Source organism: Pusillimonas sp. (genome assembly GCF_035515275.1).
GTDB lineage: Bacteria > Pseudomonadota > Gammaproteobacteria > Burkholderiales > Burkholderiaceae_B > Pusillimonas.
In genome coordinates, this window is record NZ_DATJBQ010000061.1 from 1 (window position 1) to 48,170 (window position 48,170).

Consider the following 48,170-nt stretch of genomic DNA (forward strand, 5'->3'; position numbering starts at 1 on the left):
GTGGGCGGCTCGTTGGGCTACACCGACGGCCGGGTCAAGGTGAACGAGCGCAGTTCCAGGTCCGATGTTTCCAGCTTTACCGCCGCGCTGTACGGCGGCAATAGCTGGCAGCAGGGCGGCGGCAAGCTGAACTTGCTGGCCGGGCTTGCATACACCCGTCACGATATCGACTCGCGTCGTCAGGTCACCGTGGGGGGCAGCCAAACCCTGAAGGCCGACTACCACGCGCACACCACCCAGTTCTTCACAGAATTGGGCTACGCCATGCCGCTCGGGCGGCACAGCGTGCTCGAGCCCTACCTGGGCGTGGGCCGGATCAGTCAGAAGGCCAAGGGGTTCAGCGAAAGCGGCGGGCCGGCCGCGCTGCAGGGCGAGAGCCGAACCGACGACATCACCACCTTTACATTGGGCTTGCGCGGCCACACGGCCATCGAGCTCGGGGCCCACCAGGCCCATGTGTTTGCCGGGTTGGGCTGGCGCCACGCGTCGGGCGACGTCGATCCGGGCCGCCGGCTCTCGTTTGTGCAGGGGAGCGGCAGTGCATTCAATGTGGCCGGGGCTCCCCTTGCCAAGAACGCGGCCCTCGCCGACCTGGGGGTGCAAGTGGTTGTCGGGCGCAATACGGCCATGGGCTTGGGTTACAGCGGCCAGTACGGCAAAGACAGCACCGATCACAGTGGCATGTTGTTCCTGCGTACGCGCTTCTAGCGTTCGACTCCGAAAAAGCACAAAAGGCTGATCAGAACCGCTGGGTTCCGATCAGCCTTGTACTAGCCGCGATGTGTCAGCCGGCCCTCAGGCAAGGGCCGAAGCAGAATTAATCTTCGCGGCGCAAATGCGGAAACAGGATGACGTCCCGGATGCTGGCGCTGTCGGTCAGCAGCATGACCAGTCTGTCGATACCGATGCCGCAACCGCCCGTGGGCGGCATGCCGTATTCAAGTGCGCGAATATAGTCGGCGTCGTAATACATGGCTTCTTCATCGCCGGCATCTTTTGCCTGTACCTGAGCCAGAAAACGCGCTGACTGGTCTTCGGCATCGTTGAGCTCTGAGAAACCATTGGCGATTTCGCGCCCTGTCATGAACAGTTCGAACCTTTCGGTAATTTCGGGTTCGGTGTCCGAGGCCCGCGCCAGAGGCGAGACCTCGACGGGGTAATCGATGATGAAGGTCGGGTTCCAAAGCAGGGCTTCGGCGGTTTCTTCGAACAGGGCAAGCTGCAAGGCCCCGATGCCCGCCCGCGCCAAGGTGGGTCCGTCGGTGTCTACGCCGTTTCTGCGCAGTTCGTTGCGTAAGAACGCTTCGTCTTCAAGCTGCGTCGCCTGGTAGCCTGGCGCGTACTTGAGTATGGCCTGTACGATGGTGAGCCGGTCGAATGGGCGGCCCAGATCAAGTTCGGTACCCTGGTAGGTAAGCAGAGCGCTGCCGGTGGCCGCGACCGCCGCCTGGCGTATCAGCGATTCGGTGAACTCCATAAGCCACTGATAATCGGTATACGCGGCATAGAACTCCATCATGGTGAACTCAGGATTATGCCGCGGGCTGACGCCCTCGTTGCGAAAGTTTCGGTTGAGTTCAAACACACGCTCAAAGCCGCCCACGATCAGCCTTTTCAGATACAGTTCGGGCGCAATGCGCAAGAACATCTCCATGTCCAAGGCGTTGTGATGCGTACGAAAGGGCTTGGCTGCAGCACCGCCCGGTATGGGGTGCAGCATGGGGGTTTCGACTTCAAGAAAGCCCGCTTCAAGCATGAACTGGCGTATGCCGCCAATGGCCTTGCTACGCGCCAAAAAGGTGCGGCGAGTGTCTTCGGTCATGAGCAGGTCGACGTAGCGCTGGCGATAGCGAAGTTCTTGGTCGGCCACGCCGTGGAACTTGTCGGGCAGGGGGCGCAGCGACTTGGTGAGTAAACGCAGCTGCGATGCATTAACCGAGAGCTCGCCCTTATTGGTTTTGAAGACCTTGCCTTCGACCGCGACAATATCGCCTATGTCCCAGGTCTTGAAGTCGTTATAAACGTCTTCGCCCAGCACGCTTTTGTCGAGATAAACCTGTATGCGGCCTGTTCCGTCTTGCAGCGTGGCAAAACTGGCCTTGCCCATGACGCGTTTGAGCATCATGCGGCCGGCCACCTTGACAGGTACAGCCAGTTCAGCCAAGGCCTTTTTATCGAGCTCGTTGTACTTGGCGTGTAGCTCGGCAGCTTTGGCGTCAGGCTTAAAGTCGTTGGGAAAGGCAACGCCTTTTTCGCGCAACCGGGCCAGTTTGCTGCGGCGCTCGGCGATGAGGTGGTTTTCGTCGGCGGCGACGGCCGCGACGCTGGTGGATTCTGTCATTGTCATACGCCTTGTTTCAGGCTGGCCTGGATAAACGGGTCGAGATCGCCGTCCAGTACTTTTTGAGTGTTGGAGATTTCAACGTTGGTTCGAAGGTCTTTGATGCGGCTTTGATCCAGCACATAAGAGCGGATCTGATGACCCCAACCCACGTCGGTCTTGGCGTCTTCCATTTTTTGCTGCTCGGCCATGCGCTCGCGCATTTCAAGTTCGTAGAGGCGCGACTTGAGCATTTGCATGGCTTCGGCGCGGTTGCGGTGTTGAGAGCGGTCGTTCTGGCATTGCACGACAATACCGGTGGGAATGTGGGTAATACGCACGGCGGAGTCGGTCTTGTTGATGTGCTGCCCCCCAGCGCCGCTGGCACGATACGTATCCACGCGCAAGTCGGCGGGGTTGACCTCGATTTCGATCGAGTCGTCGATTTCGGGGTAGACAAACACACTGGCAAACGACGTGTGGCGTCCGTTGGACGAATCAAACGGGCTTTTGCGCACCAGGCGATGCACACCCGTTTCGGTACGCAGAAACCCAAAGGCGTAATCGCCTTCGACCTTGATGGTGGCCGATTTGATACCCGCAACGTCGCCCGGTGACTCTTCTAAGATCTCGGTCTTGAAGTCTTTGTTTTCGCAATAGCGTAAATACTGACGCAACAGCATCGAGGCCCAATCCTGGGCTTCGGTGCCGCCGGCACCGGCCTGAATGTCCATAAAGCAATTGAGCGGGTCGGCGGGATTGTTGAACATGCGCCGAAACTCAAGCTCTTCGAGGACGGCGCCCAATTTGTCGCAGTCTTGTTCAATGGCCAGCAAGGTGGCATCGTCATCGTCATCTGCGGCCAGCTCGAAAAGCTCGCGCGCCTCGGCAAGGCCTTGATTAATCTGAGTCAAAGAGCCGACGATTTTTTCCAGGCTTTTCTTTTCGCGCCCCAGCTCTTGTGCGCGTTGCGGGTCGTTCCAGACATCGCTGCTTTCGAGCTCGGCATTGACGACATGCAGCCGTTCCGACTTCGTGTCGAAGTCAAAGATACCCCCGTAAGAGCAGTTCGCGCTCGGTGTAATCGTCGATGCGGGCTATGAGCTGGTTCTGGCGTTCGGCTTCCATGGTGCTTTCCTGATCTGATGCGTATTTGGCTTAACCTGTTATTTTAGCGTAGCCGCAACGAGCAAGGGCAGGGCGCCTGATCCGGTACCGATGAAAAGAAACGGGGCACGGCAAAACCTTGGCCCTTGGCCGTGCCTTGACTTTGGCTGCCAAGTGGGGGGCGATAGCTTGTGCCCGGCGCGTGTTCAGGCGGCAGACTGGCTGGGCAACCAGACCATCGAGGTCCCAAGAGGGCCTTGCTGCGGCGAGGCAGCCATCACCGTCAAGCGAGGGGCAGGCGCCCAGTCTTCCTGGACGGTTTCAGGTTCGGCGTCGTCCGGTAGAACAAAGCGGGCGATGACCTCTTGAAGTTCGTCTGTTTGCTGGATCTGCCTAAGCGCGGCTTGGGCGGCCCGATGCACCAGTTGGGCGTTTTGCTGCGTAATGCCGTCCATTTCGCCCACGGCGACGGTTACTTGATGAATGCCGTCGGACTGTTCTTCGGAGGCAGTGCTGATTTCCCGCATGCGATCATTGGCCAGCGCCACCGAAGATACGGTCTCGTCGACCGCATGCACCGCTTCGTCCACCAGCCGTCCGCTTTGATCCATATGATCCAGCGACTGTCGGATCAGTGCTTCGATTTCTTTGGAGGCGGTAGCGCTGCGCAGTGCCAGGCCCCGCACCTCATTGGCCACAACGGCAAAGCCGCGTCCATGCGATCCCGCCCGAGCGGCTTCGATGGCGGCATTCAAGGCCAGAATATTGGTGCGCATGGCGATGCCTTCGATGGTGGCCACGATGTCTGCGATCTGGCCCGATTCCTTCCGCAGCACATGCATGGTTGCGGCAGCTTTTCGCATCTGGGCGCTACCGTGGGCCGCACGACTGGATGCATGGGCGACTTGTTGCATGGCCTGGTGTGCGTTGTCGGCATTGACCCGAACTGCGGCAGCCAGCTGTTCCATGGCGGCCGACGATTCTTGCAGACTGGCCGCCTGCTGGTTGATACGCTGTGACAGGTCTTGGTTGCCGCTGGAAATGTCGCCTGCGGCCGACGCGACTTGCTGCGTGCGAAGGCGCACCTGGCCCACGACTTGTTGAATACCCAAGCCGATTCCATTCAGGGCTTCCAGCAGCCGGCCCATCTCATCGCGCCGGACGCTGGGTACTTGGGCGGTAAGATCGCCTTGGGCCAGGCGCTGCGCCAGTGCGACGCCTTCGTTAAGCGGTTTGCGTACGAATCGGTACAGCATGAACAGCGCAATGGCGCTGCACAGCAGCAATGCAAATAGCGCGGCCGTGGCGATGCGCATGGCGTTTTCGCTGGCCTCTCGCGCTTGATCCATCTCGGCTGCGTAGCGATCGGATTGTTGGGCGTTGAAGTGGTCGATTTGCCGGATCAGCTGGTTGGCCGGACCGACATACTGCTGGCCGAACAATAAAACTTTAGCCAGCAGCGGCTGGGGCAGGACAATTTTCTGGCCGCCGGCACCATCGTCTTCAACGCCCTTGGCGGTGTTCATGGCCTTGATTTCTTGTTCGGCCAGGGTTTGAGTCGCCGCGAAAGCCGCTTCGACGATCTGCATCTCATTGGCGGTAAAGTCGGCCTGTCGGAATTGATCAATGAGGGGGGTGGCGTTTTCGCCGGCGGCGTCTTTTCCGTGAAGCAAATCTGAAATATGAAAGTAGGCTTCCTCGAACTCGGGCTGCTCGGTCGAGACAAAAGCCATTGCATGACGGGTAAGGGCCTGGGCATAATCTTTATACTGAGCGGCCAGTTGGGTAGCATGCAGGCGCTTGCTTTCGGTTTCCTGCAAATGGTCGGTGCTGGTGGCTACGTTGCGCAGTGCGCTAAACGTCAACAGGCATAAAATCGCCAGTACGGCCATAAAAGCAATAAAGCCGTTTTTCAGGGTAAGTAAGCGTTGCATTATCTGCCTTGCGCGGTTCAACAAACGCTCAAAGTCTGCCAAAGTTAAGTTACATCCTTATTGCGATCTAGCGTTAACCCTTGGGTCGATAGTTAAAATCAACCGCGTTCATTAAATCAATCAATTTTACAAATATACCCCGCTTGCCTATACTGACCTCACTAACCCATTTATCAACCACAAAGGAAGACAAAAACATGTCCTTGATCAATACGCAAATCAAACCTTTCAAAGCCACTGCTTTCCACAATGGCAAGTTCGTCGACGTTACCGAAGAGACGCTGAAAGGCAAATGGTCGGTTCTGGTCTTCTATCCTGCCGACTTTACCTTTGTTTGCCCCACTGAGCTCGAAGACCTGGCAGAACAGTACGCTGAATTCCAAAAGCTCGGCGTTGAAATCTACAGCGTTTCGACCGACACGCACTTTTCGCACAAAGCATGGCACGACACTTCCGAGGCAATCGGCAAGGTCACCTACCCCATGCTGGCTGACCCCACGCACCAACTGGCCCGCAACTTCGAAGTTCTGATCGAAGAAGAAGGTATTGCATTGCGTGGTACGTTCGTCATCAACCCCGAAGGCGAAATCAAGGTCATGGAAGTGCACGACAACGGCATTGGCCGCGTGGCTTCCGAGCTGCTGCGCAAAGTCAAGGCAGCCCAGTACATCGCTGCTCACCCCGGCGAAGTCTGCCCTGCCAAATGGGAAGAGGGCGCCAAAACCCTGACCCCGTCTCTTGACCTGGTCGGCAAGATCTAAGCTTTTCTTCGACATACAGTCAGTCCGCCCAAAAGGCGGATTCCTTCAGAGCAGCGGCTATCGGACCATAAGGCCGATGGCTGCGGCTCGATAACGAACCTTCATGAGAGTAAAACGATAATGTTAGACACAAATCTCAAGACTCAATTAAAGAGCTACCTGGAAAAAATCACCCAGCCGATCGAGATTGTTGCCTCTCTGGACGGAGGAGCAAAATCCAAAGAGCTGCGCGAATTGCTGCAGGAAATCGATTCCCTCTCCGAGCGCATCACGCTTGTCGAGCGCAGCGACGATTCCGAGCGCAAGCCTTCCTTCAGTATCAACCGCCCAGGTACTGACATTAGTGTCCGCTTTGCGGGCATACCCATGGGCCACGAATTTACTTCGCTCGTGCTTGCCTTGCTGCAAGTGGGCGGGCACCCCATCAAGCTTGACGATGCAGTTATCGAGCAGATTCGCAACCTTGATGGCGATTACCAGTTTGAAACGTATTTTTCGCTGTCTTGCCAGAACTGTCCCGACGTCGTGCAGGCGCTTAACGTCATGTCCGTCATCAACCCGCGCATTCGCCACGTGGCGATCGACGGCGCCTTGTTCCAGAGCGAGGTCGACGAGCGCCAGATCATGTCGGTGCCTACCGTCTACATGAACGGCGAGGTGTTTGGTCAGGGTCGTGCAGGCGTCGAAGAAATTCTTGCCAAGCTCGATACCAACGCCGGCAGCCGAAAGGCTGAAGAACTCAGCGCCAAAGACGAGTTCGACGTGCTTATCGTGGGTGGCGGCCCCGCCGGTGCTGCGGCTGCTGTTTATGCGGCACGTAAAGGCATACGCACGGGCGTCTTGGCCGAACGCTTCGGCGGTCAGGTGCTTGACACCATGGCCATTGAAAACTTCATTTCGGTCAAGCACACCGAAGGCCCGCAGTTTGCGGTCGCGCTTGAAGAGCACGTCAAAGACTACGAGGTCGACATCATGAACCTTCAGCGTGCTGAAGCCCTGGTGCCCGGAAAGTCGTCCATCGAGGTCAAGTTGGCCAACGGTGGTTCAGTCAAAGGCAAAACCGTTATTTTGGCGACCGGCGCACGCTGGCGCGAAATCAACGTGCCCGGCGAGCAGCAATATCGCAACAAGGGCGTCGCCTACTGCCCACACTGCGACGGCCCCTTGTTCAAGGGTAAAGACGTCGCCGTTATTGGCGGGGGCAACTCGGGCGTCGAGGCGGCCATTGACCTGGCCGGCGTGGTGCGTCATGTAACACTTATCGAGTACGGCGATGCCTTGCGCGCCGACGAAGTGTTGCAGCGCAAATTGCGCAGCATGCCTAACGTCAAGATCATCGTGTCGGCGCAAACCACCGAGATCCACGGCGACGGCAGCAAGGTCGTAGGCCTGCAGTACACCGACCGCAGCAGCAACGAATCGCATAAGGTGGACCTTGACGGCGTCTTCATTCAGATTGGCCTTGTGCCCAATACCGAATGGCTGAAAGGCACTGTCGATTTGTCCAAATACGGCGAAATCGAAGTCGATGCCCGCGGGCAAACGTCGATTCCCGGTGTATTTGCCGCAGGCGACGTTACCACTGTGCCTTACAAGCAAATTATTATCGCCGCCGGCGAAGGTGCCAAAGCGGCGCTCAGCGCCTTTGATCACCTGATCCGCACCTCGGTGTCCGAAGAAAGCACCGAGCAAGAGCAGGCAGTCGCTTAGGCGGTAAGCGGCTCGGCCGCGGTGGGCATGTCCGCCAAGGCCCCAAAAGCGCCCCTTGCGAAAAACCCCGTTTCGTGGCCGATTCGGGGTTTGAGGCAAAGGGCGCTTTTTTTACGTACACAAGCCCAGCGTGGGCCGTGCATTGCCGGCCGTGATGAGCGCCGGATTATCCACAATTTTTGTGAATAACTCTGCGCATAACTGCGGAACATGTCGTGCAAATCCAAGGCACGTGCGGTTTTGCACCTTGTGATCAATCGCGGGCCCAAGTGTGGCTCGCAAGGTCAAATGCAGGCTGCCCTCCACTTTACCGGCAAGCCTTTCAAGGCCTGCTCGACTTGGCCTTGCAGGATCGAATCTTGCACGCGCACCACACATTCGCTCGACTGTTCATCAAGCAGCTCGGCCGTGCACAGGTCGGCCAGTCCAGCCTGTGCTAGCGCGTCTCGAAGTGCATTCAAGGCCGCCATGCGCCGCAAGGCCGGCTTGAATATCTTGCCCACCGGCGTGGTCGGCATGGCGTCAAGTATGTGCACATGCCGGGGAACGGCGGGCCGTTCGTGGATACGCGGCAACGCTTTGGCAAGCAAGGACGCGCCGTCGGTCGCGCCACGCGATTTCAATGTTACGAACACCACGGGCAGTTCGCCGGCATATCGGTCGGGTTGGCCCACGGCGGCGCAGTCCAGAACGTCGGCATCGGCCAGGAAGGCCTCTTCGATGGCCTGGGGGTCGATATTATGTCCGCTGCGGATGATCAGGTCTTTGGAGCGGCCCGTGATGAAGATGCGCCGTTGCGCATCGACATAACCCAGGTCGCCGGATACCAACCACCCGTTTTCAGTAAAAGTACCGGCGTTGCGGGCGGTGTCGATGTAGCCCGGGCTGACATGCGGGCCGCGCAGACAAAGTATGCCTTCTTCGCCCGGCGCGCAGAAGCGCTCGGGTCTTGGGTTGTCGGCTTCCGACAGCGGCATGGCGCGTACTTCGGTATAGGGCAGGGCCATGCCGACCGAACCAGGGGTGCGCTCTACAGCGACTGGTTCTATGGCAACAATGCCCGCGCATTCTGTCATGCCGAATATATTGCGCACGGGGACACCCGTGCAAGACTCAAAGTGCGCCGCGATTTCGGCCGGTAATGTAGAACCACCAGTAAGCGCTACCTGTACCCCGCAAGTGCCGCGGATGCCCGCCTCTTCGTGGCTTTTCGCCAACGAGGCCAACGTGGTCGGCACGCAGCCCAGGTGGGAAATGGCGTGGGTCTGGAATAATGTCCATGCGTTGGCCACGAACGCCTGGTTGCGCATTCCGAGCAAGGTCGGAATATAGACGCTGCCGCCTACGGCCAGGGCTGCCAGCCCATAGACGAAGACGCCGGCTACGTGGAAAAGCGGAAACCCGTTGAGCAGGCGGTCGCCGTGCGAAAATTGGTAGTAGGCAGCCGCCATGCAACTGGTGTGCAGTTCGTTGCCGTGGGTATGGCGCAGTATTTTGGGAAGCCCGGTGGTGCCGCCGGTGTGAAATATGGCGGCCGTGGTGTTTGGAGTGATCTCGCTGCTCAGCTCGGGAAGCGCTGCGGTCGCACGCAGTCGCGCTTGAAATGAATCGGCCCCCGGTCGTTGTTCATCGGGGTCGATTTCAAAAACCGTGCGCTCACCCCCCGCGAGTTCGATCGCTTCCATAACCGTCTGCCGTATCGGCAAAACGTCGCTTTGTCCAAGGGTAACCACCACCCGCACATCGGCCGCCCGAAGCAGACCCGCAATATGTTCGGCACCCAGCAGGTAGTTAATTGGAAAGGCGCAACCGGCCAGTTGCGCGCCCCAAAGCGCTACGTGGGTACTGGGAATATTGGGCCCGATGATGGCCACCGCCGCGTCGCGGCCAACGCCGGCCTGGCGTAGCAGGGCGCCGGCGCGCAGGATCTCGTCGGCCAGCCGGTCGTAGCGCCAGACCAACAGCTCTGAACGTTCGTCGGCGTCGACCTGGAACAGCAGGGCGTCGGCGCCGGGGTACCGGCCTGCATTATGCAGGATTAGGTCGATGGTTGATGAAAACGGCACACTCTGCTTGTAAGGCGTCGCCTCAATTCGACGAATATCGTCAGGGTGGTTGATGACGGGCGGCGCCCAATGCCGCCCCGCGCCACGGCTTACTTCGCCAGTTTCCATTTGCCTTCCTCGATCGTGACCATGACCTGACCCCGGCTGTCGATGCCGTTGTGATCCTCTTTGGTCATGTTGAAGACGCCTTCGGGGCTGACGACCTCTTCCATGCCTTCAAGCGCATCGCGCAGTGCCTTGCGGAACTCAGGCGTGCCGGGTTCGGCTTGTTTGAGCGCAACCGGTACGGTGGCTTGCAGCCAGTTCAGGGCCGTCCAGGCGGTGGAGCCGAACAGCGAACGTGTGCCGGCGCCGTACTGGCCTTCGTACTTGGTGACGTAGTCGACACCAGCCTGCTTGGTCGGGTCATCGTCGGGCAGTTGCTCGGCAACCAGTACCGGCGCCACGGCCAGATAGCTGCCTTCTACGTCTTTACCACCTACTCGCAGGAAATCGGCATTGGCCACGCCGTGCGTCTGGTAGATTTTGCCTTTATAACCGCGCTTGATCAGCTCGGTATGAGGCAGGTACGCCGGGGTGCCGAAGCTGAGAATGTAGATGGCGTCGGGTTTGGAGCCTATAAGACGTATGGTCTGGGCGGTAACACCCAGGTCCTGGGCGCCGTATCGTTCGACCCCGGTCACTTCTATGCCATGGCCCTTGGCCTGTTCGGTGAACGCGTTCAGAAAACCATTGCCATAACTGGTGGTGACTGCAATGGCGCCTGCGGTTTTGACGCCGTTGGCAGCCATGTGCTCCAGCGTGCGTTCCACTGCCAGCCTTTCAGGAGCAGGCATCTTGAAGGCCCAGGTGCGGGCGCCTTCCTGGGGCTCAATAATGGCATTGCCGCCGCCCAGGGCAATGACTGGAGTTGCAGAGTTGCCAGCAGTTTCTACGATGGCGATCGAGGGAGGCGTTACAGAAGAGCCGACAATCACGTCGACCTTTTCTTCGTTGATCAGTTTGCTGGCCTGGCGCGAGGCTTCGGTGGGGTCGCTGTTGTCGTTCAGCACAATAACGCGCAATTTCTGTCCCGCAATACTGTCGGGCCACAGCTTGATCGTGTTTTCAGCGGGTTGGCCCAGCGAGGCGGCCGGCCCGGTGGTGGACAGAATGACACCGACAGTGATGTCGGCATGAGCGGCCGTGGCGGCACCAAGACAAAGTAATGCTACGCTCGTCAATCGGGGCAGGGTGCCTCGCTTGGAAAAACTGTGGATTTTCATGGAGAGAGTCTCCTAGTATAGTTATTGACTCGCGAATGTCATGTTCGCGTCACCAGAAAACCTGTCGGACGGCTGACGAGCCTGCGCGTGCAGGCCGATCCTTGCCAAGGTTTTCGTAGTATCAAGTATGGCCTGTGGCAGCCGCCGACGCTGTCCACTCAAAAGTCGACAAGCCGGCCCTTGGGGCGGGTTGACAGTGTTTTCCTCAAGGAATGGTTTATATGAATACCTGGAGCCTGGACGAAGCGGCAAATGCCTGCGCCCCCGTCGGGGCCGGGCATGCCGATGGGTTCGCCAGCGAGCTGATCGATGCGTTGGGCGAACCCGATTTCGGGCCGCGCCTGATCACCCGCATAAATCAGCTGCTGTCGGTTGATTTTTTCTCGGTGTATCAGCTTGAAGCCAAGGCCACACCCCGCATGTTCTTGTCATCCAGTCGGTCGGGGCACGATGTCAGCGACGACTGCTTCCGAAGCTATCAGCAGCGTCTGCACGAACAAGATCACACTTTTGACCGGGCCAAGCAAACGCTTGATGCCGGCGGAGTGGCCATGGTTTACGCGCATCAAACCCATTTTGCGCCGCCACATCGCGCCGCGATCTATTCGCGTCACGGAATTCAAGACCGACTGTCTGTCGTGTGCCGTGCCGACGACAACCTGGTGCTGGCAACCAACTTTTATCGTTTCGAGCGTCAGCCCATGTTCGGTGCAGCCGATGCCGACACCATACAGTCGGTGGCCCGGTCGGTGGCCGCGTGTATCGGAAAACACATCAGCATTGAAGGCCGGCTGCGGCCCGCAGCGGCGCCCGATATCAGCGTACTGGCCTCAGAGCTGGCCGCCCGGTGTCCGCGCCTGACGCCGCGCGAACTCGAGGTTTGCACAGGCTTGCTGCTGGGGCGTACCTATGACGGCATTGCATCCGAACTGGGCTTGTCGGTGGCGACGGTCAAAACCTACCGCGCACGTGCTTACGACAAGCTGGGCATTAATTTTCGCAGCCAATTGTTTGGTATTGCATCGCGGCTGGTCTAGGTGCCGGCGTTGTGCGGTGTGGCGTAAAACCCGTATTCCTGTTGTCTCTGGGCAAGGCAATTAAAATTCGTATTGCACCGGGCGTTCGTGGTCGGACAGTCGCGACAGATCGAGCGGGCGCACGGCGCCCATCCAGATCGCATAATCGCGATGGTCGATCAGGTCGTTGCCCGTCACCGGATGCGTAAAAACAACCAGACCGTTGCGATTCATGGCCAGCCACGGCAGCAACTGGGCCAGCACGCCCGGCCGGTAGGCCAGCTGGCAGCTCCAGTCGGGGTGAGGCCCCACCGGCCTTTCATGTACGCGTCCCATCTTTACATCGAACCGCAGTGCCGCCTCTTGGCACAAACGGCGAGCTTGTTCAACCGTGGCCTCATCAAAATACACGTGCGAGTGATAGCCAGCCACCTCTCGTTGGGTCCACGTCGGGTTGGGGGGGGCGTGCTGAGCGTTCTGTGTTTTCATTTGTGTGCCTTTGCTGGGTAGTTACAATGCATGAGGCCTTTTCAGGCCGATGCAGGTGTATCCATAGAATAACAAGGGGAGCATAGGTGCTGAGCAAAGATTGGTCTGTGTCTGCGATAACAGCGGGTTTTTTGGCGGTGCTTATCGCCTATGCCGGGCCGGCGGTGATTTTTTTTCAAGCAGCGGCCGTAGCAGGCGTCTCGACCGAGATGCTGACGTCATGGATATGGGCGATTTCCATCGGTCCCGCCGTGACGGGCATTTTTTTGAGCTGGAAGTTCAAGACGCCGATCGTTACTGCCTGGTCAGCGCCGGGTACAGCGCTGTTGGTTACCCTGTTTCCGGCCATCAGCGTCAACCAGGCCGTAGCTGCTTATATTACTGCGGCCGTGATTATTTTTATTATTGGGGTAACCGGCTGGTTCGACCGCCTTATGCGCAGCATCCCCCGGGGGATCGCTTCGGGCATGATGGCCGGCATTTTGTTTCAATTCGGGCTGGATGCGTTTCGTTCGGCTGTGACCATGCCGGTTCTGGCGTTCGGAATGATTGCTTCTTATATTGTGTTTCGCAGGCTCTGGCCCCGTTATTGCATCGTGCTGGTATTGTTGACAGGCATCGGCCTGGCGGTGCTTACCGGGCAGACCAACCTGGGTTCGCTCGAATTGCGCTGGGCCACCCCCGTGTTCATACAGCCCGATTGGACCTGGGACAGCACACTTAGCCTGGCCTTGCCGCTGGTGCTGGTCAGCCTGACCGGACAATTCCTGCCCGGTATGGCTATTTTGAAAGTGTCGGGGTACAACACCCCAGCCCGGCCGTTGCTTGTTACAACGAGCATGGCCTCGGTGGTGGTGGCGTTGTTCGGCGGCATCAACGTGGTCATTGCTGCCATCACGGCGGCGCTGTGTACTGGCAAGGACGCTCACGAAGACCCGGGCAAGCGCTATGTGGCGGGTATTGCCAACGGCGTCTTTTATTTGATCGGCGGCCTGTTTGCCGGAACGATTGTCATGCTCTTTACCGCCTTGCCAGGTGAGTTTATTGCCGTGCTGGCCGGCCTGGCCCTGGTTGGAGCGATCGCCAGCAATGTAGTGGGAACGGTGCAAGACGAAGAGCATCGTGAGGCCGCCATTATCACGTTCCTGGCCACGGCATCCAACATGAGCTTTCTGGGTTTGGGCTCGGCATTTTGGGGCGTGGTAATTGGGGGGTTCGCCTATGCGGTGTTGCGGGCACGCAAAAAAGTTCCAAGCCAAACAGGTCGCTGAACGTCGTCTTATTTCCAAAAGCATCGAATAATTCTATTTATATATCGTTCGGTAATAAACAAAGAGCGCAAAATTTGTTGGAATTGAGGTGACTGAAAAGTAAAGTTCTATATGTGTCAATCATTGCATTGAGGGCGCGCTTAATAGCCACACGGCTATAAGGGTTTAAACCCAGGCGCGCTAAAGCGATCACCAGAACCCACTTTTCATGAAACTTGCATTTCAAAACATCAAGAAGAGCTTTGGCGACCTGAACGTTGTCCAGAACTTCAGCCGCGACATTCAATCGGGCGAGCTCGTTGCTCTGGTTGGGCCTTCGGGTTGCGGTAAATCCACGTTGTTGCATATTGCGGCGGGGCTCGAGCAGCCTACTGCGGGCAACATGCTGGCTGACGCCAAGCCCGTACGCGGTCCCGACCCCGAGCGCACGCTCATGTTCCAGGAAAACGCGCTTTATCCCTGGATGACGCTGCTGCAGAACGTGGCGCTGGCGCTTGAGTTTCAGAAGGTCGACAAAAAATCTGCGCAAGCCCAGGCTCACGAGTGGCTTGAAAAGGTCAACCTGAAGAGTTTCGAGCATTATTACCCTCATCAGGTCTCAGGCGGTATGCGCCAGCGTGCTGCGCTGGCTCGTGCTTTTATCACGCGACCCAAGGCGCTGCTGCTTGACGAGCCATTCGGCGCCCTTGATGCGCTTACGCGCATGACCTTGCAGGACGCCCTGCGTCAACTGATTCTCGAGGCGGGCCCGACCGTGCTGCTCGTTACGCACGACGTGGATGAAGCCTTGTTTCTGGCCGACCGCATCCTGGTCTTCAGCAAGCGTCCGGCATCCGTTCTTAAAGAGTTCTCTTTGTCGCACCACGAGAAAACCCACGATTTGTCCGAATTTTCGGACATGCGCCGCGAAATTCTAAGCCTGTTGGGCATTAATGCTAAACATGACAGTGCCAAGGGCGATCTCGACCTGCAAGCACAAGATTCAACTGAAGGAGTAGCAGTATGAAGTTTCTACGTATGTTGGTACCCGCCCTGGCCGCCCTGGCGTTGTCGAGCCAGGCATTCGCCGCCGACAAGTTCAAGATCGGCTATTTGCGCGTTATGGACGACGCCCAGGTCATGGCTGCTTATGAGGGCGACTTTTACAAGAAGCACGGTCTTGACGTTGAGCTGGTCGAGTTCAAGTCGGGTACCGATCTGATCAAGGCCATCGTGGGTGGCCAGCTCGACACCGGCGTGCTGGGCTTTACCAATGCAGCGTCATGGTCGTCACGCGGAGCCGACCTGAAAGTCGTGGGTGGTGCGCAGCACGGCTACCACGCTATCGTGGTGCGCGACGATTCCAATATCAAGACTGTCGCCGACTTGAAGGGCCGCACGCTTGCTTCGCAAAAAGAGGGCAGCACCGCCGACACCGTGTTGCGCGGTGTGGTCCTCAAGGACGCCGGCCTTCAGGCCAGCGATCTCAATATCATGGGTGTGAGCCCGCAGGTTGCCGTGCAGTCGCTGGTTGGCAGCCGGGTAGACGCCGCCTTCCTGTTCGAGCCGCAGGCCAGCATCGCCAAGCTGGTGGCTCCCGTTACCGAAATCTACGAAATCGGCGAAGTCTGGCCTTTCCCGTGCATGGTGGTGATTACGTCGGGTGAGACACTGGCCAAGAATAAGGCCGGGGTATGGGCTTCGATGGACGCCCAACGCGAGGCCATTGATCTATTGCAGAACGATCCTGAAGAGGGTGCCAAGCTGATTGCGCATTATTTCATTGCCGAGCCCACCCTCAAAACGCTCAAGCACGGCGAACTGCCGCGCGAACAGATCATTCGCGACGCCATTGCCAGCCAGACCTTCAGCCCCATTCTTACTCCCCAGGAGCTTGCTCGCATGCAGGAAATTGCCGACATCATGCAAGGCCAGGGCGCGCTCAAGACGCGTGACGGCTCGCCGTTCGATGTCAGCACTATTGTCGACCTAAGCTGGCAGAAAGACCGCAAGCTGTAGAATCGGCGCAGCATCGACAACCTCAGGTGGCCGGTCATCGCCGGCCATCCTGCTTTGAAGCATTCCATGAGCTCACGTTTACATCTTTCTTCTGTTCAAAAAGCCGCCGCCATGACGGTGGCCATCGCCTTCATTTTGCTGATCTGGCAAACCGCCGCCTGGATGCTGCCCGATTTTCTTATGCCGGGTGTACCCACCGTGATGGCCCGTTTATGGGCCGACATTCAAACAGGCGAGTTTCGCCAGGTGCTGTCGGGCAGTCTGACCCGCTTGGGTCTGGGCTACGGCTTTGCGCTGCTGTTCGGGGTCGGGCTCGGTTTACTGGGTGGTGTGCTGTACTTCTTTCGGGAAGTCCTCAAATCGGCCATTATCATCTTGCAGTCCATACCCTCTATCGCGTGGGTGCCCCTGTTTCTGATTCTGATGGGTTTCGGAAATGTGCCCATCATTGTGGTCATTGCCTTGGCGGCTTTTTTCCCGGCTGCACTGTCGGTCATGAACGCCACCGAAAGCGTGCTCAAGGTGCATGTGTCGGCCGCTCGTGTCATGGGTGCTTCGCGTTGGGGCATGATCAAGCGCGTTTATTTGCCCGCAGTGATGCCCGAACTGATTACCGGTGCACAGTTGGCGTTTGGCAATGCCTGGCGAGCACTGATCTCGGCCGAAATGTTGATCGGGTTCGGCCAGGGGCTAGGTCGTTCGCTGGCCTACGCGGGTGAAACCGCCGACATGACGGGCGTCATGGCCAATATTCTTACCATTGCCATTCTGGCAACCCTTATCGACCAAGTGTTGCTGGAGAATCTGAAGCGCAAGCTGTTGCGTTACCAATATGTCTAGGGCACAAGCACTGCACACTCGAATCGCTGCCGCGATACTAGCTTTGGTATTGGGGTTTTCGCAGCAGGCACTTACGGCGCAGTCTCAGCCGGCGAGCGTCGATACCAACGCGCTGCTTAGGGTGGGCGTCGCATACGTGCCGCCCCCGTTTGTTGGCGGGGCCAAGGTGCGTACGCCAGAGCGAACAACGTCCTTACTGATTACCGACCTGGGCAAAACGCTGGGCCGCGTACCGAGATTGATTCAATCAAATGCCACATCGGCTTCGGTGCCGCCCGGCCTGGTCGACATTGCTGTGGCCGAGCTCGCAAGCGACCAGGTACAGGCAGCGGATGACGGGTGGACGGCCATCGCCACAGGGCACGAAACGCGGCCGATGGCCGTTATGCGTACCGATACTGATATTAAAAGCTGGAGCGGGCTCAAAGGTCGAACTGTTTGTTTTTCAGAAGATGGACGTTATAGGGGCCGCATTGCGCAGCGTTACGGTGCAGTCGAGCGGGTTTACCGGGCGCCGGCCGATTCTTTGCTTGCCCTGCGGATCGGCGAGTGCGATGCGGCAGTACACGACGACACGATGCTCAACGCGCTGCTGCGTTTCCCGGAATGGCAGAAGTTTTCGGCCAGGCTTGTTCTGAATGAAACGACCCAACAATATTTGATGATTCCAGCCGATAATCAGGCTCTGGTGGCAGCTGTGCAGCAGGCCGCGGACCAATGGAAAAAGGAAAACTACCTGAACAAACTGGTGGCGGATATGGCCCGCGATATTGCGTTCGAGGTTTATCTGGATCAGACTGTGCCCGATTGCCACTGACCCCTTCGTTGCACGTATGCCTACCACCGGACGTCTTTTCTTCGCTTTATGGCCCGACGACAACGTGGCCCGGCAGCTTGTTCACCTTCAGGCACCGCTTGAAGGCGGGCGCAAAAGCCACGCACGCGATCTTCACCTGACCCTGGCGTTTTTGGGAGTGCAGCCTACTGCTTCCTTGCCGGCTTTGCTAAGCGTTGTTGACGAAATCCAGTTCAGTGCCATCGATCTGACCCTGGATAAGTATGGGCAGTTCGAGCGCCAAAAGGTGGTGTGGGCCGGTACCAGTCAGGTTCCGGCCAGCCTGCCCGAGCTGCGTAACCGACTGCTCGACATGGCTGCATTACGCCCCTTGAACTTTCGGCGCGAAGGCGGGTTTGTGCCGCATGTTACGCTGGCGCGCAAGACGCCCATGCCCCAGGCGTCGTTTGAACCTATTATTTGGCGAGCCACGCGTTTTGCCTTGGCCGAATCGGTGGGTGGCGATGCCGTGCCCCGTTATCGAGTGCTGTCTTGCCGCAACCTTGAGCCTGAGGTAGGGTAATGGCTTTTGCCAAAGGAAAACCCATGTCCGCACCGAGCCGTCGTCTTTTTCTTTTGCGGCATGCGGAAGCTGATCGACCTGCGGGGGTCCCAGATCACGAGCGCCCGCTTAGCGATCGGGGGCGAGACGATGCAACTGCCATGGGCGCATATATGGCCCAAGCGGGGTTGCTGCCCCACATGGCGGTGGTGTCGACCTCGATTCGTACTCGCAGCACCTGGGAACTGGCGCAAAAAGCGCTGCCCAAGCTGGTGCCGGCCCTTTACGAGAAACGTATTTATGAGTCTAGCCCGCAGGATATTCTGACCGCGATTCGCGCCACGGCTGCTCAGCACGAAAGCGTGATCGTCGTGGGCCACAACCCCGGCATGCATCGCCTTGCCCTGCAACTTATCGGCCGGGCCGATCGTAATGCTTTTGCAAGGCTCAGCAACGACTTTCCGCCGGGCTCGCTGGCGGTCATTGATTTTGAAGCGGATAACTGGGCCGACATCGCCGAGCATGGCGGAGCGCTCGAACGCTTTGCCACGCCGGCAAACCAGCCGGACTGACGTTTTAGTGACGCTTGCGTGCGGGGGTGTACGCGGGGCGGTTGGGCAAATGGCGGAAGGTGATCCGACCTTTGCTTAGGTCGTACGGAGACATTTCGAGGGTGACTTTATCGCCGGCCAGAATGCGGATATGGTGCTTGCGCATTTTGCCGCCGGTGTAGGCAATGACAGGGTGGCCGTTGTCGAGCACGACACGAAAGCGCGAATCGGGAAGCACTTCAGTGACTGCGCCGCTCATTTCAAGTAGTTCTTCTTTTGCCATATTTGATTCTCCTGTAGGTAACACAAGCGCGCCCACACGGGTGGTGCAGGCTGCCATGTTGCAGTGGCCGCGTGTGGCGGAAATGGATTAAAACAATGCGGAATATTGGCGTGGCATACACCAAGGCCGCTTCTTGCGGGTAAGAACTGCGCCCGAGAACCGCCCGGCGATGGCCTAGCGGTATTTCGCGGCAGGAACCTATTGACGGGTTCTGTGTGGAGATAATGCCGAACGTATTCAGGTTCGGTTTGAGAAGTACCGGGCAAAACTAAGCCCGCATAGCCCTTATAACTTGCCGCTATATAACTTGTTTATATTTAAACAGGCGTTTATTCAACTAAAAATTGTAATTCAGTCGGCGCAGCAGGTCAAGGATTAAGATTTGAGCGGTGGGCTAAACATGTTTTTAGGGGTTTCTGCGCTGGTGCATGGCGGCTCCGATGTGCGCTAGCGCAGCGTTGCCAAGCATGCGTCGGGCAGTGGGAAGCAGTTCGTTGTCTTCGCAATGCAGGTGCGCTGCGTAGCCGTTTATAAACGCTTGCACCAGCGTGATGGGCAGATCGGCCGGTTGGCCCTGGGAAATCTCCCGCAGTAGCGGCCGCAACCGTTGCCAATGGTTCTCGAGGCTGCGATGCTCGGCACTTAGCCGTTCGAAGAGCTCGTTCAGGCAAACGGCATCCGAGCCGGCCACCGATTCAAGCAGCGCTGGAAACAGGTCGTTTTCTTCGTCGGCATGGTGATGCAGCGCAGGGCCGTCGAAGTAGCGCAGTATGTTCTGGGCGGCGCCGCGAGCCTGTTCGTCGGCGCCGTATTGGGCGATATGCCGGGGCAAGCGGCCCAGGGTTTCACAGCGCTGGCGAAGCTTGTCGTGACAACCCGAGAGCATTTCAAGGGGTTGGTCAAACCCGGCGGTGGGTGCGTTGAAACCAGGGAACGATTCAGCCATGACAAGACTCCGGTGGGATGGATTGGCCAGCCAGCGTGTAATGGTCTTATCCTATACCATAGCGCCTTTACATGTTGACAATCATGTAGAGGCGGTCGGCGTTACTCTTGCCGGTATTGATCTAGTTGTTGACCCGCAAGCAAGCGCTGCTTTTATGGCTAAATGGCAACCCACTCAATCCAGAGCTTCAATGATGCAAGAGTCCACCGTAACTGCTCCTGAATGGGGGCTGGATCAAATTCCATTCGAACAGATCGACGTAAACCAGGTTCGTGACCGCGAAGATTTGTTTTACCTGGTCACCGCGGCATCTTTCGTTGAAATTGCCTCTGACCTTTACACCAGCAACCTGATCCAGCACTTCGAAGGCGACGATCAGGTGGTGCAATGGCTGCAACAGCACTGGCAACACGAAGAAATGCGTCACGGATATGCGTTGCGCGACTACGTGCAGCATGTCTGGCCCGAATTCAACTGGCAGGCGGCCTACGATGATTTCTTCAACGAGTACTCGGCCATGTGCACCATCGACGAATTCGAGCCAAGCAAGGGGCTGGAAATGGTGGCTCGTTGCGTTGTCGAAACGGGTACCGCTACGTTTTATACCGCGCTTAGCCGGCATTCTTCCGAGCCGGTGCTGTCGGGCATAGCAGCCCGCATTCGCGCCGAAGAAGTCGGCCATTACAAACATTTTTATCAGTACTTCAAGCTGTATCACCAAAGCGAGACCCCCAGTCGCTGGCGTGTGCTGGGCGCAATCAGGCGCCGTGTGGTCGAAGCCCGCAACTCGGATGCCGATGTCGCCCTTTGGCATGTCTACGCCCACAAGCACCCCGGCGCCGACCGTCAAGCCGACAAACAGGCATTCCAGGCGGTGGTCAGCGGGCTGGGGCAGGCGGTTAAGCGACATTACCCGGTGAACATGGCGGCCAAGATGGTCTTGCGCCCGCTTGGCTTGCCGCCTCGCGTCAATCAGGTCATCGAAGGGCCCTTGTCGCGGGCCGCCACCTGGCTGCTGCGCTGATTCCATCCATTGTGCCAGGCAAATTGGCGGGCTTGTTTCGGGCTGAGCAGGGGCCAACTAGGGGTTAACTATAAATTGTCTCGGCAAAATTAATTGCTTATAGTATTTCCAACTAAGGCGGGAAGGTCCCGCTGCGATACCGTCGCGTCACGCATGTGCGGCTCGCACACATTAGATGGAGACAGCAGTGAATATGCCCGAGATCACAGGCGCTCGTTTGTTTGCCGAACCGGCCGTCAAGGTAGAAATCCGCACCGACGGCGCCATGGTGCTCGAAAACCCCATGCCGCTGGAGCCTTACGCACGCTGCATCGGCGAGTTCCTTGAGCACTGGGGCCGCGAAACGCCCAATGCCAGTTTTTTGCTCGAGCGCGGCCCCGACGGCCAATGGCAGGGCGTCACTTACGGCCAGGCACTGACCAAAGTCAGGCAGATCGCCGGTTGGTTGCTGCGGCATCACAAACGCCCCGATCACCCGGTCTGTGTCATGACGGACAACGGAGTCGAACACGGCTTGATCATGTTGGCATGCATGCATGTGGGTATTCCGTATACGGCGATATCGCCGGCGTATTCCCTGGTTTCCAAAGATCACGCCAAGCTCAAGAACCTGATCCAGCGGCTCGAGCCCGAGTTCATCTACGTCGGCGGATCCGAACGTTATCTGCCGGCGATCAAGTCTATAGAAGGGCTGCACACGGCTCGCTTCATCGTCTCAGATACCGACCCAAACCCTGCCGACGCCTTGCGCTTTTCCGAGCTGCTGGCCGGTGGCGACGATGCAGCCGTACAAGCGGCATTCGAGCAGGTAGGGCCCGACACCATCGCCAAAATCCTGTTTACGTCAGGGTCGACCGGTTACCCCAAGGGTGTCATCAATACACAGCGCATGATGTGCGCCAGCCAACAGGCCAAACTGCAACTTTGGCCGTTCTTGCGCGAACACCCGCCCGTGCTGCTCGACTGGCTTCCCTGGAACCACACCTTTGGCGGCAATCATAACTTCAACATCATTCTGGTTAACGGCGGCACGCTTTACCTCGATAGCGGCAAGCCGCTGCCCGGCATGTTTGATCAATCGGTGCAAAATCTGCGTGACGTGGCGCCCACTCTTTATCTGAACGTGCCTCGCGCCTTTGACATGCTGTTGCCGGCGTTGCGGAGCGACGCCGAGCTGCGCCGCAAGTTCTTCTCGAACCTGCAGGTTATTTTTTATGCGGCGGCAGCCTTGCCCCAGCATTTGTGGGACGGCCTGATCGAGCTCTCAAAGCAAGAGCTGGGTTATGCGGTGCCCATGGTTACCGCCTGGGGCTCTACTGAAACGTCGCCCCTGGCCACCGATTGCCATTATCAGGCCGACCGCTCAGGCGTTATTGGTCTACCGGTGCCCGGCGTGTCGATCAAGCTGGTACCAAGCGGCGACAAGCTCGAGGTTCGGGTCAAGGGGCCCAACATTACGCCGGGGTATTTCAAGCAAGCCGAAGAAACCGTGAAGGCGTTCGACGAAGAAGGCTTTTACCGTATTGGCGATGCAGCCAAGTTTGCCGACCCGGCCAACCCTTCGGCCGGCCTGATGTTCGACGGGCGGGTTTCCGAAGACTTCAAACTGACTACTGCCACCTGGGTAAGCGTGGGCGCATTGCGAGTCAAGGGCATTGAAGTGCTGGCGCCCGCCGTACAGGATATTGTGGTTACCGGCCACGACCGCGATTCGGTCGGTTTTCTTATTTTTCCAAACGTCGCCGCCTGCCGCAAGCTGGCCGGCTTGCCAGACGACGCACCGCTCGAGCAGGTCACCACGCACCCAGCCGTGGTCGAACATATCGTCAAGGGCCTGAAGGCCTTGCGCGCGGCCGGTACGGGCAGCTCCACCTTTGCCGACAGGGCCGTGCTTCTGAACACGCCGCCTTCGGTTGATGCCGGCGAAATCACCGATAAGGGTTATATCAATCAATCCGCCGTGCTAAAGGCTCGCGTCGAGTTGGTCGAGAAGCTCTACGGCACCGATAGCGATCCGCGGATCATTCGGCTGTAAATCATGAGTCACGACGAGCGGCTTGCCATCGAGGCGCCCGACGATCTACAACAACGCGTAGCGCAACGCATTCGCGCCGCGCGCGCGGCGCGCGCCATGTCTATGAAGCAGCTTGCGCGCGAGGCGGGTGTATCTTTGCCGTATTTGTCCAGGGTAGAGCGGGGCGACGGCAATATCTCGCTGGCCGTGCTTAGCAAGCTGGCCGGGGCATTGCATTTGTCGGCCGAAAGCATGCTGGCCGACGATGACCGCTACGGGGCTGACTACGCCCTGATCGTCGAGCTTTTAAAACGCCAGACGCCCGGCCGCCTGCGCGAAATCCGCAAGTCGTTGCTGGAATCGGATGCAACGGGCACCGAGCAACGCGCACCGCGGCGTATTGCCTTGGTCGGCTTGCGCGGTGCAGGCAAATCTACGTTGGGGCCGCTGCTCGCACAGCGCCTGCGCTTGCCGTTTGTCGAGCTGAACCACGAAGTTGAGAAAGAAGCCGGCGTGGCGCTGGACCTGATTTTTTCCATCTATGGCCAGGCGGGTTTTCGTCAGCTTGAAAAGCGCTGTCTTGATCGCATCATTGCCCGGTATCCAGAAGTGGTTTTGGCAACGGGCGGCGGAATCGTGGTTGAGCCGGCCACCTACGAGCTGTTGTTGCACTCGTTTTTTTGTGTTTGGCTGCACGCCGAACCACAAGAGCATTTTCGGCGAGTCATGGCGCAGCACGATGCCCGCATCGCCACCCCCGAGCTGCAAGAAGAAGCCATGGCCAATATCGTTGGTGCCCTCGAAGCGCGGCGCAAGCTCTATGGACTGGCCCAGGCCGGCATCGACACCACGCATCGCGGTGTAAACGAACTGGTCGACGAGCTCGGCAGGCTTGTTCAACAACAATCTTTCAGACTGCCAGGACAGATTCAGGCGCTTTGCGCCTGAGGTCGCAGGCTCGGCGTTGCGACGCCCAAACAGGAGTAAAGCATGCAGCAAGAAGTACAACGCGTAGCGGTAGTGGGTACCGGCGTAATCGGCGCCAGTTGGACTGCCTATTTTTTGGCGCAAGGTCTCGATGTCGACGCCACTGACCCTTCGCCTGGCGCCGAGCAGCGCCTGCGGGAAACGGTGGCGCGGCTGTGGCCAAGCATGGAGCACATGGGCTTGCGCCCGGGTGCCTCTCAAGACCGCCTGCGTTTTTTTGCCGAGTTGGAAGATGCGCTGAAAGAGGCGGATTTCGTGCAAGAAAACGGGCCCGAGAACGAGGCGCTTAAGATCGAACTGTTCCAGCGCATGGACGCCGCGCTGGCACCCAACATTGTTCTCGCATCGAGCTCGTCGGGCCTGCTGATCAGCAAGGTTCAGTCCGCGTGCCGCCATCCGCAGCGGGTGGTGCTGGGACATCCGTTCAATCCGCCGCATCTTGTTCCTTTGGTCGAAGTCATTGGCGGTGAGCAAACGTCCGAAGAGGTGCTGAAGTTCACGATGGATTTTTATGCATCCATCGGCAAACGTCCGATTCATCCGCGTAAAGAGGTCAAGGGGCATATCGCCAACCGGCTTCAGGCGGCTTTGTGGCGAGAGGCGTTCAATCTGGTCGACCAGGGTGTGGCAACGGTACACGATATCGATGTGGCCATTGCTCACGGGCCGGGTCTGCGCTGGGCGCTTCTGGGGCCTTTCATGAATCTGCATTTGTCGGGCGGGCAGGGCGGTATCGAGCACTTGCTTGATCATTTGGGCGGGCCGATTGAAGACTGGTGGAAGGACCTGGGGTCGCCTTCCATGACGCCTGAGCTTAAGCGCAAGGTGGCCGAGCAGGTTCGCGAGGTGCTGGCCGGCAATGACGAGGCGAAGTTTGTGCCGGAGCGGGATAGATTGCTGCTGGATCTGATCGCGGCTAAGCGGGAGTCTGGGAAGCTGCCTTGAATCGTTCTTGCTTCGTGTTAGGTATAACTTATTCTTTCGAATTGCGTTACTTCGCATGCAGCGTTGTAGGTTCTTTTGATTTGAACATGCTTCATGGGTGAGGCTGCTGGTTTTTAAGCCGTTCCTGCGCTGTGGGGGTGTCTATTTTCGGGCGGAGGCACTCGGCCTTCGGCCCGCCTGTCCCGCTCGTCCGCCCCTTCGGGCTCCCTTCGCGTGCGCCTGGCTCTCGCGCCAACGCCCGAAAATAGACACCCCCACATCACAGGAACTCCGATGTCGTGTGGGGGGAGTCTGATTTCGCCACACCCATACATGAGCTGTCGGCGCGGTGGGGTATTGATTGGGCGTTGCTCACGCCGCGTTTTCAGCCTTTGTGCGGGGGGGGGCGGCGGCAGCCTGTCCGAGCTCCGTAGCCGCGCAGCGGCTAAAGGGCGAGTTCTGCCGACGCCCGCGCAAAGGCTGAAAACGCGGGTAGTCTGGCGAAGCCGGACCGCAGAGCTCCGCCCAATCAATACCCCACCGCGCTGACAGCGGCTTAAGCACCCGGGCCAAACTCTAACAAATGCAAGTGAACGGTGTAAGCACCCGGGCCAAATTCTTGCGCTGCAGAAGAGCCAAGACCGACCAATCAAGCAACGTAACCGGACTGGGTAACGTCAACCCTCCGCCTGAACAGCTGCTTCTTCCAGCACAACATCCAGCGCCTGTTCGACGTTCTCCAGGAACACAAACCGCAATTGCGTGCGGGCTTCTTCGGAAATGTCTTCCAGGTCCTTTTCGTTTCGAGCCGGCAAGAGCACCGTGCGGATGCCTGCTTGCAACGCGGCCAGCACTTTCTCTTTGATACCTCCCACAGGCAACACCAGCCCGCGCAAGCTGATTTCGCCGGTCATGGCATGGTCGTAGCGCACCGGACGGTCGGTGAGCAGCGACGCCAGGGCGACGAACATTGCCACCCCAGCACTGGGCCCGTCTTTGGGAATGGCGCCTGCCGGGACGTGTACGTGGATGTCGTGCTTGTCGAAGAGCTCGGAGGAGATCTGGAGCTTGGCCGCCTTTGATTTAAGCAGGGTCAGGGCCGCCTGAGCGCTTTCTTTCATGACATCGCCAAGTTGACCTGTGAGGATCAGACGGCCGCTACCGGGTGAGCGGCTGGCTTCAATGAAGAGAATGTCGCCGCCTACAGGAGTCCAGGCAAGGCCGGTGGCGACACCAGCCAGGCTGGTGCGCATGGCCAATTCGCTTTCGTGCTTTTCAGGGCCAAGAATGGCATGCAGGTCGCCTTGCTCGACCCGTACGTGCTGCACCTTGCCTTCGGCCACCTGCATGGCCACGTGGCGAAACACGCTGCCGATTTCGCGTTCAAGATTGCGTACGCCCGCTTCACGCGTGTACGAGTGGATGATAGCGCGCAGCGCTTCGTCGGTCAGCTCGCATTGCTCCTTGGTAAGGCCGTTGGCTTCGAGCTGGCGCTGAACCAGGTAGCGCTGGGCGATCTGCATTTTCTCGGTTTCGGTATAGCCCAGTAGCTGGATGATTTCCATGCGGTCGCGCAGCGGGCCGGGAATGGTGTCAAGCACGTTGGCCGTGGTGATGAACAATACTTTCGACAGGTCGAACGGAACGGCCAGATAGTTGTCGCGAAACGCCGCGTTTTGCTCTGGGTCAAGCACCTCGAGCAGTGCAGCGGCCGGGTCGCCCTGTGCGCTGCCGCGGCCGAGCTTGTCGACTTCGTCGAGCATCATCACGCAGTTGCGCGCGCCGGCCTTGTGCACTGCCTGAATGATGTTTCCCGGCAGGGCGCCGATGTAGGTGCGGCGGTGGCCGCGGATTTCGGCTTCGTCGTGCACCCCGCCCAGCCCCAGACGTGTGAACTTTCGCCCCGTTGCCTTGGCAACGCTCTGGCCCAGCGAGGTCTTGCCCACACCCGGAGGCCCCACAAAGCACAGGATGGGACTGCGGCCGTGGGGGTTGAGCTTGCGCACCGCCAAGTATTCAAGAATGCGCCGCTTGATCTTTTCAAGACCGTAATGGTCGGCGTCGAGAATCTCGCGTGCCTGTGCAATGTCGATGCGCTCTTCGGTTTCCACGTTCCAGGGCAATTCGGTGAGCCAGTCCAGATAAGTCCGCAAGGAGGAATATTCGGCCGAGGCGTCGGGCATGTTCTGCAGACGACGCAGTTCTTTACGCGCGGTCTTTTCCACCTCTTCGGGCATTTCGGCCTTGACGATGGCCGCTTCGATCTCGGCGATTTCGGCTGCATTACCCTCGGCTTCGCCCAACTCATTCTGAATGGTTTTAAGCTGTTCGCGCAGCAGCACCTCGCGCTGACGGTCTTCGAAGCGTTCTTTGGTTTGCTGGTCGATGTCGCGACTGATGCGCAGCACCTCGGCAAAATGAACCAGAAATCCCAACACCTTGTCCAGGCGCGGAAGCAGGTCGAAGGTTTCGAGGATGTCTTGTTTCTCGGAGGGTTTGATATCCATCAGACCCGAGACAAAGTCGGCCAGCACAGCCGGCGAGTTAATGGCCGCCGCCGTGTTGGCCAGTTCGGCGGGCGCTTGGGGCAGCAGGCGAAGAATTTCAGAGGTGCGCGTTTTAAGTTGAAGCATGCGCGCCTCGATTTCGGAGGAAGTCTGTTCGGGTTCCTCGAAGAGCTGCACCCGCGCCACCAGATAGGGGTGGTCGGGCAGGTATTCTTTGACGACAAAGCGTTGCTCGCCCTGGCAAATCAGATGGTGGGAGCCATCAGGTGTCGTGACATAGCGCAATATGCTGGCCAGGGTTCCAACCCGGTGCAGGTCGATGCCGAGCGGTTCCTCGGTTTCGGCGTCGCGTTGAAGCACGATGCCAACCTGGCGACCGGCGCGAGCGGCGTCCTGGGCGGCCTTGATGGAGCTTTCGCGGCCGATGCCGACAGGCACCACCATTTGCGGGAACAGCACGAGGTTGCGCACGGGAATGATGATAAGTGCGTCGTCTGGAAGATCAAGCGACACCTGGGTGTCGGCATCGGGTTCTTGTGCTTCGGCGGAGACGCCGCGAACAGGCTGGTCGGGTGTGTTCTTATCCATGGGAATCCCCTTCGAGTGGCTATAGCTTGCGCAAAGTAAGCACCAGGCAACCGTTGGCGAGCGATGATTCCTGGATCTCGAATTGCCCGGGAGGTAGCTCGATGCGGCGCTCGAATCGACCGTAAGGGATTTCAATACGGCGTATATGAGCCGCTGCCGGGACAGGCATGGGGCGGGCGCCAATGACCACCAGTGTGCCGCTGTCGATCATGACCTCAAGGCGATCCGAGGTAACGCCCGGCAGCGCAACCAGCACGGAAATATGGTCGGCGGTTTCGAAGATGTCGGCAGGGGGTTCCCAGATGGGGCCGTGCGCTTTGCTGCGACTGAGCTGAAAAAACTGGCGATGCAGGCGGTCGGCCTGATCCAGCATGCTCATTGCCTCCATCCACATTAGGCCGGGCGATTTGCGATAGGTCATGTTTTGTTCCCCGTGAACGGCAGTTGAGTAACTATAGAAGCAATTCGCGCCGGCCTGCAAATTGGCTTTGCGTGCACCCAGGGAAGCAAGACTCAGGCCGGGGCGGCGTGCTCGACAATAAGCTGGGCGCTGATCATGCCGTTCCAGACGTTTTGTTCAAGTCGGTAGGCCACATCAACGTACTCTGGCAGCAGTTCGCTGTGATTGAACCAGATCGCATCAAAACGCTGGTGGCCGCGTTCGAGGCTGAGCTTGAGGTGTTTTTCTTTCAGCAGTCGTTGCTGGCGAACCTGGAACACATCGCGAAATACCGGCGGGGGAAACCCCGCGCCCCAGACTTGCTCGTTAAGCATGCCGGCCACCTGCGCGTTGGCATAGCCGGTTTCAAGTGAACCGTCGGTTTCGATAATGGGATCGAAGCTGTCGCGGCCGGCAAGTTGGCGTACGGCCTGGTCGAAACTTTGCAAGAAGGCGGTGTAGGCGTCTTCGCGCAGGGTCAGGCCCGCAGCCATTGCGTGACCGCCGAACTTAAGTATTGCACCAGGATGTTGCTTTGACACCAGGTCGAGCGCGTCGCGCAAATGCACATCGGGAATCGAGCGCCCCGAGCCCCGAAGTTCGCCGGGGCCGGAACGGGCAAAGGCCAGGGTGGGGCGCCAATAGGTTTCTTTCAGGCGCGACGCCACCAGGCCTACCACCCCCTGATGCCAGTCGGGGTGATACACGCACACGCTGGCGCCGATAGTGGGTTGGCCCTGCGCTACGGCCTGCATTGCCTCTTCGCGCATGGTCGATTCAATGCTGCGCCGTTGCTGATTCATTTCATCCAGCTCGCGGGCCAGTTTCAGCGAATGGCCTTCGTCGTCGGTGGTCAGGCACTCGATGCCCAGACTCATGTCGGCCAGGCGGCCGGCCGCGTTGATGCGCGGCCCCAATGCGAAGCCCAGATCAAAGGTGGAGGCCTGGCGGGGCTCGCGCCCGGCCACGGCAAACAGGGCGCGTAAGCCGGCCTGCATGCGCCCGCTGCGGATTTTTTGCAGACCTTGAGTAACAAGCAGTCGATTGTTGCTGTCCAGCTTGACAACGTCGGCCACGGTGCCCAGGGCCACGAGATCGGCCAGTTGGTCCAGTCGCGGCCCGCCGTCGGGCGCATAAACGCCCCGGCGCCGTAGTTCTGCGCGCAATGCCAACATCAAGTAAAAAATAACGCCCACGCCCGCCAGGTTCTTTGAGGGAAAGCCACAATTAGGCTGGTTGGGGTTGACGATGGCCCTCGCAGCGGGCAACGTCGGCCCGGGCAGGTGGTGATCGGTAATGACCACCTGCATGCCCGCCTGATTGGCAGCTTCGACGCCGTCGACGCTGGCAATGCCGTTGTCGACGGTGATGAGCATATCGGGCTTGCCGGCAGGGTGTTCCAGGGCCAACTGCACCACCTCGGGCGAAAGACCATAACCGGTTTCAAAGCGGTTGGGTACCAGAAACTCTGCTTTTGCACCCATTGCGCGCAAGGCACGCAGGCCCACCGCGCAGGCCGTGGCGCCGTCGCAATCGTAGTCGGCGACGATCAATAGTTTTTGTCCGGCCTGAATGGCGTCCGCCAATACGGCTGCTGCGGCGTCAACGTGAGTCAGTTGAGCCGGGGGGATCAGGGCGTTCCATTTAAGTACGGTCTCATCGGGTGCCGTCACGCCCCGGGCCGCCCAAAGGCGGCATAACAAGGGATGAATGCCCGCTGCCTCCAGTACCTGGGCGGCAAGCGGGTTGCCGGGGCGGATGCTTAATTTCGGTACGACCACCATTTACTCCAATCGGTTCGGCTGCCGGGCAGCCATTGTGTCCAGCGGGCCATTGCTTTGGGTTCAAGACTGACCAGGTGCGCACGGCCGGTCAGCACCAATGTGGGCTGTATGTCTTGCAGAGCAAGTGGCGCAAACACCTGCGCTTCCAGCTCGGCGAGCGCGCCCAGCCAGCCGGCCCAGTCCTGAGCCATGAACGGCGGGTGCAGTGTTTCGTATACGCGCGTTTCGACGGCAGGCGAGGCCGCCTTCAATTGCTCGGGTCTAGCCCCGCCGAACAGCCATATGCCGTTGATGGGGGGCAAGCCTTGCCCCTGTCGTGCAAGGTTGACCGGATGGTCGAACCACAGCATTTGCAATTCGTTCAGAAGTCGCCGCCACGGGCGTGCGGGTGCCTGCTTCAGCCACCAGTCGTTGACCGCGGTGGACGCCACCAGGGCAGGGCTGGCACACAAAAATCGGCATTCATCGGTCATTTCGACCCGCCAGCGGTGCTCGTCGTTGGCATGAAGATGGAATCCGGTTCCCTCAAACAGCGTTTGCGCCGATTCGAACAAGGCTAAACTCTGCTCTGGCGTAATGTGAAGATCTTGGGCGACCAGCATGGCCGTGCTGGTTTGCGTGGGGGCCATGTGAACCAGTTCGGCCAACCATATGGGCCTGTCTGCAGCGGGTTTGCTTGTGATCGCCCATAAAGGGCCCAGCCCTGCAGCCAGATTTTGTTGTGGTTCGGGGCGGAATCCAGCCCGTTCCAGCTGCCATTGCTCGTAGGCGGTACAGCCCGAGACAGTGGAGTCGATCGCTTGTAGCGTGGCTCGCGCCCTCGAGAGCCAGGTCACGAATGTGGGCGCAGCTTGGGGAAGGTGGCTGACAAGGGCGCGCGCGGCCTCGGTGTCGGGCAGGGCGCCAGGAAGTACTATGTGCATGCGTGAATTGTAGTGTTTATACCCAGAACGGGAATGGTGGCTTGCAATAATGTCTTATGAATTTTGGATAGGTGCACGTTACGCCGGTGTGGCCCGTGGGGCTCGGCGCGGCGGTCGGCGCGATCGTTTCGTTTCGTTCATTGCAGGTACGTCGATGGCCGGCATTGCCCTGGGCGTTGCCGCCCTGATCATCGTGCTGTCGGTCATGAACGGTTTCCAGACACAAGTGCGCGACCGTATGTTGTCGGTGTTGCCGCATATCGAGCTGTTTGTGCCCGGCGCGCCGCCCTTGCAGGTGCTTGAGCACTGGGAAGACCTTGCCGGACAGGCGCAACGCCACCCGGCGGTAAAGGCGGCGGCTCCTTTTGTCGGGGCACAGGCCATGCTGGTGCGGGGGCAGCAACTTAGCGGGGTGCAACTGCGCGGCATAGACCCGCAGCACGAAACCCGCGTGTCGGAGATTGCCGAACAAATGACCGATGCCGATCTGAATGTGCTGGAGCCAGGTTCGTTCGCGATCGTGCTGGGCCTGCATCTGGCTGATGCCCTGGGCGTGCGCCCGGGCGACACCTTGCTGGTGCTGGCGCCGCAGGGGTCGGTGTCGCCGGCGGGCTTTACGCCGCGCATGCGCCAGTTCACGGTTCGGGGCATATTTTCTTCGGGCTATTACGAATATGACGCCTCGATGGCTTTTGTGAATGAACAGGACGCCGCGCGTGTGTTTCGCGACAACGGCACCAGCGGTGTACGGTTGCGCATCGACGACATGCAACGTGCGCCCCAAGTGGCTCAAGAGCTGCGCAGCATGGTGCCGCCCTACGCCCGCGTACGGGACTGGACCGAAAACAACCGAACCTGGTTTGCCGCCGTTCAAACTGAAAAGCGCATGATGTTCCTGATTCTGGCGCTGATCGTGGCTGTGGCTGCCTTTAATCTGCTGTCGTCTTTGGTGATGGCCGTAAAAGACAAGCAGTCGGACATTGCCATTCTTCGCACCTTGGGCGCCACGCCACACGAAATAGGCCGTATTTTCCTGGTTCAGGGCGCTTTGATCGGCGTTATAGGCACCTTGGCCGGGGTAGGGCTGGGCATGCTGGTGGCGTACAACATTGATGTCATCGTGCCTTTTATCGAGCGCGTACTGGGCATACAGTTTTTGCCGCAGCAAATTTATTTCATCAGCGAGCTGCCCTCCAACCCACAGGCAAGCGATATCTTGATCGTTACCATTACTTCTTTGGTGTTGTCGTTATTGGCCACTATTTACCCAAGCTGGCGTGCGTCGCGCCTGCAGCCTGCGCAGGTGCTTCGTCATGACTGATACCGTTTCCGTTTCCAGCGATCACGTTTTGCTCGCCCGCGACCTGGTCAAGTACTACGAAGAAGGCGGCCAGCGGGTGGACGTGCTGCGCGGTGTCAGCCTGCACGTTGCGCGGGGCGAAATGGTGGCTGTGGTGGGCGCCTCGGGCTCGGGTAAGAGCACCATGCTGCATTTGCTGGGCCTGCTCGACCAGCCCAGCTCAGGCAAGGTCTGGGTGGACGGAATTTCGTCCGACGGCATGTCTGAGGCGCGTCGCAGTCAGTTGCGCAACCGCAGCCTCGGTTTTGTGTATCAGTTTCATCATTTGTTGTCCGAGTTCTCGGCGCTGGATAATGTGGCCATGCCGCTGATCGTGCGTCGAGAACGCCGTGAAGCCGCTCGTGAACAGGCGGCGGTCATGCTTGAACAGGTGGGGTTAAGCCACCGCATGGCGCATTATCCGGGTCAGCTGTCGGGCGGAGAACGCCAGCGCGTCGCCCTGGCGCGGGCCCTGGTTACACGGCCCGCCTGCGTGTTGGCCGACGAACCCACCGGCAATCTCGATCGGCATACGGCCCAGTCCATGTTCGAACTGCTGGTGCGCATGAACAAAGAGTCGGGTACGGCATTTGCCATTGTCACTCATGACCCGGCCCTGGCCATGCTGGCCGACCGCCAGTTGTTCATGGACGACGGCTCGCTGGTCGATACCGAGGCGGCCCCCGTTCGTGAATGAGCCGGGCTTAATAAGCCAAACGACCCCACCAAGGCCTTATGCTCATCGACACGCACTGCCATCTTGATGCACGCGAATTCAGTCCCGACCGACAGGTTGTGATCGAACGAGCGGTCAAGGCCGGTGTGGATGCAATCGTGATTCCGGCGGTCGCTCGCGCCAACTTCCAAAAAGTAAAAGACCTGGCCCACACGTTTGCGGGGGGCGCTTATGCTCTGGGAATACACCCCATCTGCGTGCCCACTGCCGTCAACGACGACCTGAATGCCCTGGCCGAGCAGGTCAAGGCGTCGCTTGATGACCCGCGCTTTGTCGGCATAGGCGAGATCGGCCTGGATTTTTTTGTTCCCGAGCTCAAAACGCCCGAAATGCGCGAGCGACAAAACTATTTTTACACCGCCCAGTTGGACCTTGCGATTGAGTTCGGCCTGCCGGTTATCGTGCATGTGCGCCGCTCGCAAGACGAGCTGCTCAAGCAGTTGCGTAGAAGGCCACGCATTGGCGGCATCGCCCATGCCTTCAATGGCAGCTTTCAGCAGGCACAGCAATTTATTGACCAGGGCTTTGTGCTGGGCTTTGGGGGCGCCATGACCTTCCCGCGGGCGTTGCAGATTCGTCGTCTGGCCACACAATTGCCGGTTGAGGCTATCGTGCTGGAAACCGACGCACCCGACATACCGCCCGCCTGGCTTGAAAGCGGCAGCCGCAACGAGCCAGCGTGTGTCGCAGGCGTGGCAGCGGTGTTGGCCGAGCTTCGTGGCCTGACACCGGATCAGGTCAAGGCTCAAACCGGCAGTAATACTCTACGGGTCTTACCGCGCCTGGGAGCAAGGGCGCAGGCCGGTCTGCGCCCCTAAGACCTTAACCGCTCAAGCCCGAGGCTTCAGCGAAGAAGGGTCAAAACCTGCCACGCGCTTGTAGCGCATTGCAATGTCCTCGAGTTCTTCCTGGGGGATGACATCGTTGATATGTGCAAAGCCTTCAGGGGCCCGTTCATGCGCCAACTGCATGACCTGTTCAGGACCATTGAGCCGATTGCGCAAGATAATGCCGGTGGTGGCCGGCAGCCGCTGGGCCTCGTATTCTTTAAGCGCGGCTTCAATATTGCGATGCCGGTTTTGAGTGACCTCCTGAAGCCGGTCGGCCAGGCAACGCGCATCCAGTATCGCCTGAGCCGAGCCGTTCGAACCGATCGGGTAAAGCGGATGGGCAGCGTCGCCAAGCAATGTGGCGTTGCCATGCGTCCAGCGCGGCAGTGGGTCTTTGTCGACCAGCGGGAATTCATAAATGGCCTGCGCGCCGTCGATCAGCGCCGGAATGTCGATCCAGGGCCATTTCCAGCTTTGAAACTTGTCGGCAAACGCGGCCTTGTCCACCACCCGGTTCCAGTCCGTGTCATCGCGCCCGCCCGACGGCACGCTCAGTTCGGCGATCCAGTTGATGGCCACCGTGCCCTGCGGGGCAGCGGTGTCCACAATAGGGTAAGCAACGAACTTCTGGTCTTGATGGCCTGCCATGAACATGGTGCGCCCATCGAGAAATGGCTGCGTATAGGTCACCGCACGCCACAAGATCCGACCCGAGAAACGGAATTCGTCGCGTTCGGGGTAAAAGCCCTTGCGCACGGCCGAGTGAATGCCATCGGCGCCGATCAGCACATCGCACCGCAGTTCGTGCGGGGCATCTGCATTCGCGCGCTCGCGGAATCGGGCGGTTATGCCGTCAGGCCCCTGCGTGAGCGATTCAAAGGCCATGCCGGTGCGTACTGCGTCCGCACCCAGCCGCTGACGTACCGCGTCGGCCAGAAGCAGCTGCAGCTGCCCGCGATGAATAGAGAGCTGGGGTACGGGGTAACCGGCGTCCAGCCCCCGGGCCTCCTTCCAGATGTTCTGCCCGAAGCGGTTGTAATAGTGCAGGGCCGAAGTTGCCACGGAATTGGCTTGCAGTGTTTCGAGCATGTCGAGCTGCTGCAGTTCGCCGGCGGCATGAGGCAGCAGGTTGATGCCCACGCCCAGCGGCCTGAGCTCACGCACGCTTTCAAAAACCTGGCATTCAATGCCTCGTTTGTGCAGCATCAGTGCCAGGGTCAGGCCGCCGATGCCTGCGCCAACGATAATGACTTTCAAAATGGTTCTCCTCGAATTTGGGCGAAATAATAACAAACGGAAGGATTCGAGGCACGGTGTCTGATGGCGGCCCTGAGTAATAGTCGATGTGACCGCATTGTCCGGCCGGCCCCCCCAGGCGGCAGCGTTCAAACTAGCATGGCCCATTTGGACGAAACCCATGGTGGGGCGTTTAAGTTTGTTGGCCGGTCTGGCAGGCGCAGCAATGGTGCATGTCATGCCGCGCTTGCCCCGGCCTGTCGAATGGTTTGTTTCAGCCGCAATACTGCTTGCAATATCCGTCTCGATGCCGCTTGTGCGGGCCGGTTTGATTCGACATGGACGAAACTCCGGCCGGCGCCACAGACCTTTACTCTGCTCGCCGCGCAGCATTTGCCTGCTAGCGCCCCTTTGGGCTTTTGCGTTGGGCATGGCCTTGACCTCGTTCCAAACAGCGCAGCGCCTGGCAGATGCGCTGTCCGAGCATGATGAGGACAAGGTTTCGCGCGTTGTGTTGCGCATTGCCACCTTGCCGCGTGAACAGCCTGGCAGCCGCCGATTTGAAGCCGAGGTGCTGGAGTCGCGTCCGCCCGGCATTCCGCGCCACATCCTGGTTTCGTGGCAGGCAGCCACGTATGCGGGGCCTTATGGCCTGCCCACGAAGCAGGATGACTCTTTTCCCGAGCTGGTTCCGGGCCAGGTGTGGCGCATGTCGCTGAACCTTCGCCGGCCGCACGGAGCCAGCAACCCCCATGGCTTTGACTACGAGGGGCATGTGTTTGCGCAAGGGCCGCGCGCCGTGGGCAGTGTGCGCGGCACGCCCAGCTATTTGCACGATCAACCGTGGGCGAGCCTGCCCATTGTCGCCGAACGCGCCCGTCATCGGGTTCGTCAGGCCACCAGGCCTTACCTGGAGGGAAAGCGCTATGGGGCGGTACTGCTGGCTTTGGCAATCGGCGACCAGGCCGGCGTGCCGCCTGAGGACTGGACAGTGTTCAATCGCACATCCATAACCCACTTGGTATCCATCAGCGGCAGCCACATCACCATGATCGCCGCGATGGGCGGCTTGCTCACTCTATGGCTCTGGAAACGCCTGGCCTGGCGCGGCCGGCCGCTGGCCGAGCGGGTTCCCGCGCAGGTCGCTGCTTGTCTTGTTGCGTTGGCGGTCGCCTGGCTGTACTGCCTGTTGGCGGGCTGGGGCGTGCCGGCCCGTCGCACCTTCCTGATGCTGTGCGTGGCGGCCGGGGCGCATCTATGCCGTTTGCCCTTGGGGCCATCGAGAATATTGCTGATGGCGGGTGCCGCAGTCGTTCTTCTGGATCCATGGGCCTTGATGGCGAGCGGGTTCTGGCTGTCCTTTGGGGCGGTGGCGGTGCTGCTGCTTAGCGGTAAATGGATGGGCAGCGCCGTCCAGGGCCAGGCCTTGCCGCTGCATGGGCGGCTGGCAGCAGGGTTGAAGGCGGCCTGTTATCTGCAATTGATTGTGACGGTCGGCTTGATGCCGGTGCTGGCCATGCTGTTCAACGAGGTTTCCGTTGTGTCGCCCATCGCCAACGCTTATGCCATTCCGGTGATCAGTCTGGTGGTGACACCCTTATCTCTGATCCTGGCGGCGGTTTCCATGGTGTCGGGCCTGGAGTGGTTGGCGCGGCTGCTGTCCGGGCTGACTCATGAAACGCTTGAACTCATGATGTGGCCCACGCGTTGGCTGGCGTCGCAGAGCGCAGCCAGCCTGGATGCCGCCGCTGCGCCGGCGTGGACGCTCTTGCTGGCGCTGGCGGGTATGGGCGTGGCGCTGGTGCCCCGTGGCCTGCCCGTGCGCAACGCTGGGTGGCTGCTGGTGTTGCCGGCATTGTTATGGCGACCAGAGCGACCGCCGCAGGGTGGTTGGGATATGGTGGCGGTGGATGTCGGCCAGGGCACGGCGGTACTGGTCATGACATCCACGCGCGTCTTACTATTCGACACGGGGGTGCGGCATGGCCCGACTTCGGATGTGGCTTCGCGCAGCATCGTGCCGCTGTTGCGCGCGCTGGGAGCCAGGAATATTGATGTGTTGGTTGTGTCTCATGCCGACATTGATCATGCCGGTGGGTTGCGCAGTATTCTGGAGGCCAGGCCGGTGGGGCAGTCGTATAGCTCGTTCGATGCGCTGGCGTATCTGCGGCGCGAGGCCACGCTGCTTGGCGTACCCAGCCAGCTACCGCCCATGCCGCAGGTATTGTCGCGCTGCGAAGCCGGCGTCGCGTGGAAGGTCGATGGGGTCACGTTCGAGTTCATCTGGCCATTGGACGGCTTCAGCTCGCAAGGCTCGCACAATCAGTCAAAGCAGCGCAACGCGAATAGTTGCGTGCTGCGCATACAAGGCCGGTACCACTCGGCGCTGCTTACCGGAGACATTGCCACAGCCCAGGAAAACGAGCTGGTGCGGCGCGGGCTTGGGCCGATAGATGTGGTCACCGCTGCTCATCATGGGTCACGCAGCTCTTCGGGCGATGAGTTCCTGCGGCATACCAAACCTGCCCATGTGATTGCACAGGTAGGCCGTTGGAATCGCTATGGCCATCCGCATCCGACGGTGGAGCGGCGCTGGCAAAGGGCGGGCGCGATTTTCTGGCGTACGGATCTGCATGGGGCGATCTCGCTGCGGTCGCGTGCCGTGGGGCTGGAGGCCACACCACACCGTGAGGTTCGGCGCAGGCATTGGACGAACCGCTGAAACACACGACTTGCCCAATGACACGGACAGCACGCAAGTTGCACTCAACTGAGCACTCGGCCAGCAAAAGGGTTACCATTTTTGTGAACTTTCTGTCGGTTCTTACTGGGGAGCGACAGCCCTAATCTTCAACCTAGGTTTGTCATGATTGAACCGCGACTTGAATATGTAGTGTGTGCCAGCCCGGGCGGCGTGCACCGCATGGTTTATTGGGAGTGGGGCGATCCACATAACGACAGGGTGCTGGTTTGCGTACACGGCCTCACTCGCTGCGGACGCGATTTTGACGAACTGGCCCAAAGGCTTGCGGCCCGTTACCGGGTGGTCTGCCCCGATGTGGTTGGCCGAGGACGCTCTGACTGGCTGGTTGACCCTGCGTTCTACACCGTGCCGCAATATATTTCTGACATGCTGACATTGATTGCGCGGTTGAACGTGCAACAGGTCGACTGGCTGGGCACCTCGATGGGGGGGCTTGTGGGCCTGGGTCTGGCCGGCGCGCTGGCGGCCTCGGCCGCGCGAAGGCCGCAGCGGGGCAGGTACGGCTTGCCGGCACAGAGCGCCGTGAGATTGGGAAAAATGGTGCTTAACGATGTGGGCCCGCGCCTGAACGCCCAAGGTTTAACGCGCATTGCCGAATATGTGGGCCGGGAGGTGTTCTTCGACACCTTCGACGACGCGGTGACCTACGTACAATCTGTGTCGGCCGGTTTTGGGCCGCATTCTCTGGCTCAGTGGCGGCGCCTTACGCGCGACGTCTTCCTGCAACAAGACGACGGCCGTTGGGCCAAGCACTATGACACGCGGCTGGCCCAGCCGCTGGGCCTGAAGGACACGCAAACGCTGCAGTCTGCCGAACTTCTTCTGTGGGCTGCTTACGATTCCATCGATTCACCTGTGCAGGTGCTGCGGGGCCGGGAATCAGATGTGCTGACCCAAGAAACCGCTCATGAAATGATCAAGCGAAACAAGCATGCCCAATTGCTTGAGTTTTCGGGCGTCGGCCACGCCCCAACTTTGCTGACCGACGAACAGATCGGCCCCATCGTGCAGTTTTTATGTGGTTCTGACTAAGTCGGCGCCTGGGTGGGTTGACGCCATTGTTAGTGAAGACGCCGACAAGCCGGTTGCGGTCGCTACAATGGGTTTAATGACTCGCACTTCTCATCTACTCAACGCCGACCTGCATTGCCATTCCCTGCTTTCCGATGGGGTGCTGACCCCGGCTGAACTTGCGCAACGAGCCGGGCAAAATGGCGTGCAACTATGGTCGCTTACCGACCACGACGAGCTCTCCGGTTTGGCCGAGGCTCGCGAGGTGTGTCGTACCATTGATTTGCCGTTTATTCCGGGTGTAGAGATTTCGTCTACCTGGGCTAATCGTACGGTGCATATCGTGGGGCTCAACGTCGACGCCGAGAACGAAGCGCTGCAGACAGGTCTGCAAGCGATACGCGATGAGCGGGTCAGTCGCGCCAGAAAGCTAGCCGAGAGGCTTGAGGCCATGGGGGTCCAGGGCAGTTACGAAGGGGCTTTACGTCATGCGGCCAACCCCCAATTGGTCAGCCGCACGCATTTTGCCCGTTACCTGGTTGAGCAGGGTTATTGCTCTACCATGCAAGAGGTGTTCGACCGTTATTTGGGCGACAAACGCGCCGGAAACGTGCGGGTGCACTGGTCAAGACTTGAAGAAGCCGTAGGGTGGATTGTGGCGGCGGGGGGGCGTGCCGTCATTGCCCACCCCGGCCGCTATATTTTTGACGCCACCCAGGCCGATGCCTTTTTCGACGCTTTTCGCCAGATGGGTGGCGAAGGCATAGAGGTGGTTACCGGCAGCCACCAGCCCGAGCAATGTCGCAAGTACGCCAAAGTGGCTCAGCACTATGGGTTTCTGGCTTCGCGGGGGTCGGATTTTCATGCGCCCGGCGAAAGCCAGCTTGATCTCGGGGCGTTGCCCGCACTGCCTTCAGGCCTGAAGCCTGTATGGCACGACTGGGTTTAGGCGGCCTGCGCGTAATTGCTGCCGAAAACGCTCATGTAGGTAGGGTAGAAGCTGCAGTAAAGAATGGCGGCCACAATAATATTGACGGGCATCAGCACGAACTGCACTACATCCACCGGCAGGCCTAATGTGCCCAGCATGCTGCCGCTGAACTGTACCGCCACAAAAATGGCACCCCAACTTAGGCCATACAGCAGAAATGGCCACTTGTTGCGCCAGCAGGCCACCATGGAATAGAACAGTGCTTGTGTCAGCTTGATGCCGTGCCAGCCCGTAAGCGCCGGGGCATGCCAGAACAGGGCCGAGATCAATACATACAATGTCGCGAAGGTGATCAGGGGGCGCACCATCGCGTCGAGCAGGACGGCCTGGTCGACGTTGGTGCCGTCGCCTACTGCGGCCGAAAGCTCGCCCAGAAAGGGCAGGGTCGAGGCAAAGCCCGCAACCATGCAGCAAGCCAGATACGCCAAGCCCAGCCTGAACAGGCGCCGCCGCACGTTTTTGTCGCGTAGAGGCGCCAGCCACATGCCCGGCAGCATCCAGCGCCCTTCAGAGATGTTTCGGCAGGCGCACAAGGTAATGAAGGTAAGGGTGGGCGTTGCCGCGATCAGCGCCATTTGGCCGAGTATGGGTATGGCCGAAGCGATGGTGATGAAGAGGCTGGTCGCCAGGCCCCAGAAGAACATGGCAAGAGGCTGGCGCTTGAATATCTGCGCTCCCTCTTGTATCCAGGTCCAACCCGAACGAAACGGCAGTGTGGCAGCTTGCATGGTGTCGTGGCTGTTAAAAGGCTAGGGCAAAGACGGCGCCGGCGTCGAACGGCGTTCGCGCAAGATGCGTTCGAAATGCCGCGGGTCATGCGGTTTTAGTGTTTGCGCCGGACGGGGTAAGAAGTAGTCAAACAAGCGCGAGGTCCAGAAGCGCAGGGCCGCCGCCTGTAAAACCAATGGCCAGGCCTGGCGCTCGGTCTCGGTAAACGGGCGTACCTTGGCGTAGGCGTCCAGCCAGGCCTGCAGCTTTTCGGGTAACAGTGCGCCGCTGTTGCGGTCTATGCACCAGTCGTTGACGCTTACCGCCACGTCGAACAGCCAGGTGTCGCAGCCCGCAAAGTAAAAGTCGATAAAACCGCCCATGCGGGGCGTTTCGTAGGTGCCGTCAAAAAGCACGTTGTCGCGAAAAAGGTCGCAATGCGCCGGGCCAAAAGGTAATTGACTGTAGGTGTCCGACGCGGCGAATGCAATCTGCTCGTCCAGCACGCAACGGATCAGTGCAGCCTGCTTGTCGTCTAAAAAAGGCAATACCTTGGGAATGGTCTCGCGCCACCAGTTCAACCCCCGCAGATTCGGTTGCTGCATGTTGAACGTGCTGCCTGCCAGGTGGGTCCGCGCCAGGGTGGCACCGGCCAGCGCGCAATGGGTCGGCCCCGGATCCGGCTCGTAGCCACCCGAAAGTCTGGTCACGATGGCGGTGGGCTTGCCATGAAGCAGTCCAAGACGTTCGCCGTCGAGGCGGGTCTGGGGTTCAGGTACGGGTATGCCGTTTTGCGCCAGGTGATGCATCAGCTCAATATAGAACGGCAATTGTTCGTAGGTCAGCACTTCAAAGAGCGTCAGTACGTATTCGCCCTGTGTAGTGGTAAGAAAGTAGTTGGTGTTTTCGATTCCGGCGGTAATGCCCCGCAAAGAAACCAGTTCGCCCAGTGAATAGCGGCCCAAAAGCTCGCGTGCATCGTCGTCACTGACAGGGGTAAATACAGCCATAGAAATTAAGCAGACATTGAAAGAGAGGCGCAGAACGCCAGATTGTAAAACAGCGAACCATGCGCGCGGGCGGCAAAACGGCGTGGACGTTAAAATCGTTGTTTGCCCGTACCAAGCACTATACCGCATCGTGAAACACCCTCCTGAAACCGTGACCGGCGACTGGCGCGCCTGTGTCGCCCCCATGATCGACGTCACCGATCGCCACTGCCGCTTTTTTCATCGGCTGCTGGCGCCGCGTGCGCGCCTGTATACCGAGATGATCACGACCGGCGCCCTGATGCACGGCGACGTTGCCCGCCATCTGGATTTCAATGAATCTGAACACCCAGTGGCGTTGCAATTAGGTGGCAGCGACCCCCAGGCGCTGGCACACAGTGCGCGCGTGGGTCAACAGTGGGGCTACGACGAAATCAACCTTAACTGTGGATGCCCTTCAGACAGGGTGCAGAAGGGGGCGTTTGGCGCATGCCTGATGGCCGAGCCCCAGTTGGTGGCCGATTGCGTCAAAGCCATGCAAGACGCTGTTTCGGTACCGGTTACCGTCAAGCACAGGTTGGGACTGGACTACGACGAATCGTACGGTTTCGTGCGCGACTTTGTCGGAACGCTGTACGAGACGGGCTGCCGGGTGTTTATTGTTCATGCCCGCAACGCAGTGCTTAAAGGCTTGTCGCCCAAAGACAACCGCGAGATTCCACCTTTGCGGTACGACGTCGCACTGAGGTTGAAGGCCGATTTTCCGGACGGCGTGTTTGTGTTGAACGGCGGCATTAATCAAGTCGAGCAGGCCAGTGGGCTGCTGCGGGATTTTGACGGCGTGATGCTGGGGCGGGCCGCTTGGCATAACCCTGGAGTGCTGTCCGAGCTCTCGCGCCGGCTTGACCCCGACGTTGAGGTGCCTGAGCCGGGACAGGTTGTGCACGCCATGACCGCTTACGCGAAGAGTCAGGTCGAACAGGGCGTACCCTTGCGCATGGTCGTCAAGCCAATGCTGGGCTGGATGAGCGGGCGGCCCGGTTCGCGCTATTGGCGGCGTACGCTTTCAGATGCCGCTGTGCTGAACACCAATGATGCCGGTATGATCGAAGCCGCATGGCACGACCTGGTGTCCCGAATTGAATAGAAAAGCGCCCTGTGAGCAGAGGGCGCTTTGAATGACTTTGACGTTTAGCTGCGTTCTTCGATCTTTTGCGACCCGGCATCGCCCGGCCAGTCGCGAATATAGGCCTTGAGCATGGTGTTCTCGAACTGCTGTGCGGCGACAATGGCTTGAGCCATATCGTAAAACGAGATGACGCCTTGCAGGACCGGCCCGTCCATGACCGGCATGTAGCGCGCATGCTTGTCGAGCATAAGGCGCTGAACTTCTTCGGCGCTGGTGTTGGGAGTGACGCTGACCGGTGCGTCGTCCATGATGCTGCGTATGGTGTAGGTACCGGTATTGCCGCCGTTGGCGTGCAGGTGGCGGATGATTTCGCGGAAGGTAAGCATGCCGACGAGTTCGCCGTGTTCCATAATGACCAACGACCCGATGTCTTGTTCGCTCATGGTTTCGAGCGCTTTTGTAATGGGCATGTCGGGGGTTGCCGTGTACAAGGTGTGGCCCTTGACACGCAGGATCTCACTGACTTTCAACATGATGCGTCCTCCTCGCTCAGCTTAAGATCTAGTTGTATTTTGCCCTATATTGCCGCTTTCCGATAGAAGCGCCTGGGGCTGGTCGGCTTTGTTTTCTTCGGCAACCAGAGTTTGCTGTTCTTTAGGCGGTTGTTTAAGCTGGTCAAGCAATTGGTAGATGGTGAGATCGGGCTGTGATGTCAACACTTCTGCAATAGCCGGCAGCAGGCACGGCAGGCTTTCCAGGCCCGGCTGGCTGCGGTCGATCAATAAATGGTCAACTAGGCGGCCCAGCCTGGCTTCATCAAGGTCGCAGGCCAGCACCCATTGGTCTGAACCCTTGTCTTTGTCTTGCGTGGGTACCGCCCAGCCCAAGCTGCGCAAGGTTGTCAGTAGATGATTGAGTTCGTCCGGGTGCAGCCGCAGATGCGCACTTAGAAAGCGCGAACTGCGCCCCGGCGAAGGGCTGCCCTGAGCGCTGCGCAGCAAACGAAGGATGCTGACCGCATCGACAATGGCGGCACCCGGCTGACGCGCTTCAGCCCATCGGCGCATGCGCAACGCGGGAAGCGTGGCGGCAACCGTTGCGCCAAGCAGTATCCCAAGCCAAGAAAGATAGATCCACAGCAAAAAGATGGGCAGGGTCGCAAACGCACCGTAAATAACGGTATATGAGGGGAACTTGGAGATATACAGCGCGAACCCCGATTTCATGATCGACAGCACAACAGCGGTTCCCACGCCGCCCACCAGCGCATCGCGCCAATACACCTGGCGGTTGGGTACGTAGACGAACAGCGCGGCAAAGCCCAGGCCGGTGATCAGTACCGGCACCACTGATAAAAGCAGGTTCAGTCCGGCCGACATCTCGCCAATCAGACCCAGCGATTGCTGGGTCAGTACGGTAGTTGTCCATAGGCTGGCCCCGGCCAAAATGGGCCCCAACGAAACAATCGCCCAATAGACCAGTATGCGCTGGCGTAACGGCCGACGCTGCTCGACGCTCCAGATGTCGTTGAGCACGCCGTCTATGGTCATGATCAGCATGATGGAAACCACCACCAGAAAAGCCGTGCCCACGGCGGTAAGGCCGGACGCCTTGGCCGCAAACTGGTTGAGATAGCCCATGACGCTTTCAGAAACTGAAGGCGGCATCAAACTGGTGGTCAGGAAGCTTTCAAGCGCAAGCTTGAACTCGCCGAACAGCGGAAACGCCGTAAACAGCGCAAGCACCACTGCAAGCATGGGCACAATGGCCAGCACCGTGGTGTAGGTAAGGCTGGCGGCAATCTGGGGCAGGCGCTTCTCGCTGGCGCGCTGTAACGCATATCGTGCGGCCTGGCCGACGTTTCCCAACCAGTCGTAAGAACGGGCGCGGCGGGTATTGGTGCTGGAGGCGGGACCGGCATTTTTTTGTTGCATGGCAGGAGCGGCATGCGGGTATGGGCCCGAGCCGACGACAACAGGTTCGTCAATCCGGGTAATAATACCAGTATGACTACGACTCGTTTGAACCCTGCGCTGCGTTATGGCGCCTCGGCAGCGCTTATTGCGCTGATTGTGCTGTGCCTGATCTGGGAGCTTTGGCTGGCGCCGCTTCGCCCCGGCGGGTCGTGGCTGGTTCTTAAAGTGTTGCCCTTGTTGCTTCCGCTGCGGGGGGTGCTCAAGGGCAGTTTATACACCATGCAGTGGGCGTCCATGCTGATACTGATTTACTTTATGGAAGGCGTGGTACGTGTGTATTCCGACCCTTCGCCCGCTTCGGCAACCATGGCGGGCATTGAGGTTTTGTTGACGCTGGTGTTTTATTTGTGCGCCATTTTTTATGTGCGGCCGGCCAAGCGCGCCTTCAAGGCGTCGGCGCGCGCCAACCGTAAGGCGAGCTCCTCGTGAACCAGTTCGATTCCATCGACGACCTGCCCAGGGTAGATTCCTTTGCGGGGCTGCCTGCAAACTTTTATACGCGTCTCGAACCCCAGCCGCTTGATCAACCCAGGCTGCTGCATGTCAACACCCCGGTCGCCCGCATGCTGGGCCTCTCTGAATCAGCCGTGCAAAGCCCCGATTTTCTTGCGGTTTGCGCGGGTTCCCGCGGTTTGAAGGGCGGCAATACCCTCGCTGCCGTGTACAGCGGCCACCAATTCGGCGTCTGGGCGGGCCAGTTGGGTGACGGCAGAGCCCATTTGCTGGGAGAGGTCGTCACTGCACAGGGCAATTTCGAGCTGCAACTGAAGGGGTCGGGGCTTACTCCGTATTCACGAATGGGCGACGGCCGCGCGGTAATACGCTCTTCGGTGCGCGAATATCTGGCGGGCGAAGCCATGGCCGGTCTGGGCATTCCTACCACCCGGGCTTTGGCGCTGGTTACAGCCAATAACCCCGTCTATCGCGAAACGGTGGAAAGGGCCGCAGTGGTTACCCGCGTATCACCCACCTTCGTTCGCTTTGGTTCGTTCGAGCACTGGACGCATCAGCCCGAGCAAATGAAGGTCTTGCTTGACTACGTGGTCAATCACTTTTACCCGGAGTGCCGCGAAAGGTCGGGCGCCGATGCGGGTAAAGAGCATGCGACCTTGCTGCGTTTTTTGCGTGCTGTTGTGGCACGCTCGGCGCGCCTGGCGGCCGATTGGCAAACTGCCGGTTTTTGCCACGGCGTGATGAACACCGACAATATGTCGATTATTGGTCTGACGATTGATTATGGCCCTTACGGCTTTATGGACGGGTTTCAGATCGGGCATGTTTGCAACCACACAGACACTCACGGCCGATACGCCTGGAACGCGCAACCCTCGGTCATGCATTGGAACTTGTACCGTTTGGCCAGCGCCTTGGCCGTGCTGGGCCCCGACGCAGACGATCTTAGAGAGCAATTGGGCGGTTTCGAGCAAGACTTTCTTGATGCCTACCAGGGCAACCTCGTTCGCAAATTCGGTCTGCGCGCCTGGCGCGACGGCGACGAAGTGCTGGTCGACGACTGGTGGCGTTTGCTGCATACGCAAAAAGCAGATTTCACGCTGTGTTTTCGCCGGCTGGCAGGTGCACTGGACAACGCTGCGCCGTTCCTCGAATTGTTTTCAGAGCACGAGCCGGCACGGGCGTGGCTGGCCGACTACCGTCGGCGTATCGAACTGGACGCCCGGCCCGACGCCGAGCGCGCCAAACAGATGTTACAAGCCAACCCCTTGTATATATTGCGCAACCACTTGGCCGAGAACGCCATACGCGCTGCCGAGAATGGCGACGCAGGCGAGATCGACACATTGCTTACATTGTTGCGTGAGCCCTATACCGAAAAGCCGGGCTACGAAGCCTATGCAGCGCAGGCGCCCGACTGGGCGCACACGCTTCAGGTAAGTTGCTCCTCGTAATGTCATAATTGGCCTTACGGCCCTGCACGTACTTTATTTTTCAGTTTGTCTTACTCAATCTATTCATCACATGTCCGGTAATACCTTAGGCAAAATTTTTTGCGTCACCAACTTTGGCGAATCACATGGGCCCGCCATTGGGGCGGTGGTCGACGGTTGCCCGCCCGGTATGGCGCTTTCCGAAGCAGACATTCAGTCCGAACTCGATCGGCGGCGCCCCGGCACGTCGCGCCACGTTACCCAAAGGCAGGAAGCAGACCAGGTTGAAATATTGTCGGGTGTGTACGACGGCGTAACCACCGGCGCGCCCATAGGCTTGCTGATTCGCAATACCGACGCCCGCAGCAAGGACTACAGCAACATCGAAGATACTTTCCGGCCCGGTCATGCCGACTACAGCTACTGGAAAAAATACGGTGTGCGCGACCCACGTGGCGGGGGACGTTCTTCGGCTCGACTTACGGCGCCGACGGTTGCGGGCGGGGCCATTGCCAAGAAATGGCTGGCGCAACACTATGGCGTATCGGTACGCGGGTATATGAGCCAGTTGGGTCCTATCGCCATTCCGTTCGAGACCTGGGACGAAGTGGGGAACAACCCTTTTTATGCGCCAAATGCCGGCATCGTGGCACAACTTGAAGACTACATGGACCAACTTCGTCGCGACGGCGACTCGATTGGTGCACGGATCGAAGTGGTGGCCGAAGGCGTTCCGGCGGGGTGGGGCGAGCCCCTATACGATCGGCTTGACGCCGATATTGCCCACGCCATGATGGGGCTTAATGCGGTAAAAGGGGTGTCGATCGGTGCAGGCTTCGATAGTATTGCGCAGCGCGGTTCAGAGCATGGCGATGAAATCACCCCCACTGGTTTCACCTCGAACCACGCGGGCGGTGTGTTGGGCGGTATTTCGTCTAGTCAGCCCATTACCGTTTCGCTGGCCATAAAACCCACTTCCAGCATACGTATCGAGCGTCGCTCGGTCGATCGCCAGGGCAGCCCCGTTCAGGTGCAGACTCTGGGGCGGCACGATCCTTGCGTGGGTATTCGCGCCACACCCATCGCTGAATCGCTGCTGGCCATTGTGCTGATGGACCATGCGCTGCGTCAGCGAGCGCAGACGGCAAGCTAGCCGATATTGCCAGGCTTTGAAATGGCCCGCGATGCCGGCTGTTAGGAATCAACCTTCAAAATCGGAGCTGAACATGAAGACGATCGGATTCTTGAAACGAGGGAGTGCTGTTGCCGCTGTTGCCGGCGCTGTGGTGCTCGGTGGCTGCGCGGCCGTTCAGACTACAGACTCGGGCACAGTGGGGGTAGACCGCAAGCAATATATGTCCAGCCTGGTGTCCGAACAAGCGCTGATGCAAGAGGCCCAGCAGCAATATCACGGCATTCTTTCGCAGGCGAAGGCGCAGGGTGCGCTAGACGTCAACACCCAGCAGACGGCACGGGTTCGGGCGATCACGC

At 59.2% G+C, this 48,170-nt stretch carries 42 protein-coding genes and 1 pseudogene; 26 read left to right on the plus strand and 17 right to left on the minus strand.

Annotated features, from left to right (window positions below):
• Positions 1 to 708: autotransporter outer membrane beta-barrel domain-containing protein (locus tag VL003_RS04205; protein ID WP_325439885.1), on the plus strand; the 708-nt coding region annotated here is incomplete at its 5' end.
• Positions 709 to 817: 109 nt separating this feature from the next.
• On the opposite strand, the gene lysS is transcribed toward VL003_RS04205, so the two are convergent.
• From lysS to VL003_RS04220, 3 genes are all read right to left on the minus strand, one after another.
• Positions 818 to 2,341, minus strand: a complete 1,524-nt coding sequence (gene lysS / locus VL003_RS04210) for a lysine--tRNA ligase (RefSeq protein ID WP_325439887.1) — start codon at positions 2,339 to 2,341, stop codon at positions 818 to 820.
• Positions 2,342 to 2,343: 2 nt separating this feature from the next.
• Positions 2,344 to 3,448 (minus strand): peptide chain release factor 2 gene (gene prfB / locus VL003_RS04215; RefSeq protein WP_325439889.1). Its coding sequence is split into 2 segments (ribosomal slippage): positions 2,344 to 3,366 and positions 3,368 to 3,448, totalling 1,104 coding nucleotides; the frame shifts between segments, so codons are not numbered across the junction.
• Between the two features lie 185 nt (positions 3,449 to 3,633).
• A complete protein-coding gene (locus VL003_RS04220; protein ID WP_325439891.1) occupies positions 3,634 to 5,361 on the minus strand; it encodes a methyl-accepting chemotaxis protein in 1,728 nt (575 codons plus the stop codon).
• A 197-nt stretch (positions 5,362 to 5,558) separates the two neighbouring features.
• Between VL003_RS04220 and ahpC the strand changes: the two genes are divergently transcribed.
• Both ahpC and ahpF read left to right on the plus strand, forming a co-directional pair.
• The gene (gene ahpC, locus VL003_RS04225; RefSeq protein WP_325439893.1) at positions 5,559 to 6,122 is read left to right on the plus strand and encodes an alkyl hydroperoxide reductase subunit C; all 564 of its coding nucleotides are present in this window, start codon (positions 5,559 to 5,561) and stop codon (positions 6,120 to 6,122) included.
• Positions 6,123 to 6,242: 120 nt separating this feature from the next.
• Positions 6,243 to 7,832 (plus strand): alkyl hydroperoxide reductase subunit F, encoded by a 1,590-nt coding sequence (gene ahpF / locus VL003_RS04230; RefSeq protein WP_325439895.1) that lies wholly within the window; start codon positions 6,243 to 6,245, stop codon positions 7,830 to 7,832.
• A gap of 284 nt (positions 7,833 to 8,116) precedes the next feature.
• Here the strand turns inward: ahpF and VL003_RS04235 are convergent, their stop codons facing one another.
• Positions 8,117 to 10,006 (minus strand): AMP-binding protein, encoded by a 1,890-nt coding sequence (locus VL003_RS04235; protein ID WP_325439897.1) that lies wholly within the window; start codon positions 10,004 to 10,006, stop codon positions 8,117 to 8,119.
• Positions 9,988 to 11,163, minus strand: coding sequence for an ABC transporter substrate-binding protein (locus tag VL003_RS04240; protein ID WP_325439899.1), 1,176 nt, complete (start codon positions 11,161 to 11,163; stop codon positions 9,988 to 9,990). The genes VL003_RS04235 and VL003_RS04240 overlap by 19 nt, the downstream gene beginning before the upstream one ends.
• Before the next feature lie 221 nt (positions 11,164 to 11,384).
• Between VL003_RS04240 and VL003_RS04245 the strand changes: the two genes are divergently transcribed.
• Positions 11,385 to 12,200 (plus strand): helix-turn-helix transcriptional regulator, encoded by an 816-nt coding sequence (locus VL003_RS04245; protein WP_325439901.1) that lies wholly within the window; start codon positions 11,385 to 11,387, stop codon positions 12,198 to 12,200.
• 60 nt (positions 12,201 to 12,260) lie between these two features.
• Here VL003_RS04245 and VL003_RS04250 read toward each other — a convergent pair whose 3' ends face one another.
• The gene (locus tag VL003_RS04250) at positions 12,261 to 12,668 is read right to left on the minus strand and encodes a DOPA 4,5-dioxygenase family protein (protein ID WP_325439903.1); all 408 of its coding nucleotides are present in this window, start codon (positions 12,666 to 12,668) and stop codon (positions 12,261 to 12,263) included.
• 107 nt (positions 12,669 to 12,775) lie between these two features.
• Between VL003_RS04250 and VL003_RS04255 the strand changes: the two genes are divergently transcribed.
• The 7 genes from VL003_RS04255 to VL003_RS04285 all read left to right on the plus strand — a co-directional run bounded on the left by VL003_RS04255 (position 12,776) and on the right by VL003_RS04285 (position 18,686).
• Entirely contained in the window at positions 12,776 to 13,939 is a 1,164-nt protein-coding gene (locus VL003_RS04255) for a benzoate/H(+) symporter BenE family transporter (RefSeq protein ID WP_325439905.1), read from the plus strand.
• 208 nt (positions 13,940 to 14,147) lie between these two features.
• A complete protein-coding gene (locus tag VL003_RS04260) occupies positions 14,148 to 14,945 on the plus strand; it encodes an ABC transporter ATP-binding protein (protein ID WP_325439907.1) in 798 nt (265 codons plus the stop codon).
• The gene (locus VL003_RS04265; RefSeq protein WP_325439909.1) at positions 14,942 to 15,937 is read left to right on the plus strand and encodes an ABC transporter substrate-binding protein; all 996 of its coding nucleotides are present in this window, start codon (positions 14,942 to 14,944) and stop codon (positions 15,935 to 15,937) included. Before VL003_RS04260 ends, VL003_RS04265 begins: the two co-directional genes overlap by 4 nt.
• A gap of 111 nt (positions 15,938 to 16,048) precedes the next feature.
• A complete protein-coding gene (locus VL003_RS04270; protein WP_414708240.1) occupies positions 16,049 to 16,777 on the plus strand; it encodes an ABC transporter permease in 729 nt (242 codons plus the stop codon).
• Positions 16,770 to 17,594, plus strand: a complete 825-nt coding sequence (locus VL003_RS04275) for a type 2 periplasmic-binding domain-containing protein (protein WP_325439913.1) — start codon at positions 16,770 to 16,772, stop codon at positions 17,592 to 17,594. Before VL003_RS04270 ends, VL003_RS04275 begins: the two co-directional genes overlap by 8 nt.
• Before the next feature lie 16 nt (positions 17,595 to 17,610).
• On the plus strand, positions 17,611 to 18,135 hold the full coding sequence (gene thpR / locus VL003_RS04280; protein ID WP_325439915.1) for an RNA 2',3'-cyclic phosphodiesterase: 525 nt from the start codon (positions 17,611 to 17,613) through the stop codon (positions 18,133 to 18,135).
• A gap of 23 nt (positions 18,136 to 18,158) precedes the next feature.
• A complete protein-coding gene (locus VL003_RS04285; protein ID WP_325439917.1) occupies positions 18,159 to 18,686 on the plus strand; it encodes a SixA phosphatase family protein in 528 nt (175 codons plus the stop codon).
• Between the two features lie 4 nt (positions 18,687 to 18,690).
• Here VL003_RS04285 and infA read toward each other — a convergent pair whose 3' ends face one another.
• Both infA and VL003_RS04295 read right to left on the minus strand, forming a co-directional pair.
• The gene (gene infA / locus VL003_RS04290) at positions 18,691 to 18,948 is read right to left on the minus strand and encodes a translation initiation factor IF-1 (RefSeq protein WP_325439919.1); all 258 of its coding nucleotides are present in this window, start codon (positions 18,946 to 18,948) and stop codon (positions 18,691 to 18,693) included.
• Positions 18,949 to 19,354: 406 nt separating this feature from the next.
• Positions 19,355 to 19,894 carry a hemerythrin domain-containing protein gene (locus VL003_RS04295; RefSeq protein WP_325439921.1) on the minus strand — a complete coding sequence of 180 codons (540 nt, stop codon included), beginning with the start codon at positions 19,892 to 19,894 and terminating at the stop codon, positions 19,355 to 19,357.
• Positions 19,895 to 20,048: 154 nt separating this feature from the next.
• Between VL003_RS04295 and VL003_RS04300 the strand changes: the two genes are divergently transcribed.
• The 4 genes from VL003_RS04300 (at position 20,049) to VL003_RS04315 (ending at position 24,864) form a co-directional block, all read left to right on the plus strand.
• Positions 20,049 to 20,918 carry a ferritin-like domain-containing protein gene (locus tag VL003_RS04300; protein ID WP_325439923.1) on the plus strand — a complete coding sequence of 290 codons (870 nt, stop codon included), beginning with the start codon at positions 20,049 to 20,051 and terminating at the stop codon, positions 20,916 to 20,918.
• Between the two features lie 193 nt (positions 20,919 to 21,111).
• Positions 21,112 to 22,953, plus strand: a complete 1,842-nt coding sequence (locus tag VL003_RS04305) for a feruloyl-CoA synthase (protein WP_325439924.1) — start codon at positions 21,112 to 21,114, stop codon at positions 22,951 to 22,953.
• Between the two features lie 3 nt (positions 22,954 to 22,956).
• A complete protein-coding gene (locus VL003_RS04310) occupies positions 22,957 to 23,880 on the plus strand; it encodes a shikimate kinase (RefSeq protein WP_325439926.1) in 924 nt (307 codons plus the stop codon).
• Positions 23,881 to 23,922: 42 nt separating this feature from the next.
• Positions 23,923 to 24,864, plus strand: a complete 942-nt coding sequence (locus tag VL003_RS04315) for a 3-hydroxyacyl-CoA dehydrogenase NAD-binding domain-containing protein (RefSeq protein WP_325439928.1) — start codon at positions 23,923 to 23,925, stop codon at positions 24,862 to 24,864.
• Between the two features lie 656 nt (positions 24,865 to 25,520).
• On the opposite strand, the gene lon is transcribed toward VL003_RS04315, so the two are convergent.
• The 4 genes from lon to VL003_RS04335 form a co-directional block, all read right to left on the minus strand.
• The gene (gene lon, locus VL003_RS04320; protein ID WP_325439930.1) at positions 25,521 to 27,938 is read right to left on the minus strand and encodes an endopeptidase La; all 2,418 of its coding nucleotides are present in this window, start codon (positions 27,936 to 27,938) and stop codon (positions 25,521 to 25,523) included.
• A 19-nt stretch (positions 27,939 to 27,957) separates the two neighbouring features.
• Positions 27,958 to 28,359, minus strand: a complete 402-nt coding sequence (locus VL003_RS04325) for an Hsp20/alpha crystallin family protein (protein ID WP_325439932.1) — start codon at positions 28,357 to 28,359, stop codon at positions 27,958 to 27,960.
• Positions 28,360 to 28,451: 92 nt separating this feature from the next.
• The gene (recJ, locus tag VL003_RS04330; RefSeq protein ID WP_325439966.1) at positions 28,452 to 30,158 is read right to left on the minus strand and encodes a single-stranded-DNA-specific exonuclease RecJ; all 1,707 of its coding nucleotides are present in this window, start codon (positions 30,156 to 30,158) and stop codon (positions 28,452 to 28,454) included.
• On the minus strand, positions 30,140 to 31,084 hold the full coding sequence (locus tag VL003_RS04335) for a hypothetical protein (protein ID WP_325439934.1): 945 nt from the start codon (positions 31,082 to 31,084) through the stop codon (positions 30,140 to 30,142). Before VL003_RS04335 ends, recJ begins: the two co-directional genes overlap by 19 nt.
• Before the next feature lie 49 nt (positions 31,085 to 31,133).
• Here VL003_RS04335 and VL003_RS04340 point away from each other — a divergent pair, with 49 nt between their 5' ends.
• The 3 genes from VL003_RS04340 to VL003_RS04350 are packed head-to-tail and all read left to right on the plus strand — an operon-like array spanning position 31,134 to position 33,977.
• Positions 31,134 to 32,405, plus strand: a complete 1,272-nt coding sequence (locus VL003_RS04340) for a lipoprotein-releasing ABC transporter permease subunit (RefSeq protein WP_325439936.1) — start codon at positions 31,134 to 31,136, stop codon at positions 32,403 to 32,405.
• Positions 32,398 to 33,120: an ABC transporter ATP-binding protein gene (locus VL003_RS04345; RefSeq protein ID WP_325439938.1), complete on the plus strand. Its 723-nt coding sequence runs from the start codon at positions 32,398 to 32,400 to the stop codon at positions 33,118 to 33,120. Before VL003_RS04340 ends, VL003_RS04345 begins: the two co-directional genes overlap by 8 nt.
• 38 nt (positions 33,121 to 33,158) lie before the next feature.
• Positions 33,159 to 33,977, plus strand: a complete 819-nt coding sequence (locus VL003_RS04350; RefSeq protein ID WP_325439940.1) for a TatD family hydrolase — start codon at positions 33,159 to 33,161, stop codon at positions 33,975 to 33,977.
• A 12-nt stretch (positions 33,978 to 33,989) separates the two neighbouring features.
• On the opposite strand, the gene VL003_RS04355 is transcribed toward VL003_RS04350, so the two are convergent.
• Positions 33,990 to 35,246, minus strand: coding sequence for a flavin-dependent oxidoreductase (locus tag VL003_RS04355; protein WP_325439942.1), 1,257 nt, complete (start codon positions 35,244 to 35,246; stop codon positions 33,990 to 33,992).
• A 217-nt stretch (positions 35,247 to 35,463) separates the two neighbouring features.
• Between VL003_RS04355 and VL003_RS04360 the strand changes: the two genes are divergently transcribed.
• From VL003_RS04360 to VL003_RS04370, 3 genes are all read left to right on the plus strand, one after another.
• Positions 35,464 to 37,947, plus strand: coding sequence for a DNA internalization-related competence protein ComEC/Rec2 (locus VL003_RS04360; protein WP_325439944.1), 2,484 nt, complete (start codon positions 35,464 to 35,466; stop codon positions 37,945 to 37,947).
• 144 nt (positions 37,948 to 38,091) lie between these two features.
• Positions 38,092 to 39,021, plus strand: coding sequence for an alpha/beta fold hydrolase (locus VL003_RS04365; protein ID WP_325439946.1), 930 nt, complete (start codon positions 38,092 to 38,094; stop codon positions 39,019 to 39,021).
• Between the two features lie 76 nt (positions 39,022 to 39,097).
• Positions 39,098 to 39,949, plus strand: a complete 852-nt coding sequence (locus VL003_RS04370; protein ID WP_325439948.1) for a PHP domain-containing protein — start codon at positions 39,098 to 39,100, stop codon at positions 39,947 to 39,949.
• On the opposite strand, the gene VL003_RS04375 is transcribed toward VL003_RS04370, so the two are convergent.
• Together VL003_RS04375 and VL003_RS04380 are read right to left on the minus strand one after the other, a co-directional pair.
• Entirely contained in the window at positions 39,946 to 40,719 is a 774-nt protein-coding gene (locus tag VL003_RS04375) for a BPSS1780 family membrane protein (protein ID WP_325439950.1), read from the minus strand. The two genes, VL003_RS04370 and VL003_RS04375, sit on opposite strands and share 4 nt — an antisense overlap.
• A gap of 21 nt (positions 40,720 to 40,740) precedes the next feature.
• Positions 40,741 to 41,709 (minus strand): homoserine kinase, encoded by a 969-nt coding sequence (locus VL003_RS04380; protein WP_325439952.1) that lies wholly within the window; start codon positions 41,707 to 41,709, stop codon positions 40,741 to 40,743.
• A gap of 130 nt (positions 41,710 to 41,839) precedes the next feature.
• On the opposite strand from VL003_RS04380, the gene dusA reads away from it, so the two are divergent.
• Positions 41,840 to 42,835: a tRNA dihydrouridine(20/20a) synthase DusA gene (gene dusA / locus VL003_RS04385; protein ID WP_325439954.1), complete on the plus strand. Its 996-nt coding sequence runs from the start codon at positions 41,840 to 41,842 to the stop codon at positions 42,833 to 42,835.
• A gap of 44 nt (positions 42,836 to 42,879) precedes the next feature.
• Here the strand turns inward: dusA and VL003_RS04390 are convergent, their stop codons facing one another.
• Together VL003_RS04390 and VL003_RS04395 are read right to left on the minus strand one after the other, a co-directional pair.
• Positions 42,880 to 43,350: a CBS domain-containing protein gene (locus VL003_RS04390; RefSeq protein WP_325439956.1), complete on the minus strand. Its 471-nt coding sequence runs from the start codon at positions 43,348 to 43,350 to the stop codon at positions 42,880 to 42,882.
• 21 nt (positions 43,351 to 43,371) lie between these two features.
• Complete coding sequence (locus VL003_RS04395; protein ID WP_325439958.1) at positions 43,372 to 44,751, minus strand: YihY family inner membrane protein; 1,380 nt, start codon at positions 44,749 to 44,751, stop codon at positions 43,372 to 43,374.
• 72 nt (positions 44,752 to 44,823) lie between these two features.
• Here VL003_RS04395 and VL003_RS04400 point away from each other — a divergent pair, with 72 nt between their 5' ends.
• From VL003_RS04400 to VL003_RS04415, 4 genes and pseudogenes are all read left to right on the plus strand, one after another.
• Positions 44,824 to 45,222, plus strand: a complete 399-nt coding sequence (locus tag VL003_RS04400; protein ID WP_325439960.1) for a DUF2069 domain-containing protein — start codon at positions 44,824 to 44,826, stop codon at positions 45,220 to 45,222.
• Positions 45,219 to 46,700 carry a protein adenylyltransferase SelO gene (locus VL003_RS04405; protein WP_325439962.1) on the plus strand — a complete coding sequence of 494 codons (1,482 nt, stop codon included), beginning with the start codon at positions 45,219 to 45,221 and terminating at the stop codon, positions 46,698 to 46,700. Before VL003_RS04400 ends, VL003_RS04405 begins: the two co-directional genes overlap by 4 nt.
• 70 nt (positions 46,701 to 46,770) lie before the next feature.
• Positions 46,771 to 47,832 carry a chorismate synthase gene (gene aroC, locus VL003_RS04410; RefSeq protein WP_325439964.1) on the plus strand — a complete coding sequence of 354 codons (1,062 nt, stop codon included), beginning with the start codon at positions 46,771 to 46,773 and terminating at the stop codon, positions 47,830 to 47,832.
• A 73-nt stretch (positions 47,833 to 47,905) separates the two neighbouring features.
• Positions 47,906 to 48,170, plus strand: a pseudogene (locus VL003_RS04415) (M48 family peptidase); the annotation flags it as partial.

Excerpts from the sequence above, each read along its gene's own strand:
- VL003_RS04265 (WP_325439909.1), top strand. The coding sequence starts at position 14,942 with ATGAAGTTTCTACGTATGTTGGTACCCGCCCTGGCCGCCCTGGCGTTG.
- VL003_RS04350 (WP_325439940.1), top strand. The coding sequence starts at position 33,159 with ATGCTCATCGACACGCACTGCCATCTTGATGCACGCGAATTCAGTCCC.
- VL003_RS04375 (WP_325439950.1), bottom strand. The coding sequence starts at position 40,719 with ATGCAAGCTGCCACACTGCCGTTTCGTTCGGGTTGGACCTGGATACAA.
- VL003_RS04245 (WP_325439901.1), top strand. The coding sequence starts at position 11,385 with ATGAATACCTGGAGCCTGGACGAAGCGGCAAATGCCTGCGCCCCCGTC.
- VL003_RS04340 (WP_325439936.1), top strand. The coding sequence starts at position 31,134 with ATGTCTTATGAATTTTGGATAGGTGCACGTTACGCCGGTGTGGCCCGT.
- lysS (WP_325439887.1), bottom strand. The coding sequence starts at position 2,341 with ATGACAGAATCCACCAGCGTCGCGGCCGTCGCCGCCGACGAAAACCAC.
- VL003_RS04235 (WP_325439897.1), bottom strand. The coding sequence starts at position 10,006 with ATGGAAACTGGCGAAGTAAGCCGTGGCGCGGGGCGGCATTGGGCGCCG.
- ahpF (WP_325439895.1), top strand. The coding sequence starts at position 6,243 with ATGTTAGACACAAATCTCAAGACTCAATTAAAGAGCTACCTGGAAAAA.
- VL003_RS04275 (WP_325439913.1), top strand. The coding sequence starts at position 16,770 with ATGTCTAGGGCACAAGCACTGCACACTCGAATCGCTGCCGCGATACTA.
- VL003_RS04335 (WP_325439934.1), bottom strand. The coding sequence starts at position 31,084 with ATGCACATAGTACTTCCTGGCGCCCTGCCCGACACCGAGGCCGCGCGC.
- VL003_RS04250 (WP_325439903.1), bottom strand. The coding sequence starts at position 12,668 with ATGAAAACACAGAACGCTCAGCACGCCCCCCCCAACCCGACGTGGACC.
- VL003_RS04400 (WP_325439960.1), top strand. The coding sequence starts at position 44,824 with ATGACTACGACTCGTTTGAACCCTGCGCTGCGTTATGGCGCCTCGGCA.
- ahpC (WP_325439893.1), top strand. The coding sequence starts at position 5,559 with ATGTCCTTGATCAATACGCAAATCAAACCTTTCAAAGCCACTGCTTTC.
- VL003_RS04220 (WP_325439891.1), bottom strand. The coding sequence starts at position 5,361 with ATGCAACGCTTACTTACCCTGAAAAACGGCTTTATTGCTTTTATGGCC.
- VL003_RS04395 (WP_325439958.1), bottom strand. The coding sequence starts at position 44,751 with ATGCAACAAAAAAATGCCGGTCCCGCCTCCAGCACCAATACCCGCCGC.
- VL003_RS04360 (WP_325439944.1), top strand. The coding sequence starts at position 35,464 with ATGCCGCGCTTGCCCCGGCCTGTCGAATGGTTTGTTTCAGCCGCAATA.
- VL003_RS04315 (WP_325439928.1), top strand. The coding sequence starts at position 23,923 with ATGCAGCAAGAAGTACAACGCGTAGCGGTAGTGGGTACCGGCGTAATC.
- VL003_RS04240 (WP_325439899.1), bottom strand. The coding sequence starts at position 11,163 with ATGAAAATCCACAGTTTTTCCAAGCGAGGCACCCTGCCCCGATTGACG.
- VL003_RS04295 (WP_325439921.1), bottom strand. The coding sequence starts at position 19,894 with ATGGCTGAATCGTTCCCTGGTTTCAACGCACCCACCGCCGGGTTTGAC.
- VL003_RS04365 (WP_325439946.1), top strand. The coding sequence starts at position 38,092 with ATGATTGAACCGCGACTTGAATATGTAGTGTGTGCCAGCCCGGGCGGC.
- infA (WP_325439919.1), bottom strand. The coding sequence starts at position 18,948 with ATGGCAAAAGAAGAACTACTTGAAATGAGCGGCGCAGTCACTGAAGTG.
- VL003_RS04260 (WP_325439907.1), top strand. The coding sequence starts at position 14,148 with ATGAAACTTGCATTTCAAAACATCAAGAAGAGCTTTGGCGACCTGAAC.
- VL003_RS04270 (WP_414708240.1), top strand. The coding sequence starts at position 16,049 with ATGACGGTGGCCATCGCCTTCATTTTGCTGATCTGGCAAACCGCCGCC.
- VL003_RS04300 (WP_325439923.1), top strand. The coding sequence starts at position 20,049 with ATGGCTAAATGGCAACCCACTCAATCCAGAGCTTCAATGATGCAAGAG.
- VL003_RS04305 (WP_325439924.1), top strand. The coding sequence starts at position 21,112 with ATGCCCGAGATCACAGGCGCTCGTTTGTTTGCCGAACCGGCCGTCAAG.
- VL003_RS04390 (WP_325439956.1), bottom strand. The coding sequence starts at position 43,350 with ATGTTGAAAGTCAGTGAGATCCTGCGTGTCAAGGGCCACACCTTGTAC.
- VL003_RS04380 (WP_325439952.1), bottom strand. The coding sequence starts at position 41,709 with ATGGCTGTATTTACCCCTGTCAGTGACGACGATGCACGCGAGCTTTTG.
- VL003_RS04325 (WP_325439932.1), bottom strand. The coding sequence starts at position 28,359 with ATGACCTATCGCAAATCGCCCGGCCTAATGTGGATGGAGGCAATGAGC.
- VL003_RS04285 (WP_325439917.1), top strand. The coding sequence starts at position 18,159 with ATGTCCGCACCGAGCCGTCGTCTTTTTCTTTTGCGGCATGCGGAAGCT.
- aroC (WP_325439964.1), top strand. The coding sequence starts at position 46,771 with ATGTCCGGTAATACCTTAGGCAAAATTTTTTGCGTCACCAACTTTGGC.
- VL003_RS04345 (WP_325439938.1), top strand. The coding sequence starts at position 32,398 with ATGACTGATACCGTTTCCGTTTCCAGCGATCACGTTTTGCTCGCCCGC.
- VL003_RS04370 (WP_325439948.1), top strand. The coding sequence starts at position 39,098 with ATGACTCGCACTTCTCATCTACTCAACGCCGACCTGCATTGCCATTCC.
- VL003_RS04310 (WP_325439926.1), top strand. The coding sequence starts at position 22,957 with ATGAGTCACGACGAGCGGCTTGCCATCGAGGCGCCCGACGATCTACAA.
- lon (WP_325439930.1), bottom strand. The coding sequence starts at position 27,938 with ATGGATAAGAACACACCCGACCAGCCTGTTCGCGGCGTCTCCGCCGAA.
- thpR (WP_325439915.1), top strand. The coding sequence starts at position 17,611 with ATGCCTACCACCGGACGTCTTTTCTTCGCTTTATGGCCCGACGACAAC.